The organism is Methylophilus sp. E2MeOHC9 (assembly GCF_058744375.1).
On the sequence record NZ_CP196024.1, the window covers coordinates 3,047,543 to 3,105,213 of the forward strand.

Consider the following 57,671-nt stretch of genomic DNA (forward strand, 5'->3'; position numbering starts at 1 on the left):
TACCTCACGTGACTCCAGCTCATTTTTGGCATTCAGTACCCAGACACGGGTAGAAAACTGGTCGCGGATCAGTGCATCCCTGGGGATTAGGATGGCATTCGGATTGGTCGCCTGGCGGATTTTTAGCCATACATATCCCCCTGGCATCAGTTCTTGCTGAGGGTTCTCAAAAATGGCACGCATCACCACTGAATCCGTGGTCTGGTTGACGGATACATCTGAGAAAGAGAGTTTCCCGGCGCTAGGATAAGACGACCCATCTGGCAGGATCAATTCGATTTTAAATGTGCCATCGTTACCCTTGAGCTGCCCATCGCGCAGTGCTTTGCGCAAAGCAAACACTTCCGACGAAGATTGCGCAAAATTCACATACACTGGGTTCACTTGTTCCACCGTGGTCATGTGCGTGGCTTCATCCTTACCCACCAGCGCGCCCTCAGTCACCAGCGCACGCCGCGCGACGCCATCAATCGGTGCCGCCACATTGGCATAGCCTACATCCAGTTTGGCGCGATTCAGTTTGGCTTGTGCGGCAGCCACTTCAGCTTTTGCCAATTGTGCCTCGGCTTGCGCAGCACGGTAATCGCGCTGGCTTACGGATTGATCACTCACCAGCGCCTGGTAGCGCTGTAACTTGTCATTGGCATTGGTCAGATTGGCTTCAGTCCTTGCCAATTCCGCTTCTGCTTCCAGCCGCGAAGCCTGTAATTGTTCAGGATTCAGGGCAAATAAAGTCATCCCGGCTTTCACGGTTTGCCCTTCCTGGTATAAACGCCTGGCGACGATACCGGTGACGCGCGCCCGTACCTCGGCAATCCGGTAGGCTTCCACACGTCCTGGCAACTCCACCTCGGCCGGGATCTCGGCATATTGCACTTTCACCACTTCAACTTCAGGCGCACCCGCTTGCGCTTCGGCAGGGCCTTCCTGTTTGCTGCAAGCGGTTAAACCCAATTGCAAAAACAGGGCAGTGAAAAGAAAAGTGGATCTAGTCCGGAATAGCGACATACGTATGCCTTTGAATACAGATGGCCCATATTCTAACTGCAGCCATTTAATTAATCAATCGTGACTGATTAATTATTTTTTGCTATGATGGCACATATTATTTTCTATGCATTGCATTTGCCATGGCCAGAAAAACCAAAGAAGACGCACAAAAAACCCGCGACCAGATCCTGGATGCCGCGGAAGCTGTGTTCTATCGTAAAGGCTATACCCTGACCACCATGTCGGATATCGCCGAGACAGCCACGCTTTCACGCGGGGCGGTGTACGGCCATTACAAAGGCAAACTTGAAGTCGCTACCGCCATGGCAGAACGCGTGATCGACCAGGTTGCCCCATTTCATGGCGATGCAGCCTTAAGCCCGCTGCTTAATTTGAAAGAATATTGCCTGCAGGAAATTTGCAGTTACATAGAACCGAGCTCTACCCAGAAAGTATTGTTTTTTCTGTATGTAGGCATTGATGATTCCCCTGAACTATTGCAACTGCGCTATGCATGGGAGAAAAAACGCATTGCACAGATTGATACCCTGCTCAGGCAGGCCATCGCAGTTGGTGAGATCAAACCTGACGTAGACTTTGAGCTGATCAGCCTGTATTGCCAGTCAATTATTGAAGGTGTTTTCAGCATTGTGCATTTTGGCAACCTGCCGGAAACACAGCGTTGGCAAAAAGCCGAACAGTTATGTGAATACGGCCTGCAACGGCTGTCCAGTTAGAAGAATCCCGCCTTTCCTGACTCTGTGTCAGGGCTGTCTTAGATATATAAACCATTGACGACTTGCAGTAGCTTCCGGCAAGATGAACGCTAAATACATTTACATAAATTCAAGCATGCTCTGATTAAACGCCACTTCTAAGCCAGACCAGGCGCGAGTAAAAAAATTTGACGCGGTATATGCGCGATATATAAGGAAATTTTTTTATGAGCAACGACGTATGGCGAAAAAAGGGTGGTTAAGCAGAGCTTCCTTAAAAAATGTTCAACTTTTTAAGCTGACCATGGTCAGTCATTCAAACCTATAATAAAAGCTCTCAAAAAAGCCCTTTCAATTTGCCAGAAGAAAAACAAGCATTATGGATCACAACCTTTCCCTGATAACCACGATTGCCGCAGCTTTTGCGCTATCGCTGATTTTTGGACTCATTGCCGAAAAACTCAAATTACCTGCCCTGATCGGCTATTTATTTGCCGGGATACTGATAGGCCCAGCCACGCCTGGCTTTGTCGCTGATATCGAAATCGCCTCACAACTTTCTGAAATCGGCGTCATGCTGTTGATGTTTGGCGTAGGCCTGCATTTTTCGGTACAGGACTTAATGTCGGTCAAACGCATTGCACTACCCGGCGCCCTGGTACAGATGACGCTGGCGACGCTGCTAGGCATGCTGGTCGCCCATTACTGGGGCTGGAGCATGGGACACGGGCTGGTGTTTGGCCTCTCGCTGTCTTGCGCCAGTACCGTAGTGCTGCTGAAGGCGCTGGAATCCAGGCGCATCCTGGAAAGCATGAACGGCAAGATTGCCGTCGGCTGGCTGGTGGTAGAAGACATGGTCACCGTACTGGTACTGGTGTTGATGCCCGCCCTGGCGGGCGTGCTTGGTGGTCAGGGTGAAGCCGCCAGCGCCAGTTCCATCTGGGAAACCGTAGGCATGACCATGCTGGAAGTCGCTGGTTTTGTGGCCGTGATGCTGGTGGTTGGCCGCCGTGTGTTGCCATGGCTGTTGTGGTATGTGGCAGGTACCGGTTCACGTGAGCTATTTACGCTCACAGTGATTGCCGTGGCGATCGGCGTGGCGTTTTTTGCATCGTCGCTGTTCCATGTGTCATTCGCGTTAGGTGCCTTCTTTGCCGGCATGATCATGCGTGAATCCGAATACAGCCATAGAGCGGCGGAAGACTCCCTGCCTTTCCGCGATGCCTTTGCGGTGCTGTTCTTTGTCGCTGTAGGCATGCTGTTTGACCCTAGCATCCTGATCAAGCAACCGTATCAGGTGCTGGCCGTGGTTGCCATTATTATTGTGGGTAAATCGCTGGCCGCAGTGGCGATTGTATTGGCCTTGCGCTATCCGTTGAATACCGCGCTAACCGTTGCTGCCAGCCTGGCGCAGATTGGTGAATTCTCGTTTATCCTGGCCGGCTTAGGGGTATCACTTGAGTTGTTATCACAAGATGCCATGAGCCTGGTATTAGCTGGCGCGTTGATTTCAATTGCCTTGAATCCATTGGTATTTGCTTCGATCAAGCCATTCTCCAGATGGCTGGTCGATAACTCGGATGTCGCGCGCCGCCTGGCACAACGCATGGACCCGTATGGTGAATTGCCGATGACCACCGAAAGAAAATTCCTCGAAGGCCAGGTAGTCTTGGTCGGTTACGGCCGCGTCGGCAAACGTATCGCCATGTCGCTGGAAGCCTCCAACATCCCTTTCGTAGTGGCTGAACAGAACCGCGAACTGGTGGAAAAATTACGCAAAAAAGGCCAGCCCGCAGTCTCAGGTAACGCGGCTGACCCCATGGTCTTGATACAGGCGCATATCGCCAATGCCGCCATGCTGATCATCGCCACGCCTGATTCCATGGATATCCGTAAAATCGTCGACATCGCCAAGCAGTTGAAACCGGATATTGAAGTGGTGATTCGTACCCATCACGAAGACGAATATCAGCGCCTGCAAAAAGAAGTCGGCGATACGGTCTTTTTTGGTGAAGAAGAACTGGCGAAGGGCATGTCTGCACATGTACTACAGCGCTTTGAGCGGCATATTCTTTAACCGCTTGTTTAGTCAAAAAATCTGCATCCGGGCCTGATATCAGGCCCGGATTTTTTATTCCCGTTGCTATCAGCGCAAATTCTGCTAAATTGTATCCCGCTGCCACTGGCGGATACGTATCGTTACATTTGGATATAATAAAAAACCGTAGAATCTTGTCAGATTGAAATAACGATTGAAATAACGATTTGAAAACAGTTTCTATGAACCCTTCCCAACTTTTATTTTCATGGCGTCGCTGTAGCTGCTTGTGCTTGATCAGCTTGAGCCTGGCCGCCTGTTCTGGCAACGACGACGCCAAGAACCGCAAGCCAAAAACGCCTGAAGTCGGCGTCATCACCTTGCAGCAGGTCACGCAGCCTATCGTGGCAGACCTGCCTGGGCGTACCAATGCATTCATGATCTCGGAAATCCGTCCGCAGGTCAGTGGCATCATCCGCCAGCGTGCGTTTACCGAAGGCGCACGGGTCAAAGCGGGCGACTTGCTCTACCAGATTGAACCTGCGCCCTATCAGGCCAGCTACCAAAGTGCATTGGCTGCGCTACAAAAGACCGAAGCGACCCTGATCACCCTGAAACTGAAGGCAGACCGCTATAAAGAACTGGTCAAAATCAACGCCATCAGCCGGCAAGACAATGACGATACGCAAGCCGCCCTCCAACAAGGGGCAGCCGATGTTGCTGCAGCAAGGGCTGCCTTGAGTACGGCCAAGATCAACCTGGATTTCACCAGGCTGGTGGCGCCGATCACCGGGTTCGTGTCCACTTCTGCCTTTACCCCTGGCGCGCTGGTCACCGCCAACCAGGAAGCCGCCCTAACCACGGTGCAACAACTGGACCCGATTTATGTCGATGTGATCCAGTCCAGCAGTGATCTATTAAAACTCAAGCGCGATATCGCCGCCGGAAAACTGACCGGTAATGCGCAAAAAGAAGTGGCTGTGCGCGTGGTGCTTGAAGACGGCACCCCCTATGCTCATGCCGGTAAACTTAAATTCAGCGGGGTGAGTGTGAATGTGGCTTCCGGCGCGGTGACGTTGCGGGCAGTCGTGCCTAACCCTGAAGGCATTCTGCTGCCTGGCATGTATGTGCATGCCCTGATAGACATGGCGCAGGACAAGGCAGCTATTCTGGTGCCGCAGCGCGCCGTGACGCGTAACACGCGCGGTGAGCCAACGGTATTAGTGGTGGATAACGAGCAAAAAGTCCAGCAAAAGACCATAGAAACCAATGGCACGCAAAACGATGAATGGCGCGTCACCAAAGGCCTGCAAGCCGGTGAACGCGTGATTATGGATGGCGTACAAAACATCTCTATCGGCAATGTAGTCAAGGCCGTGCCTTTTACCTCGCCAGCAACGGCTGCCGCGCCTAACAACCAGCCGCGTTAAGAGCCCCTATCCACAGCACGCTTATTCCACACTAAAAGACTGTATACATGGCTGCTTTTTTTATTCAACGACCGATTTTTGCCTGGGTGATTGCGATTGTCATCATGCTGGCAGGGATAGGTTCGATTCAATGGCTGCCACTGGAGCAATATCCGGATATCGCCCCGCCACGCGTATCAATTAGCGCAACTTACACCGGTGCCGCTGCCGATACCATAGAAAACTCGGTCACGCAGGTGATCGAGCAGTACATGAAGGGCATTGATAACCTGACTTATATGTCGGCCAGCAGCACTTCTTCCGGCACCGCCAGCATCAACCTCACCTTTGATGCCGGGACTAACCCGGATGTGGCGCAAATGCAGGTGCAGAACAAACTGCAACAAGCCATGCCACGCCTGCCACAGATCGTGCAAAGCCAGGGTGTGACAGTGGCCAAGACCGGCATCGACTTCCTGATGATGATTTCATTGATGTCTGACAGCCCTACGGTGCGCGCCATTGATATTGGTGACTATATTTCCAGCAATCTGATCGACCAGATCAGCCGTCTGGATGGTGTGGGCGATGTACAAACGCTTAGTTCAGGCTATGCCATGCGTATCTGGCTGGATCCGGCCAAACTGCAGAAATACACGCTGATCCCTTCTGACATTTCAGCCGCGGTACAGGCGCAAAATACCGAAGTGTCTTCCGGCCAGCTGGGCGCGCTGCCTGCCGTGAAAGGGCAATCCCTCAACGCCCCCATTACCGCCCGTAGCAAATTGCAGACGGTAGACCAATTCAAGCAGATCATCGTCAAATCTGGCGCAGATGGCTATGTCGTGCGATTGTCTGATGTCGCCCGCATTGAATTAGGCGCAGAGAGTTACACACCAGTGGCTAACCTCAACGGCAAGACTTCGGCAGCCTTTGGCGTCAAGCTGGCCTCCGGCGCCAATGCGCTGGCAACGGCGCAAGCCGTCAAAGACAAACTGGCTGCGCTGACCCCTTACTTTCCGCCTGAGTTAAAGCTCAGTGTGCATATCCCGTATGACACCACCCCATTTGTCCGCATTTCTATCAAGGAGGTGGTCAAGTCGCTGATCGAGGCGATCCTGTTAGTGGTAATCATCATGTATGTGTTTCTGCAAAACCTGCGCGCCACCCTGATCCCGGCGATTGCAGTGCCTGTGGTATTGCTGGGCACTTTTGGCGTGCTGGCGGCATTTGGTTTCTCCATTAACACATTGACCATGTTTGGCCTGGTGCTGGCGATCGGTTTGCTGGTCGATGATGCGATCGTGGTGGTAGAAAACGTCGAACGCGTCATGCGTGAAGAAGGCCTGGCGCCCAAAGAAGCCACGCAGAAATCCATGCGTGAGATCACCAGTGCCCTGGTCGGCATCTCGCTGGTGCTGTCTGCGGTATTTATCCCCATGGCGTTTTTTGGCGGCGCCACCGGCGTGATCTATCGCCAGTTCTCTATCACCATCGTCTCGGCCATGCTGCTGTCTGTAGTGGTGGCGCTCACGCTCACCCCTGCGCTATGTGCCACCATGCTTAAACCCTCACATCAGGGCCATGCGACCACTGGAGGTCTTTTCGGCTGGTTCTTCCGCTGGTTCAACCCGGCATTCCAGAAGTTTGCTGATGGCTATCAGGCCATCGTCGAGAAAATCCTCAATAGAAAAACCTTCACCATGGTGGTCTATGCGGCGATCCTCGCTGTGCTGGCTGTTTTGTTTATGCGTTTGCCGAGTTCTTTCCTGCCGACTGAGGATCAGGGCGTGCTAACGGCCCAGATTCAATTACCAGTAGGTGCCACCGATGACCGCATGCAGCGCGTACTGCGGCAAATCGAACACCATCTGGATAGCCAGTCTGAAGTGATTGATGAGTACTTAACCATCGCCGGCCTGGGCCAGGGCGGCGGCGGCAGCCAGAATACCGGACGGGCGTTTATCCGCCTGAAAGACTGGTCATTGCGCGGCGAAGGCCAGGATGCCGCCTCACTGGCTGACCAGATGACAAAAGCATTCTCAAAAATCCGGGATGCCAAATTGTTTGTCAACCAGCCCTCCCCGGTACGTGGGCTCGGCCAAGGTTCAGGCTTTACACTGGAACTGAAAGATGTCGGCAGCCTGGGACATCAGGCCCTGCTGGAAGCCAGGAACCACTTTATAGAAGTGGCGGCAGATAATCCCAAACTCAATCGTGTGCGCGCCAGCGGGCTGGATGATACGCCCATGTTCCGCCTGAATATCGACGACCAGAAAACCGGCATTTACAACCTGACCACGGCCAATATCAACTCGACCCTGTCTATCGCCATGGGTGGCACCTATGTGAATGACTTTATTAACAAGGGCCGCGTGAAAAAAGTCTACCTGCAAGGCGATGCACCCTTTCGCATGCAGCCTGAGGATATTGATCGCTGGTATGTGCGCAACACCACTAACGAAATGGTGCCATTCTCGTCTTTCTCCAGCACCAGGTGGGTGACGGGTTCGCCCTTACTCGAAAGGTTTAACGGTATTTCTTCCATCGAAATCGTCGGCGAAGCAGCCAAGGGTGTCAGTACCGGTGAAGCCATGCGGATTGCGGAAGAAATCATTAAGCAATTACCGGCCGGCATAGGCTATGAGTGGAGTGCACAATCCTACCAGGAAAGATTATCCGGCTCGCAAGCGCCGCTGCTATATGCCGTCTCTGTAGTATTTGTGTTTTTGTGCCTGGCTGCTTTGTATGAAAGCTGGGCGGTGCCTTTCTCGGTGATCCTGGTGGTACCACTTGGTATTCTGGGCGCCGTGCTAGCAACGACGTTGCGTGGTATGACCGCGGACGTTTATTTCCAGGTGGGATTACTCACTACCATAGGCCTGGCCGCCAAGAATGCCATCCTGATTGTGGAATTTGCCAAACATCTGCAAGAGCAAGGCAAGCCTCTGGTAGAAGCAACGCTGCAAGCCGTGCAACTGCGACTACGCCCTATCCTGATGACATCACTGGCGTTTATCTTTGGCGTGATTCCGCTTGCCTTTAGCCACGGCGCTGGCGCGGTCAGCCGCCAGGCGATTGGTACCGGCGTACTCGGTGGCATGCTGACGGCCACTTTCCTCGGCGTATTTTTTGTGCCTTTATTTTATGTGCTGATCCGCTCTCTGTTCCCATATCGGGCTGAAGGTGCTTCTGTTGAAAAACCACTGCACAGTAAGGCAGAACATGAGTAATCTGCATTCTATGAGTCATCATTTAAAACTGTCTGCGTTGATCGTATGCTCATTATCACTGACTGCCTGCATCAACCTGGCGCCTTTTTTCAGCCCGCCTGAAGCACCGGTGCCTGCCACGCTAGGCACCGTCGACAATGATCAAAAAGCGCTGACCGAACTCGGCTGGCAATCTTTTATCACCGACAAGCGATTGCAACAGGTAATCGATCTGTCGCTGAAAAATAACCGGGACTTGCGGGTGGCAACACTCAATATTGAAAAAGCCAGGGCGCAATACCAGGTACAGCGCGCAGACTTATTCCCTACTGTGGCCGCGACTTTGTCTGAAACCGCCTCTAAAGGCATGTCCAACGTTGGTAACAATGGTAATGTTTCCGCCGGCACCGTCGCAGCCAGCAACAATAGCAGCGGCAATGTTTCGCATGTTTACCGTGCCACGGTTGGCTTCAGCGCCTATGAACTGGACCTGTTTGGCCGTATCCGCAATCTAAATGCGCAGGCTTTGCAGACGTTTTATTCGCAAGAAGAAAACCGCAAAAGCACGCAAATCAGCCTGGTGGCTGAAGTCGCCACAGCCTGGCTGACGGTGGCCGCAGATAAAAAGCGGCTGGACATCGCCCAGCAAACGCTGAAAAGCCAGCAGGATACTTACAACATCAACCAGAAAATGTTTGACCTTGGGGTCGCCAATGCCCTGACCCTCAAGCAGTTGCAAACCAGCGTCGACAATGCCCGGGTTGCCGTGGCTACCTATAACATCCAGATTAAGCAGGATATCAACGCGCTTAATCTGCTGGCTGGCAGCATTGTGCCAGTGGCATGGTTGCCGGATAGCTCGCTGTCCAGCGTGGCACTTGCTACACCTCTACCACGTGGAATTAGCTCTAAAACCTTGCAGCAGCGGCCGGATGTGCGTGCCGCCGAGCATTTGCTTGAAGGCGCCAATGCCAATATCGGTGCGCTGCGTGCTGCATTCTTCCCCACCATCAGCATGACCACCACCATAGGCACTGCCAGCACCGAGCTGGATGGTTTGTTTGGTACCGGCTCGCGCATCTGGACATTTGTGCCGCAGATCAGCCTGCCTATTTTCAATGCCGGACGAAACCGGACCAACCTGACTATTGGTGAAAAGAACCAGGAAATCCTGCTCGCACAATATGAAAAAACCGTACAAACCGCTTTCAGGGAAGTGGCGGATGTACTGGCGCAACGCGAAGGTTTGCAGGCACAACTGGAAGCACAACAGTCATTAAACGGCGCCGCCGCTGAAGCATTTAAACTGGCCGACGCCCGCTTTAAAAATGGCGTGGATAGTTACCTGGTTGTTCTCGATGCACAAAGAACGCTTTATACTGCCGAGCAATCACTGGTGACCTTGCAGTTAAGCGATGCCGCCAGCCAACTGACCTTATACAAAGTGTTCGGTGGTGGCTGGCATTAATACCTGATGGCTTTCGCCATAGACTGTTCGTCCGCTGCCGCGTCACTCGTATCAGGTTTCCCTTTCATACAGCCTGCTTAGCTCCCGTTTTAAACAGAAAATAAATGTGCATGGCAAACGTGCACATTTTTTGCTTAGGTTTTTAGTAATGAGTACAGATATTTCCCCCGAACAAACCATCGTCCTGGCAAAAATCAGGCATATCGAAGAGCTTGAACGCCTGGATACCTGCATTCAATTTGTCGAGAGAATAGGCCAGATCATCCACCAGGTGCAGGCAGAACGTGGCGCCAGCTGCCTTTACCTTGCCTCTGCCGGTAAACGGTTTGCGCCTGAGCGCGCCGATATCATCACCCAAAACCAGGCCACAGAAGCAGATTTCAGGCAAGCCTTGCAACAGCATTTGCATCTGGACCTGTTAACTGACGCCAGGCAGCTGACATTGATTTCATGGATATTGCTGGGCTTTGACCAGCTGACTTCTTTACGCCACCAGGTGACATTGCAGAAAATCTCGTTTGCAGATTGTATTGAATCCTACAGCCGCCTGATCAGCAGCCTGATCGCGCTGATCTTTGAAATCTCGGATAGCTCGGTCAACAGCAAGATCTCCACTTGCCTGCTTACGCTGTATAACCTGGTGCAAACCAAGGAGTTTGCGGGCCAGGAACGCGCAGTGGGTTCTTATATCTTCGGTTCCGGCAGTGTGCAGTTGCCGCACCAGCAGCGCTTGCTGGAACTGATTGCGCAACAAGACCGCCATACCGAATTATTTTGCCAGTTTGGCAATGAAGATTTACGTAGCGCCTGGGCTGCCTTAGAGGCCTCCAGACTTTACCAGCAGCATCAGCAACTGCGCAGCAAACTCACTTCAGCCAAAGATCAGCAGCCGCTGAAGCCCAGTGACGCGGATATCTGGTTTGACTTATGTTCGCAAAAGCAGACCAACATCTGGCAACTGCAATGCGCGCTGATCGAGAAAATGCATGCCATGCTGGAAGTGTTAGCGCACAAAGCCAAGCACGACCTTGAATACACGCAGGAATACTTGCAGGCGATCACCAATAAAGCTTCCTCCAGCGCGACCCTGGATGGCACCTTCTTCAATCTATCTATCCCGGTGGAAAGTGCGCTCAGTTTTCAGGCGCATGACAGCGCACAAGCGTACCCGATGACTTCCATGATCAGCTTGTTACAACAGCAATCGCGTCAGATCGCCGATATGGAAAGTGAACTGTCGGATACGCGCAAAGCCCTGTCAGAACGCAAGCAGATCGAACGGGCGAAAGGCCTGCTGATGAGCAAGCTGGGCATTGATGAGATGGAAGCGTACAAGACTCTGCGCAACCTCGCCATGGAGCAAAAACGCAAGATCATCGATGTCGCTGAAAATATACTGACGCAACAAAAACTCCCCTCCTGACCGCTCTATTTGATGGTGCATGCGCACTGAATAAGTGCGATGCATCTCACTCAAAATGGCCTTCCCCCGCCCTTGCAGCGGGTTTTTCTTTCTGAATCCTGCTTTTTCCCCGCATTTTTGCAGTTGGCATACCGCTTGCTAGATGACTCTTAAGCACCACGGCAACGGGTGCCATTATCAACGGCGATAATGGCTCTGATGTATGACCGGGTGTGAAATTGAATTGAATGGATTTCAAGGACAAAGGCGTCCTGATGGTATCGCGAAAGCAATGCCATCAGGACGCCTTTTTTGTTTTTCACTTTCCATATTCACTTATTTTCAAGGAGCAGAAATGAGCAGTTCCGATCACAAAAAACCGGTAGCGGATAATCACCTTATTCCTTCCAACACACTGCCTGAGCCAGATGCTGTAGATAGCCAGCGCCGTCATTTCTTTATGCATACCCTGGCCGGGGCGTTTGGTGCTGCTGCCATGATGAATATGGTGCCCTCCGCCATCCGCAGCCAGGCATGGGCGGCTGGCTCGGATGCGCCTGAGATCACCGAAGTGAAAGTCGGCTTTATCCCGCTCACCGACTGTGCGCCTATCATTGTCGCCGCACAAATGGGCTTCGATAAAAAATACGGCATCAAGATCGTGCCGTCGAAAGAAGCTTCCTGGGCCGGTGTGCGTGACAAACTGGTCAACGGCGAGTTGCATGCAGCCCATGTGTTGTATGGCCTGCTCTACGGCGTACAACTGGGCATTGGTGGCCAGCAGAAAGACATGAACCTGCTGATGACGCTGAACAACAACGGCCAGGGCATCACGCTCGCCAACCAGCTCAAGGAAAAAGGCGCCACCACCGGCGCCACCCTGAAACGCCTGCTGGATAACGAAAACCGCGACTTTACCTTTGCCCAGACTTTCCCCACTGGCACCCACGCCATGTGGCTGTATTACTGGCTGGCTTCTTACGGCATCAACCCGATGCAGGATGTGAAAACCATCGTCGTGCCACCACCGCAAATGGTCGCCAACATGCGCATAGGCAATATGGATGGCTACTGCGTGGGTGAACCGTGGAACGCACGTGCCATTTACGACAAGATCGGCTTTACCGCAGCGACCTCGCAGGATATCTGGACCGACCACCCGGAAAAAGCGCTGGGCACCACGGCCGAATTTTCGGCCAAGCACCCGAATACGGTACTGGCATTGACCAAAGCCATCCTGGAAGCCTGCCGTTATATCGACGCCACCAAGAACCGCCCTGAAGTCGCCAAACTGATCGCCGGTAAAGCTTATGTGAATGCGCCGGAAGAAGTGATCGAAGGCCGCTTCCTCGGCCATTACGACAATGGCATCGGTAAAAAATGGGAAGACCCGAACTACATGAAGTTCTTCAACGACGGCAAGGTCAACTTCCCTTACCTGTCAGATGGCATGTGGTTCCTGACCCAGCACAAACGCTGGGGTTTGCTGAAGTCTGACCCTGACTACCTGGCCGTGGCAAAAAAAGTAAACAGGATTGATATTTATACCGAAGCCGCCAAGGCGCTGGGCATTAACGTGCCGACCGATCCTATGCGTAGCAGCAAACTGATTGATGGCGTGGTATGGGATGGCAAAGACCCCAAAGCCTATGCCAACAGTTTCAAGGTTAAAGCTTAATTCTTTCAAGGAGAGTCACCATGAGTGTCGTCAGCTTTAACAAAGAAAAAATGATAGAAACTAGCGAGGACGCTGTGCAAGCAGCACCTGCACAACCCGTTGTTGCTGTGGTTATCCCTCTCTCGACCACAGCTACAGTAGCCACTCCGTCGTTGCAGCGGCGGAGCACATGGGCGGCAACCGCCAAACGCATGTTTGAATGGTTGTTGCCGCCTGTGATCGGCTTGCTGATATTCGGTGCCATCTGGGCCACCGTGGCAGCCCTGACGCAAGGCCTGCCAGGCCCGGTCAAGACCTGGCAGTCGGCAATGGAGCTGTTTAGCGACCCGTTTTATATCAACAACCCTAACGACATGGGCATAGGCTGGAACATCCTCAGCTCGCTGAAACGCGTGGCGACCGGCTTTGCCCTGGCCGCGATCGTCGGCATCCCCATGGGCTTTGTGATCGGCCGTTATGCATTTATGTCGCGCATGGCCGCGCCCATCATCAGCCTGCTCAAACCAGTCTCGCCACTGGCCTGGCTACCGATAGGCCTGCTGGTATTCAAAGCGGCTGACCCGGCCGCGATCTGGGTGATTTTCATCACCGCAGTGTGGCCGATGATCATCAATACCGCTGTTGGCGTCAGCAAAGTGCCGCAAGACTATATGAACGTGGCTAAAGTGCTCAACCTTTCAGAATGGAAAGTCGTCACCAAAATCCTGCTGCCTTATGTCATGCCTTACATGATGACCGGCGTGCGACTGTCTATCGGGGCTGCCTGGCTGGTGATTGTAGCGGCAGAAATGCTGACCGGCGGTATGGGCATAGGCTTTTGGGTGTGGGATGAATGGAACAACCTGAATGTAGAACACATCATCATCGCCATTTTTATCGTCGGCATTGTCGGTTTGCTGCTTGAACAATTGCTGGTGCTGGTGGCTAAACGCTACAGCTACGAATAAGCCATAAAGGAATTCACTATGACAACCGCATTGCAAGACCGTTATGTCCTGATCGAAAACGTCAATATGACTTTTCCAACCAAAAATGGCAGTTTCCAGGCTTTAAAAGAGATTAATCTTTCTATCCGTGAAGGTGAGTTCATCTCCATCATCGGCCACTCAGGTTGCGGAAAATCCACTGTGCTCAACCTGATTGCCGGGTTGTTGCAGCCGACGGATGGTTACCTGTTCTGTGCCGGGCGTGAAATCTTCAAACCCGGCCCGGAGCGGGCGGTGGTGTTCCAGAACCATTCCCTGCTGCCATGGTTGACCTGCTTTGAAAACGTTTATCTGGCAGTCGAACGTGTGTTTGCCGACAGCGAAAGCAAAGCGCAACTGGCTGAACGCACGAGTGCGGCACTGGAACTGGTTGGTTTAAGCCATGCCATGGAAAAACGTCCGACTGAAATCTCGGGCGGCATGAAACAGCGTGTCGGCATCGCCCGCGCCCTGGCGATGGAACCCAAAGTGCTGTTACTGGATGAACCGTTTGGTGCGCTCGATGCATTGACCCGCGCCGGGTTACAGGACGAATTAATGAGCATCATGGCGCGCTCGGGTTGTACTGCTGTCATGGTCACGCACGATGTGGACGAAGCGGTGCTGCTCTCGGATCGCATCGTCATGATGACCAACGGCCCGGCTGCCACCATAGGTGAAATCCTGGAAGTGGATCTACCGCGCCCTCGTCAGCGGCTAGCACTGGTCGAAGACCCGGCTTATACGCATCTGCGCAGCGAAGTGTTGAAGTTTTTATACGAACGACACGCCAAAAAGGCGGCATAAGAAGTGGTGCTGACGGGCGGCAACCCACCAGCACCGCATACCTCATCGAAATATGGTTACCCACTTAAGCAAAGGAGCAACAACATGAAAACTAACTCTTACCAACGATTGCGTCAAGTCTCAGTGGCAGTATTGATGGCGGCATTGAGCATGCAAGTGGTGGCTGAAGAAGAAGTTTTACCCGAATACACCTTTATGGATGCCATTAAAACCGGCAAAAATATGACCAGTTTCAGATTGCGTTATGAGTATGTAGACCAGGATGGTTTACAGCCAGGCACCTATAGCAATGCTGCCAACACGCCTAACCCGACGGCGGCACGTGAACTTAAAGATGCCAATGCACTGACCTTGCGCAGCCTGATCGGCTGGCAAACCGCGCCTTACCATAACTGGAGTTTTGCCGCGCAACTGATCAATGTCAGCCAGCTGACGGATGACTTCAACGATGGCACTAACAGTTACCGTATCAATGGTGCTTCCAACAACAATGGCAAAATCGAATATGCCAAAGTGGTAGACCCTAACCATACGGATATCAACCAGCTCTACGTAGACTGGACCGGTATCAAGAATACCCGTGTGCGTGCCGGCCGCCAGCAGGTCAACCTGGATAATGTGCGTTTTATAGGTGACATTGCCTTCCGCCAGGTCATGCAGGTATTTGACGGTGTTTCCGTATTCAATAAAACCATCCCGGATACCGAGTTGTTTGTCGCGCATTTTGACAAAGTGAACCAGATTTTCACCTCCGAACGCAGCGGCAACCTGGAAGTGGTGAATGCGCGTTACCGCATTTCTCCTACCGAATTCCTGGTCGGTTATGGCTATTTCAGCAATTTTGAAAACCTGGGCCTGGGCAACGCCTGGTTTGGTGCCGGCGGCGCCAACCTGCTGGCCGACCAGTCGAACAAAACCATAGGCCTGCGCCTGGATGGTACGCATATCTTCACGCCTAACTACCGCGCGCACTACACCGCCGAATACGCCAAACAGTCAGACTACAAAGATGGTGATAGCCGCATTGATGCGCACTATTACAAACTGGGTGGCGGCTTTGGCATCGATAACTTCAACCTGCGCCTGGACCAGGAACTGCTTTCCAGCAATAACAACACTTATGCTTTCCAGACGCCGTTTGGTACCAACCACCTGTTCCAGGGCTGGGTAGATAAATTCCTGGTCACGCCACGCGCCGGTATCAAGGACAGCTTTGTGACGGCCACCTACCGTTACGGTGATTTCATGTTTTTTGCCGATTACCACGTACTGGATGCAGACGAAGACTTTTTCACGGTCAATGGTGGTACTGCCCGTACCGGCAATCGCTACGGCACCGAGTGGAACGCCGCCGTGACCTGGAACGTGGATAAGCACTGGATGACCAAGTTTGAATACGGCAAATACAGCGAAAGTGACGAGTTTGCCGCCACTGCAAATACCACCAGCAACGCCGCCGGTACACGTGGCCGTTATCACGATACTGAAAAATTATGGCTCACTGCCATGTACACCTTTTGATTGTTTGAATGTAAGGAAGCAACCATGACTACAGCCGGAAAAATTTATTTAGTAGGTGCCGGACCCGGTGACCCAGACCTCATTACGCTCAAGGCCATCAAGGCTTTGCAGCAAGCCGAAGTCGTACTGGTCGATGACCTGGTCAACCCGGACCTGCTCACGCATTGCCCGCAGGCACGCATTGTGCACGTGGGCAAACGTGGCGGCTGCAAGTCTACCCCGCAACACTTTATCAACCGCATGATGATCGCGCTGGCCGAGCAAGGGCAAGTGGTGGTACGCCTCAAAGGCGGTGACCCGTTTGTATTCGGCCGTGGCGGTGAAGAGATGCTGGCTTTGCGCGCCGCCGGAGTTGCCTATGAAATTATCCCAGGCATGACCAGCGGCCTCAGCGCCTGCGCCAGTATGGACGTGCCAGCCACCCATAGAGGCCTTAACCATGGCGTGACCCTGGTGACCGGGCATACACAGGACGGCGGGCCATTACCTTGGCGCGCGCTGGTAGCAAGCAATACCACGCTGGTGATTTATATGGGCATGCAGCACCTGTCCGATATCAGCCGCGAACTGATCGCCGCTGGCATGTCACCAGCCATGCCATGCATGATAGTAGAAAGTGCGACACGCACTGATGAACGTGCGCTGGTCAGCACCATAGAAGCCATGCCCCTGCTTAGCCATCAGCACCAGATGAAAAGCCCGGCCATGATCGTCGTCGGCGAAGTGGTCAAACTGGCGAATAGTGCCAAAACCTTGCAGGCGCTGGAGCAGTTTGAATACTTGCAGGCAGTGAATGCCAATTAAAAAAACAATTGATCTGTATTTGCGCAGACGGATATTTACCTAAATTGGTTTTTAAGTAGATTCAAGTGCAGATACCAGTGACAGATATGCTATTTTGAAATAACCGGAGATAAACATGAAAAAGAGTTTTTGGGAGGTAGGCCACAAGCCTACGTTGTTTTCAGCGTTCTTTTATTTTGACCTGAGTTTTATGGTGTGGGTCATGCTCGGGCCGCTGGCCGTGCAAATCGCCGCTGATCTGCAATTAAACCCGGCGCAAAAAGGCCTGATGGTCGCCACACCGGTACTCACGGGTGCGCTTTTACGCATTGTGATGGGCGTATTGGTAGACCAGCTCAAGCCTAAAAAAGCAGGCCTGATCGGCCAGGTGATTGTGCTGGCGGCATTAGTCGTCGCCTGGTTGCATGGCATACACACGTATCAGCAAGCGTTATTGCTGGGCGTGTTTCTCGGCTTTGCCGGTGCTGCATTTGCTGTGGCCCTGCCATTGGCTTCACGCTGGTACCCGCCTGAACATCAGGGCACGGCATTGGGCATTGCTGGCGCGGGCAACTCGGGCACGGCTTTGGCGGCATTGTTTGCCCCAGGCCTGGCAGTCGCTTTTGGCTGGAACAATGTATTTGGCCTCGCTTTGATCCCCTTATTACTGGCATTGATCGTATATAGCGTATTTGCCAAAGATGCACCGGATACGCCGGCACCAAAATCACTGTCGCAGTATATGGCTGTGCTGAAAGACAAAGATGCCTGGTGGTTCATGCTGTTTTATTGCGTGACTTTCGGTGGCTTTGTTGGCATGGCCTCTTCGCTGACGATCTACTTCCATGACCAATATGGCCTGGACCCTGTACATGCCGGTTACTTCACTGCCGCCTGCGTATTTGCCGGCTCACTGGTGCGTCCGTTTGGTGGCCTGCTGGCTGACCGCATCGGCGGCATTCGCACCCTAAGCACCATGTATATACTCGCCGCCATCTTTCTGTTTATTCTGAGTTTTGGCATCAGCACCCAAACAGCCGGGCTTGGCGTGGTGGTATTGGCCATGGCTTCCCTGGGTATGGGTAATGGCGCGGTATTCCAGCTGGTACCGCAACGCTTTCGTAAAGAGATAGGCGTGATGACCGGCCTGGTCGGCATGGCGGGTGGCATAGGCGGTTTTTACCTGGCATCCAGCCTGGGTTACTCCAAGCAGATCACCGGCAGTTATCAGACAGGCTTGATTATTTTTGCCGGATTAGCCATTCTGGCGCTGGTAGGCCTGACTGGCGTAAAAAACCGCTGGCGGACGACCTGGGGTGCTTCCAGTGTGACCGCGGCTAAGGTATAAACCGGCCACGGTATAAGCCAGATCAAACTGTAAGCAAATTCAAACCTCAATATCAATTAAAATAACTGGCTTATGAGTCTTGTTTTTAAAGTGGGTGAACATAGCGTGATCGGCCCGCGGCCGCGTAACGAGGACTATGTCACGGTAGTCACCCCGTCTGAGTCACAACTGGCGATCAAAGGCGCGCTCATGCTGGTCGCCGATGGCGTCAGCGGTGGCGCGGGTGGTGCTGAAGCCTCGGAAATGACCGCCAGGAGCATCTCGGCTGACTACTACGCCACCCCTGAAACCTGGACCATACAGCATGCTCTGGATAAGGTCTTGCAAGCGGCCAATCTGTGGGTGTTGTCGCAGGCACGCAAGGACAGCAAAATGGCGGGCATGGCGACAACGCTGTCCATGCTGGTGTTGCGTGGTCAACGCTATGTGCTCGCGCATGTAGGCGACACACGTATCTATCGCCTGCGTGAACAATCACTGCAATGCCTGACCACTGACCACGTCTGGGACAGGCCGGATATGCGGCACGTGCTAAAACGTGCGGTCGGGCTCGATGACCAACTGGCAGTCGATTACGCCGAAGGCCTGCTGCAACCCGGTGACGTGTATGCGATCGTCAGCGACGGCGTATGGGCCGCACTTGGCGATGCCGATATCCATCGCGCGCTCATGCTGTACCGCTCACCGCAAATGGTCGCTGAATACCTGACAGCACTGGCGGTAGAAAAAGGCGGCCAGGATAATGCCTCAGCCGTTATCGTTACGATTGAAAGCGTAGGCCAGGATCACCTGACCGATATGCTGGCCGATGCCCTCAGCCTGCCGTTGCCGCCCAGGCTTGCGGTCGGCAGCCAGATCGATGGCTTTACTGTCACAAAAGTGATCCATGACTCGCGCCTGAGCATCCTCTACCAGGTCAAAAATGCCGCCGGGCAACTGTTTGTATTAAAAACCCTGCAACCTTCACGTGCCGATGACAAGGAAAGTTGCGAAGCCTTATTGAATGAAGAATGGCTGGCCAAGCGCGTCGTCTCGCAATGCGTGCCTCAGATCTTGCCGCTGACACTTGACCAGCGCAGCGCGCTTTATTATGTGATGACCTGGCATGAAGGCTCGACCTTGCAGCAAAGGCTGGATGCCGGACACCATTTCACCATGAATGGCGTCGCGAATATCGGGCAGGATTTATTGCGTGGTTTAAGCATGCTGCACCGCCTGAATATTGTGCACCGAGATATCAAACCCGCCAACATTCATATCGGCAGCGACACCCGTTTACGCATCCTGGATCTGGGTGTCGCGTTAAATCCCACTTTGCCCATGCCTGAGCAAATGGAAAACCCGGGCACGCCCAGTTTTATGTCACCAGAGTTATTTGATGGCAAAGTGGCTGACCGCCAGGCAGATATTTATGCCGCTGGCGTCACGCTGTACCACCTGCTCACACGAAAATATCCTTACGGCGAGATAGAGCCTTTCCAGTCACCGCGTTTTGGCGAGCCTATCAAACCCAGCCGTTACCGTCCGGAGATCCCGGCCTGGCTGGAAAACGTCATTCTGAAGGCGATTGCCAGAAAAACTGAAGACCGTTTTGAAACCGCAGAAGAAATGCTGCTGGCACTGGAACATGGCGAACTGAAACCGTTAGTGATTCCACGCACGCCACTGATAGGCCGTGCCAGGCTGGTGAAATGGCAATGGCTGGCGATCTGTTCCTTGTTTGCCAATCTCATACTGATCTACCTGCTGTTTATTTCCTGATAAGAAACCGCCCTGTTCCTGCACCAGATAGAAACGCGCTTTATCGGCTAAGACCTATTCTGGTGCAATCGCCTTTTTTTGCATCATAACCGTGCGCCTGGCTATTGATGCAAGCCCGGATATTCGCAGTTAACAGTTCGCAAACCTATCGCTCACAGTTAATTTAAATATATATAAAACAATCACTTATATTATTTAAGAAATCCGTCCAAACAACACTCTTCACCTTGGCATATCAATTGCTTATCAGGTACTAAATCTCGTTTATTTAGATGAGTATTTTTTAGTAAAAGAGAGTTTCTGAACTTGGGAAATTCTCTTTATGGACAACGGCGTCCATAGCTTTTTTACGCAGTGCATCAGGCAGTTGCGGAATAAGCTATGGACGCCTTTTTTCGTTTTACAGCTTGGTAAACAGCAAGCATATGCATGGAAGCACGCATGCCATGACGCCATATGCTTGCATCTGATGGGGAACATACGATGAATCAACACACCCGCATAGTAGTTGTCGGTAACGGCATGGTGGGACATTATTTTATGCAGGAACTGGTGAAACGCCATCCGGACCTGGAAGCGGCGAACCTGCAAGTCACGGTATTGGGCGAAGAACCACGGCCTGCTTACGACCGCGTGCACCTTTCCAGCTTTTTCTCCGGCAGCACGGCTGAAGACCTTTCATTAGTCGAACCTGGTTTTTATGACCGCCCGGGGCTGGAATTGCGCCTGAATGCGCGCGTGAGCCATATTGACCGCCATCAGCATATCGTGACCCTGACAGACAACACCACCCTGGCATACGACAAACTGATATTGGCAACCGGCTCGGTGCCGTTCGTGCCTTCAGTCGCCGGACGTGACCGTGAAAACTGCTTTGTTTATCGCACTATAGAAGACCTGGAAGCCATGACCGCAGCAGGCAAAACCGCCAAGAGTGGCGTGGTGGTTGGCGGTGGTTTACTGGGACTGGAATGCGCCAAGGCGTTGCGCGATATGGGCCTGAATACCCACGTGGTCGAATTCGCGCCGCGCCTGATGGCGGTGCAAGTGGACGAAGCCGGTGGGCGCGTACTGCGCAGCCAGATCGAAAACCTGGGTGTACACGTACATACCAGCCGTAATACCACCGCGATTGTGGATGGCGCGACTGCGCGCCACCGTATGGTGTTCTTTGATGAAACCTGGCTTGAAACCGACATGATCGTGTTCTCCGCCGGTATCCGTCCAAGAGATGAACTGGCACGCGACGCCGGACTCGCCATAGGCGCCCGTGGCGGTATCGCCATTGATGATTTTTCCCGCTCCAGCGACCACGACATTTATGCCATCGGCGAATGCGCCAGCTGGAACGACGAGATGTTCGGCCTGGTGGCGCCTGGCTATGATATGGCTCGCACGGCTTGCGCACATCTGGCAGGCGAAACCACTGCGACCTTCCAGGGTGCAGACATGAGCACCAAACTCAAGCTGATGGGCGTGGATGTGGCAAGTGTCGGCGATGCACATGGCAAGACTCATGGCTGCCGTAGCTACCAGTACACAGATGAAGTGCGCAATATCTACAAAAAAATCGTCGTCAGCGAAGATGGCAAGAAACTGCTGGGCGCGGTGCTGATCGGCAATGCCGATGAATATGGCACCTTGCAGCAAATGGCCGTCAACGACATGGCATTGCCGGAAAATCCTGAATTCCTGATCCTGCCATCCAGCGATGGCAAGGAAAAACCTGGCCTGGGTGTGGATGCGTTACCCGATACTGCGGTACTGTGTTCTTGCAACAACGTCAGCAAGGGTGCGATCGGCGAAGCGGTGGCCGCCGGCAATTGCAGCATAGGGGCCATCAAGTCCTGCACCAAAGCCGGTACTGCCTGCGGCGGCTGCGTGCCATTAGTGACGCAGGTCATGAAAGCACAGATGGTCAAGCTGGGCATGACTGTGAACAATCACCTGTGCGAACACTTCCCTTACTCACGCCAGGAGCTTTACCACCTGGTGCGCGTGGAACAGATCAGGACGTTTGGCGAACTGCTGCACAAGCATGGCAAAGGCCTGGGCTGCGATATCTGCAAACCAACGGCCGCCAGTGTGCTGGCTTCCGTCTGGAACGACTTTATCCTCAAGAAAGACCTGGCCTCGCTGCAGGATTCCAATGATTACTTCCTTGGCAATATCCAGAAAGATGGCAGTTATTCAGTGGTACCACGCATGCCAGGTGGTGAAGTCACGCCTGACGGCCTGATCGCCATCGGCCAGATCGCCAAGAAATACAAGCTGTACACCAAGGTGACTGGCGGCGCCCGGGTAGATATGTTCGGTGCCCGCGTCGAACAATTACCGAATATCTGGGAAGAACTGATCGCCGCCGGGTTTGAATCCGGGCACGCCTACGGCAAATCGTTGCGTACCGTGAAAAGCTGCGTCGGCTCGACCTGGTGCCGTTATGGCGTAGATGACAGTGTCGGCCTGGCCGTGCAACTGGAGAACCGTTACAAGGGTCTGCGCGCACCGCACAAAATCAAGTTCGGTGTGTCAGGTTGCACCCGTGAATGTGCCGAAGCACAAGGCAAGGATGTAGGTTTGATCGCCACCGAAAGCGGCTGGAACCTGTATGTATGCGGCAACGGCGGCATGAAGCCGCGCCATGCCGAGTTGCTGGCGAGCGACCTCAGTAAAGAAGAGGCGATCCGCATGATAGACCGCTTCCTGATGTTCTATATACGCACTGCCGACCGCCTGCAACGCACCAGCACCTGGCGCGACAACCTCGAAGGTGGCCTGGATTACCTCAAGCAAGTGGTGATCAACGACTCGCTAGGCCTGGGCGCCGAACTGGAAGCGCAGATGCAGCATGTGGTGGATCACTACCAGGATGAATGGAAAACCGCCGTCAACGACCCAGAAGTGCGTAAGCGTTTCCGCAGTTTTGTGAACAGTGTGGCTGGCGATACCAATATCGTCTTCGTCAAGGAACGTGACCAGATGCGTCCCGCCACAGTAGAAGAAAAGCAGCTGGCACAGGGAAAGAAACCGGCGAAAGTCATTCCTATCCTGGCGCCAACAGAGTAATTCACGGAGTAGAACCATGAGTCAAATACAACAAACAGCTTCCTCTGATAGCACAGGCAACTTAACCGCGTTGCCAACCGCAGGCGCATGGCATGCGGTGTGCGCGCTGGATGATATCTGGCCTAATACTGGCGTATGCGCGCTGGTTGATGGCCGCCAGATCGCGATCTTCCGCTTGCAGGACGACCTGCTGTACGCCATCGACAACTACGACCCGCACAGCGATGCCAATGTGATTTCGCGCGGCATCGTCGGCGATCTTGGCGGCGAACGCGTCGTTGCCTCGCCCATCTACAAACACCACTACCAATTGAGTACCGGCATTTGCGTGGAAGATGCTGATATCCGCTTGCAGACCTACCCGGTGGAACTGCGTGATGATGCAGTCTGGGTGCAGGTTTAACGTCAGGTCGAGAGCAGCCTAGCATGACGACTAAAGTCAAATCGGTCTGCCCATACTGCGGTGTTGGCTGCGGCATTGTCATGGAAGTTGAGGATCACTCAGCAACTAAAACCCAGCGCGTGATCAAGGTCTATGGCGACAAAGAGCACCCCACCAACTTTGGCCGCCTGTGTACCAAGGGTAGTACTTGTATACAAGCCATCGCAGACTCTGGCCGGCTGGAATATGCCTATGTCCGCCAGCAACGCGGGCAAGAATCGGTACGCACCGGCATAGATGCCGCCATCAAGGAAACGGCGCGCCGTTTACGCGCCATTCTTGACGAGCATGGCCCGGATGCGATTGCCTTATATGTCTCAGGCCAAATGTCGATCGAATCCCAGTACCTGGCAAACAAGCTGGTTAAAGGCTACCTGGGTAGCAACAACATCGAATCCAACTCCCGCCTGTGCATGGCCAGTGCCGGCAGCGGCTACAAGTTGTCACTAGGCGCTGATGGGCCGCCAGGTTCTTACCAGGATTTTGACCAGACGGATGTGTTCTTCGTGATCGGCGCCAATATGGCCGATTGCCACCCGATTTTATTCCTGCGCATGATGGATAGAATCAAAGCCGGTGCCAAATTGATCGTGGTTGACCCGCGCCGTAACACCACGGCAGATAAAGCCAACCTATTTATGCAGATCAAACCCGGGACTGACCTGGCTTTACTCAATGGCCTGTTGCACCTGCTGGTCAAGAACGGCCATACCGATACTCAGTTCATCGCCGAATTTACCGAAGGCTGGGAAATCATGCCGGATTTTCTGCAAGATTACACGCCAGAAAAAGTCGCCGATATCACTGGCCTCAATGAAAACGATATCCGCCAGGCCGCAGACTGGATAGGTACCAGCAAAAACTGGATGAGCTGCTGGACCATGGGCCTGAACCAGAGCACCCACGGCACCTGGAGTACCAACGCGATTTGTAATCTGCACCTTGCCACAGGCGCGATCTGCCGCCCGGGCAGCGGCCCGTTCTCACTGACCGGGCAACCAAATGCCATGGGCGGCCGTGAAATGGGCTATATGGGCCCAGGATTACCAGGCCAGCGTTCAGTGTTAGTGGAGCAGGACCGCCAGTTTATAGAACAGTTATGGCAAGTGCCGGAAGGCACTTTGCACACCCGACTCGGTGGCGGCACAGTCGCCATGTTCGAGCAGATGATGGCCGGAAAAATCAAAGCCTGCTGGGTGATCTGTACCAATCCGGTCGCCAGCATGGCCAACCGCAAAAACGTGATCGCCGGACTGGAAAAAGCCGAGCTGGTGATCGCCCAGGATGCTTTCCTCGATACTGAAACCAATCGCTATGCCGATATTTTGTTGCCAGGTGCGCTATGGGCCGAGGCCGAAGGCGTGATGATCAACTCCGAACGCAATATGACGCTGACGCAACAGGCGGTGAACCCGCCGGGCGAAGCCATGGCGGACTGGCAGATCATTGCCAGAGTCGCTTGCGAGATGGGTTTTAGCGAAGGCTTCAGTTACAACAGTGGTGCCGAAGTGTTTGCAGAGATCACACGCACAACCAACCTGAAAACAGGCTATGACATCCGTGGCGCCAGCCATGACAAGTTGCGCGAAACATCGCTGCAATGGCCGTGTTCACCAGATAGTAAGGATGACAGACACCCGATCCGTTATCTCAACGATGGCATCAATCAAGTAATAAAAGTTCGCGAAGATGGTAGCCAGCCACGTATTGCGTTTGCAACAGCCAGTGGCAGAGGCGTTTTCTTTGCGCGTCCGCATATGGAACCCGCCGAATTGCCCGACAACGACTTTCCGTTTGTGCTCAACACCGGTCGCCTGCAGCACCAATGGCACACCATGACCAAAACCGGCAAGATCCCCACCCTAAACAAACTCAACCCGGGGCCATTTATAGAGCTGCATCCTGAAGACGCCGCCGCGTTGGCCATACAAGATAAAGACCAGGTTGAAATACGCTCGCGGCGCGGACGTGCCGTGTTACCCGCCGTAGTGACTGACCGCGTGCGTGCCGGTAACTGCTTTGCCCCGTTTCACTGGAATGATGTGTATGGCGAAGACCTGACTATCAATGCAGTCACCAGCGATGCGATTGACCCTATCTCACAACAACCCGAATTCAAGTTTTGTGCCGTGACCATGACACGCGTCGCCAGCGCACCTGCCTCACTCAGCAAGGATGCAGAAGAGCCAGCCCTCATCGCAACCGGTGAGGCGAGCAAGAATAACAAGGAACTCGACATGAAAGATATCGATGCTTTGGCCAGGTTACTTGGCCTGGATACCGCGCCTGAAATTGTCCTTGAAGCGCAGGAACAACTTTACCTGCAAGGTTTTATCAGTGGCTTGCGCACTGAAGAATCACGCAAGATTGGTGGCGTGCCCATACTGCCGGAAGGCGCACCGCTGGCCCCTGCCAAACACTTGCTGGTCAACGGCATATTGGCAGGCTTATTTGCACGCAGCTGGTTACCGCATGGTGACCAGCTGCCTGTGGGCTTGCCTGACTTTTCGGCGTCCCCGGCAACGGCTGCTGCCACCGTGGCTATTCTTTGGGCATCGCAAACCGGCAATGCTGAAGGCTTTGCCGAAAAATGCGCAGAGCGCATCAAATCAGGTGGTCTCCAGGCATCAGTCAAAGCAATGGATAGTATCAACATGGCCGAGCTGGCTAAATACTCACAAGTATTGCTGCTCACCAGCACCTTTGGTGACGGTGATCCGCCAGACAACGCCAGCCAGTTTTGGGGCAGCCTGCAGGCGGATAATGCACCGTCACTGGCAAATACCCGTTTTGCCGTACTGGCGTTTGGCGACTCCAACTATGACCAATTCTGCGGCTTTGGCCGCAAACTGGATGCAAGGCTGGAAGCGCTGGGCGCTCAACGCCTGCTTGACCGTGTTGACTGTGAGCCAGACTTTGAAGAACCGGCGAATGCCTGGCTAGATAAAACGATTGCCGCATTGGCGACTATTTCTGCCACCCTCAGCCAACCCGTACTGGCAATGGCTAATGAGGTAGATGAATCCGTCATCGACGTGGCGAACACGCCAGCGGCACCTGCATATACCCGTCAGAAGCCGCTGCGTACCAAACTGATTATCAACCAGCGCCTGAACACCGCAGGTTCAGACAAAGAAATCCGCCAGTTTGGCTTTGATTTAAGTGGCAGTGGTTTCCATTATGAAGCGGGCGATGCATTAGGAGTCTGGCCTACGAACTGCCCGGAACTGGTGGGCGACCTGCTGCGTGCGCTAAAGCTTTCTGCCTCCACCATGGTAGCCGTAAAAGACCACGGCCAGCTGGCACTCGGTGATGCCCTGCTGCATCACTACGAAATCGCGCGCATCACGCCGGATATATTGAAATTTGTGCAGAAACGCAGCGCCAGCCCGACACTCGCCGTATTGATGGAAGATGAAACACGGCTGAAAGACTGGTTATGGGGCAAACAGCTGATTGACCTGTTACTGGCCTTCCCCTTCAAGAGTGAAGCGAGCGACTTGCTGGCCGTGCTAAAGCGCCTGCAACCACGTTTGTACTCCATCTCGTCCAGTCCTAAGGTCCATCCAGACCAGGTGCATTTAACTGTATCAACAGTACGTTATGGAGATCATCTAAACCGTGGTGGTGTCTGCTCAACTTTTATGGCCGATCGTACGCAAGAGACAGATGTGTCGATCTTCCTGCAACGCTCCGCCCATTTCCGTCCGCCAAAAAACCCTGATGCACCGTTGATCATGGTCGGCCCTGGCACTGGTATCGCACCCTTCATTGCTTTTTTACAGGAACGGCAAGCGACAGGTGCCAAAGGTAACAACTGGCTATTCTTTGGCGAGCAGCATGCGGCGACAGATTTTTATTACCGTGAACAACTGGAAACGCTGCAAAAAGAAGGCGTGTTAAACAGGCTAGATACCGCGTTCTCACGTGACCAGGCTGAAAAGGTCTATGTGCAACACCGCATGCTGGAACAAGGTGCTGAACTCTGGCAATGGCTGCAACAAGGCGCACACTTTTGTGTCTGCGGTGATGCCAGCCGTATGGCTAAAGATGTGGATGCGGCGTTGAAGACCATTGTGCAAACACATGGCAATATGAGCGCCGAAGCAGCGGATGACTATGTCTCAAACATGGCGCAGGAAAAGCGCTACGTGCGGGATGTGTACTAATTCATACGCTTATTTTTATCGGCCACAAACTTCAATACAACACTATTAATGCCATCCCGCTTGCCGGTGGGTGCTGGGCCATCGTCAAACAGAACAATTGTAGGTGCAGCACATAAAGGCTCTTTCAATGCCCAGCCAGCAGGTGCCTGAATTCTTTTGATTAACATCGTCATCACTCGTTATGCCTTGACGTCTCGGCCTGTATGCCAAAAACTAAAGGCGCTTACGTCGTACCCAGTTTGATTGAAATGCAATATCCACCATTCCTGCTTGCTCGTACGCTGCGGCTCTGTGATTGGCTACAGAGGGTGATGAAAATGACTAACTATTTTCTGCAATGTTCTCCTGGTTTAAGCGCTTTAATGCCTTACATGCTTCACAAAAAAGGGAAGGTGTTAAACCTTCCCTATCCACTACATCCCTGTTTAGAGCTGTTTAATCCACTTAAAAATCAGCAGTCACAGAAAGCAATACAGTTCTTGGTGCTCCCACTGATAACCCTTCACGTGCAGCTGAGAGCCAGTAGTTTTTATCAAACAGATTCTCTATTGACCCTCTTACAGTCACAGGTACTTTGCCGGTAGTGAAGGCATAACGCGCACCCAGGTCATAGCGATTCCATGATGGGATTTTCTGCGTGTTATCAACATCCAGATACTGCTCACCGGTATGCAGCATGCGCGCAGTGAGTGTTAATCCAGGCAGCATCGGCGTGTCCCATTCAGCTGCCAGATTAAATTGCTGCCGCGGTACTGCAGGTGCTGTATTGCCATCATTGGTGCCGCCTTCTGTCTTAACCAGCTTTCCATCAGTCAATGCCAGACCGCCTAATAACCGCACATGCTCAATCACTTCGCCTTGCGTCAGTAATTCTATCCCGCGATTACGCTGCTGCCCATTTACCACCAGCAGTGAAGTGGCTGGATCAGTAAAGCTGGTAGCACGCTCAATCTCGAACACACTCACAGTCGTAGAAAATCGGCCAAAGTCATATTTCACACCTGCTTCGCGCTGTTTGGAAACCGTTGGTGCAAATACCTGTCCTGCATTTGGTGCCGGAGGAAGGGCGATGGGTCCTTGATTCAGTGCCTCAATATAGTTTGCATACAAAGACAGTTGCTCAGTGGGACGAATCATCAGGGCTACGGTAGGCGTCAGTTTAGACTCATCATAATGCTGATCAAGCCTGCGGCTGCCTGTAGCTGGATCATAACTATCCACAATCACCTCTTGATGGCGCACACCCAGCGTCAGTTGCACTGCGTTATCAAGGATAGACATGGTATCGGCCAACGCAATACTGCGCAGTGTGGTTTCCGAAGTTTTCGGAACATTGCCTATTAATGAAATAGCTGGTTTAGCTGCGTTTTGTGGTGAGTATAGATTTGAAAAAGTAAATCCGGTCGTGCGATTTGATAAAAATCCAGATTCCATAAAATAACTGGTCATGCTCAATACTGGCTGGTGATCCAGGAATCCTGTACTGAATTTGCCTCTGACCCCCACCTCACCGGTCACGGTTTTGACATATTGTTGCGTGCGGGTCGGTCTGGTCCTGATATCTCCCTGCTGACTGATCAACTGCCAGCTGGTTTGCAAGCTGTTGAAATCATATTCTGAAGCACCCAGTGCCCCATAGACCATCCAGTCTTTGGCCAGGTCAAACTCAGCACGCGCAGTGCCTGAAATCTGGTTACTGTCCCAGTTAGTCCAACTAGGGAAATAGTTACTTCTGGCATCTGGCGCTGAACCAATCTGGACGCCAGGCGCCACAAACAGCAAGCCACTGCGGGCATAAGTCAGGCGGTTTTGATAATTCAGGTCACCTTCGAGACGGAATCCCTCCCCCTGGAAATCGACACCAATTGCAATGGCATCCAGTCTTTCCTTAGAGCCATCTACAGGCGTATCCCCCGAGCTTTTAATGGCATTCACGCGCACACCCAATTGCTGGTCTGCGCCAAAGCGTCTAGCCACATCCGCATGGGCCGCCAGCTGGCTATCGTCGATATAGGATAAGGTCAGGCGATTTAATGGTTGATAACCTGCACGTTTAGGCACCAGGTTGATCGCTCCACCCACTGAGCCGCCAGGCGCAATGCCGTTCAACAAGGCATTCGGCCCCCTGAGTACTTCTACACGCTCGATACCAATCATGGAACTGGAATCTCGCGGTGAAATACCATACAGGCCATTGAACATGGAATCATAGTTAAACAGCGTAAAACCGCGGATATTGAACTCGTCACGGCCCGAGCCACGCGAATAGGTATTACGGATGGAAGGATCATTCACCAGCACATCGCCGAGGTTTTGTGCCTGCTGGTCTGCGATCAGTTTGGAAGTATATTGCGTGGCACTGAACGGGGTATCCATCAAATCCTTGTTACCCAGCAAACCAACCCTACCGCCACGGGCAACCTGGCCACCCGCATATGCAGCAGGAATCTCCTTAACTGCCTGATCTTTCACTTCCACTTCAGGCAACGTTTCAGCCTTGCTTTCGACTTGCTTGACGACTGAATAACCGGCTGGTGTCTTTTGGGTAGTTAGTCCGGTGCCTTTTAATAGCAACTCTAGCGCTTGCTCAACACTGTAATTACCTTTGATAGCAGGGGCTTTAAGCTTGCTGGCGAGGTCAGATGGAAATGCAATATTCTCACCGCTTTGTTTGCCCAACGTTAAGATGGCCTGATCTAGTGATTGGGCGGCGATATCTAAATTGGCTGATGCCGCAAAGACATTGATGCTGACTGAAAGCAATGCTGCGATAGATAACTGTCTCAACTTAGCTCGATGACTAAGTTGGAAATTGGAACGTGCTGTCATGGTTTCCCTTAATAAAATCAGCGATCAAGTCTGTCGCTATATTTATAAGGCGATTAGCTAAAGAGAAACTAGCACGTCACAAATTAATTTTTTTGAATTTTTATTTCGCCGTCACTTAACCTGACTACTTTCACCGGGAACATTGAGTCCATACTGTCTATTAATTGTCCAACGCTGGATACGTCATAGATACCAGTAATGAGCAAGTCCTCAACGCGGCTGTCTAACTGAATTGGCTCTTTTATATACCGTTGGATATTCGCGACAGCTTCTTTTAATGGCGTGCGGTTAAATATTATCTTCCCGGTTTGCCAGGCAGTCACCATGTCCATATTGGCTTCATATGGCACGCCAAATCCAAGATCGGAAACCTTGAGAGACTGCCCTGAGGTTAACCTCAATTGATGATCTCCAGTTTGTAATTCAACTTCGCCCTCAAGCACGGTTGCTATGAAAGCATGATCCCACCTGGCAATATTGAATACGGTACCGATATCAAGCACTTTTGTTTGATCGACTGCGACTGTAAAAGGCCTCATCCCATGTTGCACAGAGAAAGATGCCTCGCCCTTATCCAAATATAATTCCCTGGAGAAGAGTCTGAATTTGGCAGTCAGATGCGTATTTGAATTTAAATGAACGCTGCTGCCATCAGGTAGAGAAAATTGCTGACTCTCAGCATATTGAGTCGTGTAAGTTTCACTCGAAATAGTAGGGTTAACTTTCCAGAGCCCTAAACTACAAAATGCGACAGCAACCGCATATTGGATTGCTTTTATCTTGTTCTTGCGGCTATCCCTATCTCTATTTACTTCAGCGAATAGCTCCTCTTGGGAAGGAAACTTATCCTTAGCCGCTTTTATATAGGGCAATAAATCCGAAATATTCGGGTCAGATTCAGCAATGAAGTTTGGGTCTTGCTTGTGGTGAGTGTTCATCTCGATGAAGCTTCGAAAGTAATTGGTCTTGCAGGACACAGTTACATTTATTCTAAATGGATAGCTGCTTTCTGGCTATGGTGATGTTAGCAAGCGCTTTTGTGAAATGCCTGGAAACCATGTTTGATGATATGCCCATTTCAATTGCAATTTTTTGCTGTGGGATCTCGTATAACTGATGCAGCAAAAACACTTGCCTTTGTTTCTTGGGTAAAGCATCAATCACCTTTTTAATTTGCTCAATTTTCTGGGTGAACGCTAACGCAGCTGCTCCATCGTAAAAATGGATGTCGTCTTCTACAGTTAAATTAGTCAGGTAATTCTGGCTTACTTTTTCATGCCGAGCCCGGTCTAACGCCCTATTCAGGCTTGTTTTTCTGAGATAGCTTAAAGGCGTGCCGATCTCTGCTAGAGGAGGGTTTTCGGCCAGTTGGATGTAGACATCATGCACAACATCTTCTGCGAAATGACGATTACTGAAATAACGATTCACATGATTAATCAGCTCACTATAATTCAAGATTAATGATGATAAAAGCTTAGTTTTTGTGAGATCAATCTGCAAGGAAGAACTTCTACAAAAGGTTGTTTTAACAGAGTATTTATTATATTGATAATGATTCTCATTGGCAACATAACCCTTCTGAACACAACAAACTTTAACCTTGGCATTTGATTACAGTCTCAAACGCAGAATAAACACTCAATCAGTTTTTAGAGAGTGAAACCGAGCTGAAAGTCACTGCACTGATCACCAGCAGCGCGCCAAACAATTGCGCATGCGTGGGTGGCATATGCTCGAACGCGGCAATCACCATGGTAGTTACTGGCACCAGGTTCATAAAAATGGCCGCTTTGGATGGCCCCAGGTGCGAGATGCTGGCATTCCAGAAAAGATAGGCCAGGACACCACCACCTAGCGACATCGTCAACAAGGCTGCACCGCCATGCAAACTAGGCTGCACAAAATGATCGCCATGCCACACCGCGGCCATGGTCAAAGCCAGCGCGCCCACGGTCATGATGCCGGCAGTATTGGTGATGCCACTCACGTTTTTAGGCATCATCTTTTTCACCAGCACGTTGTAAAGCGCCCAGTTGAGCGTCGCAATCAGAATGTAGATATCGCCAGTTGAGACTTTCAGTTGCGCACCCGCACCCAATACCACAATCACCACACCGGCGATCCCCACCGGGAAGGCGATCAGTTGCCGGTTGGTCGGCCTGTCACCAAGAATAAAATAGCCGAGCACGGCAGTGAGCAACGGATTCAACGCCATAATCAACGCACCATTGATGGCAGAGGATGTTTCCATGCCAAGAAAGAAAAACAGGTTAAAACCGAATACGCCGACTACGCCTAAAGTCAGGTAGGCTTGCCAGTGGCGTAATGAAAAAGGTTCTTTTCTAAACTGCGCGATCAACACCATCACGGCAGCCGCCAGCAGATAGCGACTGGCCCCGGCGATATAGGGACTCATTTCCGCAAGCACTGGCCTGGCCAGGTTGAAATTGGCGCCCCAGAAAACTGCTGCCATGGTTGCCATCAAATAGGTTTTCATATTGCCCATTATTTTTCTCGATACAGTGTTTTATCCGAAGCGCAGGTTTATTGCATGCCATGCTTGAGAAGTCTTGAAAGGCTGATATAAACAGGATGGGTTATCCTGGAAGACGGTAAAGGTTTAGGACGTTTGCCTGAGCGAACGCAATACCGCGTGCAGCACACCCGGAAACTTCTGCTCTATCTCCGCTTCCCTTAACGCATTCAAATGTTCGGTGCCTTCAATCAAGGTTTCCACCAGCCCGGCTGCGCGCAGGATTTTAAAGTGATGCGACATGCTGGATTTCGGGCGATTGAGGTCGAATTCGCCGCAGGTCATCTTGCGGCCTGCACTCGCCAGCCGCCCGACAATTTCAAGGCGTGTCGGGTCCGACAGCGCGTACATGATGTCTGTCAGCTCTACCTGCTCCAGGCTGGGATGTTTAATTTGCCGCATGTTTAAAATTTATCACAAAGCTTGATATTATTCCATTGTTCGATTATATTCGAACAATGGAATTTAATCGAACTATTTGATAGCAGGCAATATGAAAAAAGAAAATTTGTCGCAAGGTATTCCCCTCGCGCTCTACGCATTGATGGCCGGCGCATTTGGCATAGGCACTACTGAGTTCGTGATCATGGGTCTATTGCCGGAAGTCAGCAGGGACTTACAGGTCAGCATTCCCATGGCTGGATTATTGATCACCGGTTATGCACTTGGCGTAGCGGTAGGCGCGCCTGTCATGTCCATATTAATGGCCAAATTCTCGCGCAAAAATTCCCTGCTCTGGCTAATGAGCATATTCACATTAGGCAACCTGATCTGCGCCATCGCGCCTGATTACACCACGCTGATGATCGCCAGGGTGGTGACCTCATTTGCGCACGGTACCTTTTTTGGCATTGGTGCCGTGGTGGCTACCAGCCTGGTGCCAAAAGAAAAACGCGCATTGGCGATCGCATTGATGTTCACCGGGTTGACGGTGGCTAATGTGGTTGGGGTACCTGCGGGCACCTGGCTAGGCCAGATGCTGGGCTGGCGCTCGACCTTTTGGGCCGTGACCCTGATAGGCCCGGTGGCCCTAGCCGCATTGTACTACCTGGTGCCCAAAGACCACCATGCCGAAAAAGTGGACGTAAAATCTGAAATCACCACCCTGCTGCAACCGCAAGTGATTGCCGGATTACTGCTGACCATCATCGCAGATACCGGCCTGTTTGCCGTGCTGACCTACCTGGCACCGATACTGACCGATATAGCGCATTTTTCATCCGCTGCGATCTCACCTGTGTTTCTGCTATTCGGCGTCGGCATGGTGATCGGCAATATCATAGGCGCCAAACTCGCCGATATCCATCTTGATAACACCTTGATCGGTGCACTGATTTTTATCATTGCCATATTGGGGTCATTTTCATTATTTTCCCACAACCAGATCGCGGTCGTCAGCCTGGCAGGGCTACTGGGCATTGCCGGGTTTGCGGCGGTGCCTTCATTACAGATCAAGATCCTGGAAAAAGCCAGCGGCGCGCCGACACTGGCCTCCGCCATGAATATAGGCGCATTTAATATCGGCAACGCCGCTGGTGCCTGGGTAGGCGGCCTGGTGATTTCACAGGGCTTAGGCCTGACCTCTATAGGCTGGATAGCCGCGAGTATAGTCTTTGTCGGGCTGGTACTGGCAGTGATAGAGATTCAACTGGTTTCAGGCAACACGCATTCAACACCCGCATAAACATTATTTTAAAATTTACTTAAAAGGACTTCCTATGGCTGATTTATTTTCTAGCTACCAATTAAAAGACGTCACACTCAGAAACCGCATTGCGGTGCCGCCCATGTGCCAATATATGGCAGAAGATGGCGTGGTCAATGACTGGCACCTCGCGCATTACACCAGCCTGGCCCGTGGCGGCAGCGGCCTGGTGATTGTAGAAGCCACCGGCGTGGCGCCCGAAGGCCGCATCACACCTGGATGCCTAGGCATATGGAATGATGCGCAGGCAGACAAATTGCGCCAGATCGCCGCAGCGATCAAAGCGGCAGGCGCCGTGCCCGGAATCCAGATCGCGCATGCAGGCCGCAAAGCCAGTGCAAACAAACCGTGGGAAGGCGATGACCACATCCCTGAAAATGACGCGCGCGCCTGGCAAACCATAGGCCCTTCAGCGATTGCGTTTGGCGGCGATTTACCACGTGTGCCTAAAGAAATGACCATTGCTGACATCACCCGCGTAAAGAATGACTTTGTTGCAGCCGCCAAGCGTGCGCTGGATGCAGGGTTTGAATGGCTGGAAATCCATTTTGCCCATGGTTACCTGGGGCAAAGTTTTACTTCCGCGCACTCTAACCACCGCACAGATATTTACGGTGGCAGTTTCGAGAACCGTTCACGTTTCACTATTGAAACTCTGGATGCCATCCGTGAAGTCTGGCCGGAAAACCTGCCGCTCACCGCACGATTCGGCGTCATTGAATATGATGGTAAAGACGAAGAGACCCTGAGCGAATCGATTCAATTGGTCAAGGCCTGGAAACAGCGCGGGCTAGATATGCTGAGCGTCAGTGTTGGTTTTACTATTCCTGAAACGAATATCCCCTGGGGGCCTGCCTTTCTGGCGCCGGTGGCTCAACGCGTGCGTAACGAGGCTGGCATCCCGGTTTCTTCCGCCTGGGGATTTGGTGCGCCTGCGCTGGCAGACAATGCCATCCGCCATGAAGAATTAGATTTAGCCATGATAGGCCGCGCACATTTGGAGAACCCGCATTGGCCTTATTTTGCGGCCAAAGCACTCAAGCAGGAAAACCCGGCCTGGGTGTTGCCCGCGCCTTATGCGCACTGGCTCGCCAGGTATAGAAGCCCGACAGAAGCCTAATCTGGCTTTCTGAACGTGTGCTGCATCAACCAAGAAAACCTGTCATCTGGCAGGTTTTCTTTATATTGGCGTTGTCGAACGGCTGAAGAAAAGTCAACACTTAAAGTAAAACGCCCTCCAGCCTGACCATCTCTTACACTCCCCCACTTCACCGCATCATGGCCCATGCACTTCTGCAAATGATGGCTCTGTAGCCGCCCCCTCCTTTTCTTTACCATGCCTCTTGTCGTGCAGTGTGATGCATACAAATCATAATTTAGGAGAGACACATGAAAGCAGTTGTATTTGGCGGGTCAGGGTTAATTGGCAGCAAAGTTGTTGCAGCACTGAAAGCGCAAGGGCACGAGACCGTGGTCGCGGCGCGCAACCTGGGCATTGATGTCGTCACCGGCGAGGGCCTGGACGCCGTGTTGCAGAGTGCCGATATTGTGATCGACACCACGGATGCCCCGAGTTTTGAGGACAACGTGGCGCGCAGCTTCTTTGAAACAGCCACTGGCAATATCATTGCGGCGGCAAAAGACAAAGGTATCAAGCATTACATTGCGCTATCAGTAGTCGGCACCCACAAACTGCAAAACTCGGGCTACTTTCAAGGCAAACTCAAACAAGAAAGCCTGATCCAAGCCTCCGGCATTCCTTACACCATTGCGCGTGCGACCCAGTTTTATGAATTTGTGTTGCTGATTGCGCAGGCGGCGACTGCTGACAATGTGGTGCGCCTGCCTTCGGCAAAACTGCAGCCGCTTGCGGCGGTTGATGTGGCAACTGCCATCGCGGAGATCGCCAGCGGCAAACCCTATAACGGCATTGTTGATATTGCCGGGCCGGAAAAAATCGCCCTCAGTGAATTTGCCCGCAAAGCATTAGTCGCGCAGAAAGATACGCGTGAAGTGGTGACGGATGAAAGCGCATTGTATGTACAGACTTTCAAGATTGATGACAGCACACTCACGCCTGAGTACCACACGCTGCTTGGCAACACCGGTTTTGACGCGTGGCTGGCCGACCCTGCCAGAACATTCAAGTAATGACTGATACATCCACCGCTATTGAAAAGGAGTCTGATCATGCAATTGTTTAAAACCGTATTTGTTTCACTGGCTTTGCTCACCACGACCGCTGCGATCGCCCACGAAGGCAGCCACGACCAGCCTGACCTGACCATGGTCATGAACAAAGATCTTGGCGATATCCCGGGCAAAGAAGTCATCATGCTCACCGTGAATTACAAACCGGGCGAAGTGGAAACGCCGCATAAACACGAGGCACACTGTTTTGTCTATGTGCTGGAAGGCAATATCGTGATGGCAGTCAAAGGCGGTAAAGAAATCGCCTTGAGCCCCGGACAAAGCTTTTACGAAGGCCCGCAAGATATCCACACCGTGGGCCGCAACGCGAGCAAAACCAAACCGGCAAAATTCGTGGTGTTGCTGCTTAAAGACAAAAACAAGCCACCAGTCATGCCTGTTGATTAATTGCCTGTAACAGCCGGATGCACTTGAAAAACCATCCGGCTGCTTGCTTTACTGCTTGATAAAAGGATAACCGCAATGAGAGTGATGCAGGTCGATGCCAGCCCGAAACGCGCGCATTCCAGCTCAAAAATGCTGTCTGCCTATTTTATTGCCCAGATGAGGAAAAGCACGCCCGATATTGAGGTTGACTATCTGGATGCTGCACTAGACAGCCTGCCACATCTTTCACATGCATTCATTGAGGCGATGTATACCCCGGCGGCAGATCGCAGCCCCGATATGAAGCAGGTGCTATCGTACTCTGACCAGTTGTGCGCACGCGCCCTGATGGCGGATATGCTGGTATGTGCCATGCCCATGTACAATTTTTGCATGCCTTCGAGTTTCAAGGCATTTATTGATCACCTGGTGCGTGTCAACCTGACCTATACCCTGAATGCAGATGGCACCACTACTGGTAATCTATCCCGCCAGAAAATACTGTTCATTACTACCAGAGGGGCAGATCTGGGCCCAGGTAGCCCTTGGGAAAAGATGGATGCATTGCGCCCGGCACTCACAGCAGCATTTTCATTCATGGGTGCCGATGACCCGGTGTTTGTCGATGTACAACCGCTGGAAAGTCACGATCAGGTGCTAAAAGCAACCGTGTTAGACCAGGCACGCCTGAGCTTGGATAGCATCGCTCAACGCTGGCTGGCCGATATTTAATCCGCCAAAAAGCTGTGCCTGAGCTTGATGGCTGTTTCTTCAGCGACTTTCTTGTTCGGCACGTTGGTAAAGCCTATGATCAGGCCATTGTGAGTGGCGTCTACAGTCCATTTTGAAATGGGATGGATGCCATAACCAAGCTGGTTAAAGCTATGACAGACTGCCGTATCTGCATATTGTTTATCCAGCGCCGCGACAAAGTGCATGCCGTTTTTATGCGAGCTGACCTGGATGTGGTCTCCCAGGACATCCACCAACGCCTTGCTGGTGAGCTCGCGCCTGTGTGCATATAAATCACGCATTTTTTTCAGGTGCCGGGAGAAATGCCCTTCAGTGATAAAGTCATTCACCACCATTTGCGAGGTGATGGAAAAGCCGCGTTGATAGATAAATGCCTTCTCCTGGCAGGCATCAACCAGGCCAGGCGGCACCACGATATAACCGATCTTCAGGGAAGGAAAAATGGTTTTGCTGAAACTGCCGGCATAAATCACCCTGTCATACTGATCCAGGCTCTTCAGCGAAGGCAGCGGATAGCCGGAATAACGGAATTCGCCATCGTAATCGTCTTCAATGATCCAGGCATTGCGCTGGCTGGCCCATTCCAGTAATTGCATGCGGCGCGCGGCTGATAGTGGCAAGCCCAGCGGGCTGTGATGCGAGGGCGTCACAATCGCCAGTTTAGCATCCGGGCACTGCGTAATCCCGGCACTGACGATCAGGCCTTCCTCATCAATCGGCACATGCACGATATTCGCGCCCAGGTCTTTGAGCAACATGGCAGCCAGCAAGAAACCGGGGTCTTCCATCCAGATACTTTCACCCTGGAATTTAAGCACTTTACTTAAAAAATCCAGCGCGCCCTGATAGCCATTGGTGATAAATACCTGGTCAGGCTCACACACCACTCCACGTGCCAGCCGCAAATACGCAGCGATCGATTGCCTGAGTGGCGCATAGCCTTGTGGTTCCTTCAGGCGCATCTCTTCGGCTGACAAACTGCGCATGCGATGCCCGCTCAAGCGCGCCCATACTTTTCTCGGGAAGGCATCAAATGCCGGGCAGCCGGGCATATACACCTGCGAAATAGAGGGGGCTAATTCAAGATTGGCAGTCTGTGTTAATCGTGAAGACGGCGGCGCGGAAACTGTTCGCAGTGTTTTGGTTGCCGTGCTGCGCAGCAGGCTGGAGACATAAGTACCAGACTGCCCTCTGGAGACAAATATCCCTTCGCCCAGCAGCATGGCATAGGCACTTTCAACGGTGCCTCTCGCGACATCCAGCTCGCTGGCCAATGTCCGGGTAGAGGGGATACGGTCACCATCTTTAAGCAAATTGCCCTCAATGGCGGCTTTAAACCTGTTGTAGATCTGTAGATGGATGGGCTGCGTGGCGGAAGCATCCACCTGTATCAGTTTTTTTGCCGAGGGTTCCATCAATCAGTCGTATGCACCGTTTATGATGTCCTGATCATACCTGAGCGCTGAAACCATCAGGGAATACTTTTTGCGACAGCCATGCCTGTTACGGATATTGCGTTAAGTCAGACGGCCCTTCCTCAACAATGGCAGCACATGCTCGCCCAGGCGGTAAGTTTCTTCAAGATGCGGATATCCGGCCAGGAAAAACATGGAAATGCCGATGTCCTGATATTCCTGGATACGTTTTGCCACGTTTTCGTAACTGCCCACCAGCGCGCATCCCGGCGGGATGCCGATATAGCCAAACCCGGACCAGACATTGGGGTAAATAAAAAAGTCCTCAAAGTTTTTGACTTCTTCGCTGACATATTCATGCTCATGACTCAGCCGCCGGGCGGAACGCAAGCCCGCATGCGCAGCGACCGATTGCACGGCTTTAGTCCGCACGCCATCATCAAAAAACCGCCTGGCTTCTGCGACTGCTTCCTCTTCTGTCGCTCTGGTGATCACATCGATAGACAGCCCAAAGCGGATTTCGTCCCGGCCATATAGTTTGGCTCTCGCTTTCACATCGGCGATCAGCGCAGCGATTTCATCCGGCGTTTCGGCGCGCATCAAATAATAATCAGCATGCTTGGCGCCAAACTCACGGGCCGGGATAGAGGAACCGGCGGTACAAATCAGAGGCAATGTCGCTTTCTTGTGTGCGCTTTTACGGCCACCGCCTTCGGCAGAATAATATTTGCCTGAAAAGTGGAATGATTCATTATTCCAGTAGCCTTTGACCACCTGCAAAAACTCATCAGCACGTTCATAGCGCTCATCATGCGGAACGTTGTCACCCACCTGTTTCTGCACCACCTCTGAGCCGCCATTGATGATGTTCCATACCAGGCGGTTCTGGCTGGCACGTTGATAAGTGGCGGCCATCTGCACCGCAGCCCACGGGGAGAAATGGTAGGGCTGGAAGGCAGAAACGAATTTCAGGCGCCGCGTTTCCCTTGCCAGCAGTGAGCACACCGTCCATGGTTCCTCGCCACCAGGTGCATTCACCATCAGCACGCCATCAAAGCGATTGATCTCGGCCGCACGCGCGATCTGTGATAAATAATCGATATAGCTAAAATCGTCTTCTACCTCAAACTCGGACACCGCACCGGTGCCTTCGCCCGGGCTTCTATGCCAGTCACCACGATTTCGCGGGTCACCGGGTAAATACTGCGTATCGCCATGCAAAGGCAGGCGGGTAAAAAATAAAGTTTTGCTCATGGTGATTGCTCTGTCTTGTCCACTTTTCTTATAAGCCAACCACTTTGCTGGCTGACTGGCTTGCTAGTTCGCGTTTGCGCACTTCTTCCCTGACGGCGGGGATGATGTAACGGCCATAATCGATCGCGTCATACAAGGGGTCGTAACCGCGATTCAAAAAGGTGGTCACGCCCAAGTCGTAATACGCCAGTAGTGATTCGATAATCGTATCCGGTGTGCCCACTAGCGAGGTCGAGTCTGTACCACCACCGATAGCAGTGGAAGTCGCCATATACAAGGCCTTGTCATGCACATCGCCTTTTTCGGCAATGGCGAGCTGGCGTTCGGCACCGCCACTATTGCCACGGCCACTGGTAAATGGGTTAGGCTGGAAATTCTGTTTTAATGAAGCCACGATGTGATTGGCTTTTCCCCAGGCGAGTGCTTCCGTCGCCCCGATAATCAGCCGCACCGACATACTTACCCTGGGTGCTACAACACCTGCGGCTTTTGCATAGCCATTCAATTTGCCTATACGCGCGGCAATATCTTCCAACGGCTCTGCCCATAGCGCATATAAATCGGTATGTTGCACGGCGACCTGATAGGCGCCATCAGATGACCCGCCTAAAGAAATCGGGATATAAGGTTGTTGCACCGGTTTGATCGGCGAGAAACCGCCTTTTACCTGGAAGTACTTGCCTTCAAAATCAAACGGTGCCTCGGAGGTCCAGGTTTTTTTCACGATTTCCAGGTACTCCCCGGCGCGCTCATAACGGGCGGCTTTATCTGTCAGGTTTTCGCCATGCTCAGGCTCTGCTGCATGACCAGTCACCGTATGCAGGCGAATGCGGCCGCCGGTGGTATGGTCCAGAGTGGCAAACGCCCGTGCCGCCAGCGTAGGTGCGGTTAACCCCGGGCGGTGTGCCAGCATAAACCCTAATTTTTCGGTATGGGCTGCGGCATAGGCCGCCAGAAACAAGGGGTCCCCGCCGCCATTCGCGATCAGCACGCGGTCGAAATCGGCCTGTTCATGCGCTCTGGCAAGGTCCCTCAGGTATTCAAGGTCAATTTTTCCTCTATTCGCCGCCCCAGGGGCTAACTGATTTTTGGGGAACAGGCCACCAACAAACTCTACTGGCATACAACGCTCTCTTTCAACAGATTGTTTTAATAGTTAACACACGGAATAAGTGTTTACGCGGGCGAACAGCTGCGTGGCGCGACACACTGATTACGTGTTTTCTTAGATATCAACGATAGATGGTGAATCGTTAATTAACTCTTTTGTATAAGGCTGGCGCGGTTGGTCCAATAAACCATCGACTTCACCGGATTCAATAATGACGCCGCTCTTCAACACCAGCACGCGGTCTGAAATGGATCGCACGATGCCAAGGTTATGGGTGACGAAAATGATCGCCAGGCCGTTTTTTTGTAAGGACTTGATCAGCTCCAGGATCGCTGCCTGTACCGATACATCCAGGGCGGAGGTGATCTCGTCACAAATCAGCAAACTGGGCTCACACACCAGCGCCCTGGCTATAGAGACTCTTTGCAACTCACCGCCGGAGAGTTCTTTGGGGAATCTGTCGGCAATCGCCGGGTCGAGCGCGACGCGCTTTAAAGCGGCGTTGACGATGTCATCTTTTTGCTTGAGCCGGGAGGGAAAGTAATGGCCCACCGCATTGACCAGTGTTTGCCTGACTGATTGCCTGGGATTCAGGGACTGGTACGGGTTCTGGAAAATATATTGAATCTGGTGGCTCACCTCGGCAGGTCTGCGCCTGGCAGCAAAAGCCAGTGCATCGCCATCAAAAGCAAGGCTGCCGCTGGCATTGGCATTAAGCCCTGCCAGCACTCTTGAGATGGTGGTTTTACCTGAGCCGGACTCGCCTACCAACGCCAGGCACTCACCACGTTTTAAATGGAAGGAAACCTGCTTCAGCACCGGCTTGCCGTCATAACTGGCTGACAGGTTTTTTACCTCTAACAAGGGCTGTTGATTGCTGAGCTGGATCACCCGCGGTTTCCCGGCCTCAGCTTGACTGACCAGTTTTAAGGGATGTAGCGGCTTGATGATATTGATGCAGGCAACCGCATGTTGCGTGTTCGCGTTGACATATGCCAATGGCGGAACGCTGGTTTTGCATGCGGGTTTGGCCACTTTGCATCTGGATTCAAATACGCAGCCACTACCCCTGGATTGCAACGACGGCGCATTGCCGGCGATAGGGATGGGAATGGTGCGCAAATGAATATCAGGGATCGCGCTGATCAAGCCCTGGCTATAAGGGTGCAGTGGCTGCGAGAACAGTTCAGTGGCGCTCGCCTGCTCAACAATGCGGCCGCCGTAGAGCACGATGACATGGTCAGCGATTTTTTTAACCACCGCCAGGTCATGCGATACATAGACCGCTGCGACGCCATAACTCTGGCATAACTTCTTTACCGTCAACAGCACTTTGGCTTGCGTGGTCACATCCAGCGCCGTGGTCGGCTCATCCAGCACGATTACACCCGGCCTGGTGATAAAAGACAGCGCCAGCATGACGCGTTGCTGCTGCCCGCCAGAAAGCTGGTGCGGATAACGATTGAGGAAGGCATCATCGTGCAATAGCTCTACGTCTTTCAAGGTGCTGATGATTCTTGCACGCTGTTGCGTGGCATTTAAATCTGGCGCATGTGATTGCAACACATCCTTTAAATGCGCCCCGATGGTGATTAATGGGTTCAAGGCAGTCGATGGATTTTGCGGGACATAGCTGACCTGGCTGCCTCTTACCCGGCGCAATTGCTGTGCATCCAGTGCCAGAATATCCAGCCCGGCAATATTGATTTCGCCAGCCACAATATTGGCACCCGCCCTGGTATGAGCGAGCAAGGCGGTGGCGATGGTGGTTTTGCCTGAGCCTGATTCCCCGACCAGCGCCAGGATCTGCCCTTGCAACACCTGGAAACTGATCTCGGAAACAATGGCCGTGCCATCAGTCAGGCTGACGGCCAGGTTATTCACTTCTAATGCCAGACTAGCTTCTGGCTGGGCCTGAACAGTATTAAGCATGACTGTTCTCCTTACCTTGATTGCGTTTCTCAGGGCTTGAGTCCTGAGTGCTCGGCTCATTCTGGTTAGATGGATTGTGATTTGATTCATTAATCCGGGAAAATCTGCGGCCAAAGCCTTCTGCCAGCAGGTTGGCGCCTAAAGCAAAAACGGCAATCAGCACGATAGGAATCAAAATAGAGAACGGCTGTATCTGTAATCCACCTTTGTTTTCATTCACCATCAGGCCCCAGTCGGCCTCTGGTGGCGCCACCCCATAACCCAAAAAGCTCAACCCGGAAAGCAGCGCCACCGACCATGACAGCATGGTGCCTAGATGTATCAGTAGCGGCGTCAGGATATTGGGCAGTATCTCGCGCAGCAATATCTGGTGATGCGGATAGCCCATCATTTCTGCGACTTCAATGTATTCATGTTTTGAGACCGACAGCGTCAGGCTACGGGTTAAACGGATCACGCCAGGCACAAAAGCGATCGCCACCGTGATCGCGATCAACCACTTGTCCCGCCCTAGCATGGAGACCACCAGCAACACCAGGATCAGGTGCGGAAATGCCAGGAAAATATCAGCGATCCAGATAATGACCTGGTCAGTTCTATTTTTAAAAAAACCGGCAATCAGCCCGAACACGATGCCTATGACCAGCCCCAGCAATGAAGAGACGATAGACATCCAGACAATAGAAATGCCGCCATGCAATACCCGTGACAACACATCCTGCCCTAGGTAATCCGCCCCTAGCACAACCCCGGTTTCAGGGCCGCTATACCTGGCAGCCACCATCTCGGTGGCTTCATAAGGTGCAAGCCACGGCCCTAGCAGGGATACCAGCAAAATAAAAATTGTAAGCAACAGCCCTGACTTGATCTGGCTGTTACTGGAAGCAAAAAACTGTTTGAGTGCGCGCATGGGGTTGTCTATGTTCACTATTCGTATTCAGGCGGTCCTGAGTTTTGGTGTTAATAGCACCGTCACAATATCGGCCAGCAAATTGATCGCCATTACGCCGGAAGCCAAAAACACGACCACCGCCTGGATCACCGGGATATCCCTGATATCCACCGCCGCGTTGAGGGCGCTGCCTATGCCGGGGTAAGCAAATACCACTTCAACCACCAGTGCACCACCTAGCAGCACACTGGCGATCAGGGCAATCGCTTGTATGGTCGGGATCACGGCGTTGGGGATGGCATATTTCCAGATGACTTGTGTTTTATTCAGGCCGCGCAAATGCGCAGAAATAATAAAATCCGATTGCAGCACTTCAATCAAAGAACCCCTGATCAGGCGCACCAGATAAGGCAGGCTGGTGAGTACCAGTGTCAGCATGGGCAGCACCATAAACTCTAATTGACCCCAGATAGACTGGCTGGACTGGATCAGGGACACCGCAGGAAAAATGTTGAACACCAGGGTAGAGAGCAGCATGACCAGCCCATAAGCGATGGCAAAACTGGGTACTGCTTTTACAAAAATAAGCACAGAGATAGACACACGATCTAACAAGGCATCTTTATGCAAAGCGAGATAAATGCCGATCACGAAGGCGGCCGGGATTAATACCGCCAGGGTAAAGCCTAACAAAATCAGTGTATTTTTGACCTTGCCTGCCACCAGGGTGATGACTGGCATTTTAGAGTCTATGGAAACACCAAAATCGCCCTGCAGTGCCGGTGTGATCCAGTGCAGGTACTGACTGGCCAGTGATTGATCGAGCCCCAATTGATGATGCAGGGTCTGTATGGCTTCTTCTGAAGCTTCAGGCCCCAGAATGACACGCGCGGGGTCGGAAGGTAAGGCTTGCGTCGCGATAAACACCAGTATGGAGATAGCGAACAAGCCCAATATGCTGGAAAGCGTGCGCTTGAATATCCACTTGAATAAATAGGATGAGAAGAAGCTTTTCTTACCCTCTTTACCCGGCAGCGTATCAATTGCAACTGCCGGTGTCTCGGCGATTTTTTCCGCGACAACCGCCAACCCCAGGTCTTTGAGATTGGCTCTTGCAGAGGCCTGCACGTCAGCCTGCGTTGCCGTTGGAAAGTCTTTGAGTTCCAGATTTTGCATGGTGTGTTTTAACCCGGCTGATTCAGCCATAACTTGTCAAACCGCCAGGTAGGGAAATGTGAGCGTTCAGGCTTCAAGCCCCCTACCGCATGGGATGCCAGATCCAGCGTATTCACATATGACCAGATGATAAGCCCGCCTTTGTCATGCTGTATCTGCTGGGCTTCGTGCACGATAGGCGTACGTTTTTCAAGATTTTTGGTCGAGATCGCCTGCCGGAAAAGCGTATCAAACCGCTCATTGTGAAAGTGCGTTTTATTGGCGCTGGAAAGGTAGCTATCAACACTGGCCGCCGTATGCAGGAACTCGCCACCCAGGCGGCTATTGGTACTTAATTGCCAATCCACGCGTTTCGGCCCGCCAAAAGTAGCTGCATCGACCTGGTTGATCTTGATATTGACGCCGGCTTTTTTTGCCTGCGCCGCAAATACCTGCGCCACAGGCGAACCACCTGCCACTGCAGATAAGCCAGGCCCTACGGTCAACTCTACGGTTAAGCCTTCATAACCAGCCTGTTTGATCAGTGAACGCGCTTGCTCGGGATCATAAGGGCGTTGTGCAATGCCATGGTTGAAAGTGGGGTCCAAAGGTGAGTAGATATCGTTGGCGATCCTGCCTTGACCAGCCAGGGCGCGATCTATCACTTCCTGGCGATCTATCATCAACCTGAATGCCTGCCGGACGCGGTCGTCTTTAAACGGTTCCACACTGAGATTGAGGTCTATGGACTGGAAGCCGTGCGTCTGGTTGGTGATCACCTGGATGGCCTGGTTACGTTTCAATGCCGTCACCTGCTCCGGTGCCACGCCATTAGCCATATCGATCTGGCCGCTCAACAGCGCCGAGATACGTGCGTACTCATCTTTGAAATCGATGATTTCCAGTTCATCAGGATAAGGCTGGCCGGATTTATAAAAATTCTCGAACCGGGTGAACACCGAGCGTTGCCCAGGCACAAACTCTTTCAGTTTGAAAGGCCCGGCGCCTACCGGATTGGTCACCGGATGGTAATCCACCGGCACGATGCCGCCAAAGTTGACCCACGCATCTGGCAGTGACAGCAAGCCGCTACCGCCGCGTATCGGGATCTGTACCGTGCGCTCATCCAGCTTGACCAGGTTATCCCTGTCTATCCATTTCACATAGCCTAAATAAGGTGAAGCGAGCTCAGGGTCGGATAGCCTGCGTGTGGAGTAAATCAGGTCATCCGCAGTGATGGTTTTACCATGGTGGAATTCCAGGTCTTTTTTCAGCCGTATCGTCCACAGTGTGGCATCGTCATTGACCTCAACTTCTTCGGCCAACGCCAGGTCAGGCGTCATGTGCTCGCTCCACTCCCACAACTTACTGTACAACGCAAAGCCGCGGATGATGGCGCTGGAAGTGGTGGGTTTATGAGCGTCCAGATCGCCCGCCTTGCTACCATCGATAATACCCATGCGCAACCTGCCGCCATATCTGGGGGTAGTGGATTGGGTGAAGGTGCCGCTATTGCTGGCAGCCTTCTCGTCAGAGCAACCTGTCAGCAGGCCGCCACCCAACAACAAGCTACCGCCCAGGGCCGCGCCCTGGATCAGGAACCCTCTTCTGGATAATTCGCTGCTCATTATGCTGCCTCCTGTTGATTCACGGATTCATTGCGTTCGCCGCGCGTCGGGTAGCTAGATCTGCGCACTGGCGATAACAGTGGCACCTCAAAACCATGGTCTAGGTCCAGCAACGGGAACAGCAAATCGGCCACGCGCTGTGCTTCTTCAATCAATGGCCAGCCGGATAAGATGAAGGCATGTGCGCCGTTCGCTTCAAACTCTTTGATCCTGGCGGCCACATTTTTGGCGCTGCCAACCAGGGTGGTGCCTGAAAGCGGCGCAACGATATTGAAGCCATGCAGGGCCGGGCCAGTCCAGACATTGGGATAAATCTCGTAGTCTTTGGCTTTAGGCAGGTAGCCAGCGCGCACGGCTTCGATATTTTTCTGCACCTGGGGATTGTCACTTTTGAAAGTTTCAAAGGTTTCCCCTGGCGGTAGCTGGCGGATGATGCAATCTTTTGCGTATTGCACCGAGGTGCGATCAACTAAATATTGCGCATACTCCCAGGCTTCCTCTTCTGTCTCACGCACGATGACTTGCAGCCGGGTACCAAACGTGAGTTTCCTGCCTTTCTTCTCGGCTTCCGCCCCTACTCGCTTGAATTTCTCACCTAATAAATGCGGCTTATCCGCAAAGCTCAGGTAGACATCCAGCAGCTTGGCTGCCTGCTCAACGCCTGGTGCCGAGGTGCCCGCCCCCCATAATGGAATATTGGGTAGTGGCTGGTTTTGCTGACCGCGATTAGGGGTGACCAATGGCGAAGGCTTGGGGGCGATCTTGATATATTGCCCGTCGTAACCGCTACTGTCCCCGGCATACACTTTTCTGAAGGCATCCCAGTATTCATAACTGAACAGGTAGCGTTCATCATGCTTGATATGGAAACCCAGCGATGGCAACACGCCATCATTGCCGTTAATCACGTTATAAATCAAACGGCCATTCGAGAAGCGGTCTATGGTCTGGGCGATCTGCGCCAGCTTGGCCGGTGCGATCAACCCCGGATGCACGGCCGCCACAAACTTCATGCGTTTGGTGGTCGCCAGCATGGCTGAAGTCAATGTATGCACCTCGTCCACGCCGGTGGCGAGCAAGGCGCCGTAATAACCTAACTTATCGATAGTGCCCGCTAACTGTTGCAAATGATCAAAGCCGGTATTCCAGCGCCCATCGGCCTCCCAAGGCACCGGGCCATCAGGGGCTGTCAAATACCATAAAATCTTCACTGCCATTTTTTATTCCTCTTACTTAAACTTAATTAATCACTGTTTATTCAATGGCGATTTATTTAAAAACGATAGGCATAAGTCGCCTGGATCGCGAACGGCGCGGTCGGTGTAATGAACTCCGAAGTACCACCGGTCAAGCCAGTCACATAGTTCTTCTGGTTGGTGATATTCAGGAAACGGATCGCCCCATCCCACTTAGGCTGGCGGTAATAAAGCGTCAGGTTCAGGTTGTGCTCATTAGGCACTTTGACGGTACGCGCGATATTGGTATACCAACTGCTGGTCCACCAGCCTGAAAGCTCAGCCCCCAGGCCGGAAGGCAAGCGATAATCAATAAATGCATTGGCGGAATATTTAGGGATGGCAGGTGCAGAAATCGAGCCTGGCGCGGTTGCCCTGGTCAGTGAGTTACCATCGGCAAACACGGTTGCGTTATCTGCCACAAACCCTACTGGCGAGAAGAATCCGGAAGGGTAGGAGATATTGCTGAATCTGGCATTGATCGATGACAGATTGGCACCCGAACTCAGGCGATCAGTCGCCTGGAAACGGATGGCAGATTCAATGCCTTTTACTTCCAGATAAGTGATGTTGCCTGAAGTATCCGGGCTTAGATCACGCGTTTGACGATAGCCAGCCAATGACACGAACAGCCGGTTCGGGATAGGCTCTGACTTGATGCCTAATTCGCGCAGTTCGCTCAGGCTTTCAAAAGCCAATGGGTTCAGGGTATTGCCAGACGGTGCCCAGGTGAGTACATCGGCAAAACCACCGGTGTTTAAAGCGTAGGATCTATCGTAGGTGTAATAAATCGTGGTGTTTTCCAGCGGCTTGACATACACCGAGGCCTGCACACTAGGCAATACGAAGTTCTGCTCGTCGCTGCGTTCCTGGTCAGGTGTGATCACCAATGGGTTCTTGATCTTTGCATTGATATGGGTTGAATTTAAACCCAGATTAAAGCCTACCCGTTTATTGATCGCGATGTTCTGCTGGGTAAAGATGGAGGTACTGGTCCAGCTACCCTCGCCCGTATACACCGCGCCACCACTGGCCGGAGAGCCGCCTACTTCAGAATAGAGCCCATCTCCCGCAGGGTACATTCTCGGCAAATTCAAATAGCCAAAGTAACTCGAAAGCTGCGGCACACCAGCCGTGCCTATCCATGAGCCGGAACCGCCAGGCACTGGCAAGCCATACAAACCGGCTGGCGATTTAAGCGACAACGGCGCCGTCAGATCATAAGGCGCCACCGTAAAGCTGTTATTGGCTGCCAGTGATTTAAAGCGTTCGTGGCGGATAGAAACACCGGTATTGCTATTGTCCTGAATATCCAGGCCAAACAGCTCGAAGTTGGTTTTGCCTCTGAGCTCAAAGCGGTTATCAAAAATCTTGTCTTCAAACTGCGCAAGAAAACTACCGACTGAATCGGTCGTATCTTTTGAATACTGGAAGAAACTACTGTTCAGGATAGACCAGTTCTTGTTTAAATCTACCGCCACGCGTAATTGAGAGGTACCGCGTTTGGCCGTGTTTTCATCATCTGGGTTGGAGAAATCCGAGCGTGACAGTGAAGTCAGGCCATTACCCGCCAGCGTTGGGTCATAGACCCAGCCACGTACCGTGCCGGCCTGGCCGGCTGTCGTAAACGGTGCCGCCACGGTGGCACCGGCGATAAACTGGCCTTGCGCGTTACGTGTTCGTTCCTGCCAGCCCACCACCTGTGAGTTAGGGCTGCCATTCGCGTACACAGGCGAGAAGTACTGCGTGACGCCGCCAACGACTTTACTGATGATAGGCGTCGCACGACCGGCATAATATTTACCTTTATCGATGAGATCCTGCGTTGCGCGGTTCCAGCCATGGGTGACATTAAAGTCATAATCATCGTAACTGGCGTTCCAGTCTATGCGGACATTATCGGTAGGCTTAAAGGCCAGGGCGCCATAGACCGAATTAAAATCGTTGCTGATATTTTTGTAATAATCGTTTGAGCGCTGTGGCGTGATACTGACGCGGTAAGCCACCTTGTCATTGATAGGGCCAGTGGTGTCATAAGTCACTTTGCCGGAAAAATAGGAGTCACCGCTAGGGATCAATGTACCGAGTTGCACATTCACCTGGTTACGCTGTTTTTCAAAATCCGGTTTTTTGCTGATGTAATTTGCATAACCGCCGCTACGTGAGCTAGGCCCAAACACCTGCGATGGCGGCCCCGCCACAATATCAACAGACTCGAATGCATTCAGGTTAAACGGATGCCGTACATTGTAAGTACGCTGGCCATCCTGGAATATCTCCGAGTTCTGGCCCCTGATCAGCGGCGCGATGGACACGTTCTGGCCACCATTCCTGGTAATGCCTGGCGCGTACTTCACCAGGTCATCTGCCGTTTTGATAGGGTCTCTCTGTAATTGCTCTTCAGAGATCTGGGACACAGAGCGCGAAGTATCCAGTACTGAAGTATCTGTGCCATAGACCGAGCTGCTCGGTCTTTTAGGCAATACGGTTTTTACTTTTTTGCGCTTAACCACCACTGCGCCCAACTCACTATCGGCCTCTGCACGGCTATCACTTTCTTCCAGGTTGTCATCCACGACGCCGACTTCCTGATTGTTGAGCGCCTCGCTGATACTGCTATCGGGTTTTTCCTGCTCCTCTGCAAATGCACCTGTAGTGACGATGAAATTAAGGATAGTGGCACTGGTAATGAACTGTTTGAACGCGAATGAGCGCTTCTTCTTGACTAACATTCTCTTCCCTTACTTTTTTATGAAAACTGGCCTGGTAAAAACTAATTCAGTGCAATTTTTTTATTGCATCATTGCAGGGGAAGATGGCAATTCACGTGCCAAACATATTTTCAACAGTTCTTACAAATCAAAAAGAATGCTGTGCATTCATTAACAAATCACACACCGGTTTCAATCTAAAGCGTGCTGAGGCTGGCCTGATTCAACAGGTCTTTATTGCGTCGGATAAAGCTATACACATATGAAGTCGAGATGCTTTTTCCCAGGTATTTCTCCAGCGATTCTTTCAAGAGTTTGGCATCGACATTGCTGTTTAACGGCTGTGTTTCTTTGTAATACGCGACAAACTGGCGCTCTTGCTCAACGCTCATCACCACGTGATGCCGTCCACCGCGTGAAGCGTGTTTCAAGGGCTTGCCATGCACGAACCGGGAACGTAATTGCGACACCCAGTTATTGGAAAAACCCAGCACCTTGGCGGTTTCATCAATATCCATCTGATGAGCGACCGGTAAAATAAAGGCTAATGCCTGCTTTAGCTGATCCACATTTTTCGACTCTTTTATAATTTGGTAAGCCGTCTTTTTCAGTCTTTCGTATTCCTGGTCATCCACAATTTCACCTAAGCCTTATTCTTTAGTTTTGATTTGCAATTGAAATTTCCTGGCAAAAGTGAATGTTTATTAATGAGCATTTTTTTGTCTCACCAGAAACATACTGTTTATAAAAACACAGTTAATCACCCGGAAATCTCATGACTTTTTTGGATTGAAATGAATGCCTGCTGGCCCACTTAAGCTTGCGCGAGATTCAAAGCTTAATGAGTGGCCGATGAATCATTCATATACCAGTGATTAATTCGCAATATATATGCCAGTTGCTTTGTAAAGCTTTGTTTAATCTAAACTCACGGGCCAGCGACAGGAGAGCGCAGCAGTGGAAGGATAAAATTGCGCGCCACAGGCAGACTGCGACAGCGGTGAATGTAGGAAAAATTTGGAAAGTATTTCAATCACGCCAAAACAAAAAGCCCTCAATTTGCATTGAGGGCTTTTTTCTCTGAAGCTGTGACTGGCTTTAGCGCTAATCGCCTGACACTGACGGGATCTTATGGATACTCAAATCCGCGCCATCAAACTCTGATTCTGCATCCAGGCGGATGCCTACCAGTATTTTCAGCAAGCCGTAGACAATGCCGCCGCCGATCAAGGCAATCACGATACCCGTCAGCGTGCCTATCAGTTGACTGACCAGGTTGACGCCACCCATGCCGCCCAAACTGGCGCTGCCGAAGATGCCTGCGGCAATACCGCCCCAGGCGCCGCATAAGCCGTGCAACGGCCACACCCCTAACACGTCATCGATCTTCAGGCGGTTTTGCGTCATGGTGAAAGCCCAGACAAAGATAACACCTGCCACGCCACCGGTGACCAGTGCGCCTAATGGATGCATCACATCGGAACCGGCACAGACAGCGACCAGGCCAGCCAGAGGGCCGTTGTGTACAAAACCGGGGTCATTTTTACCCAGGATCAACGCGGCCAGGGTGCCGCCAGCCAGCGCCATCAGCGAATTGACAGCCACCAGGCCGGAAATATTCTGGATGGACTGCGCGGACATGACATTAAAACCAAACCAGCCCACGGTGAGTATCCAGGCGCCTAATGCCAGGAACGGGATATTGGAAGGCGGGTAAGCATGCAATCTGCCCTCTTTGGTATAACGGCCATTACGCGCACCCAACAAAATAACTGCGGCAAGAGCGATCCAGCCGCCCATGGCATGCACGACGATGGAACCGGCAAAGTCATGGAAACCGGCACCAAAGCTGGCTTTCAACCAATCCTGGAATCCGAAATGGTTGTTCCAGGCCATGCCTTCAAAAAAGGGATAGACGAAACCGACGATCAGGAAGGTAGCAGCCATTTGCGGATTGAATTTGGCCCGCTCGGCAATGCCACCGGATACGATCGCCGGAATGGCAGCCGCAAACGTCAGCAGGAAAAAGAATTTGACCAGGTCATAACCACTTTTTGCCGCCAGCACGTCTGCACCGCTAAAAAAGTTGATGCCATAGGCAATGCTGTAACCAATGAAAAAATAGGCGATGGTAGACACACAAAAATCCACCATGATTTTGACCAGGGCGTTGACCTGGTTTTTTTGACGTACGGTGCCGACTTCCAAAAATGCAAAACCGGCATGCATTGCCAGCACCATGATGGCCCCAAGCAATACAAACAAGACATCATTAGCAGACACTAATGTTTCCATTTCGCTCTCCGAATTATTTTTTAATGAATCGCGCTTTGCCCTGGGCGCGCCTTTTTCTAAAATTCGCAGAGGATAAGCAATTATCAGACCATTATCAGATGTTTGATTTTAAAGGAATTATTTTTTTCTTGGCAGTAAAAATGCACCAATATTGAACTAGAGAAAGTGCATTGCACTTTTTTGGTGCAATGCACTTTCTGCGACTGGATAGAGATGATTACATGATTTCAGAAGGCTGCAATTGTTTGAACATCTCTTCCGCTTCAGGATGCGCCGCCCAGAAATAATAAAACTCACGCACGGCATTCAGAAACAGATGTCGGGTATGTTTGAGATTGAATAAAGGCAGGGTCGCATCAGCAGTGATGCGATAGGCGTTTTTCTCGGAGAGCGGCGCATCGCGCAAGCGTAACAGCATCAGCTTGGCCATGCGCGTGCGCACTTCGATATCCATTTCAACTTTCTGATCCATGGATTTGAGCGCCTTGACATAGCCGTTCAGCGCCCACAGTTCAGAAGTGGCGAATTTCTCAGCCTGCAATGCTGGCCAGACTGACTGCAGGTCTATCACTGCCGGTTGCCAGCCTATCAGGTGCAACTCAAAGCCCACCGTATCCGCATACTGCATGACCGCTTTGACATCGCCACGCCAGAAAGGATAAAACTCGCGGATAATGGTGAGCAGCTCCGGCCAGCGCTGCGCCGGTTGATCTTCGAGGAAATCATCGACTGCTTTGCGATAAACCGCACTGCTACAGTCTTGATTTTTCAGCATTGGGCACAATTCACTTAGCAGGGCATCGCGTTGCGCCATGATGGCTGCATCCGCCCCCTTGCCATGCAATAAATTATAATAAGCCTGGATTGCGTCTGTTTCGCGTGATGAACTCATGGCACACTGTAGTGAAAATATAAATAAGGAATGTAAATGTTGGCACTGACTCACTTGCATCATACACCGAAATGCGGCTCCGGCTTACAGGAGAAATCGAATGGCTGAATGGACATTACTGGCGCTGATGGTCGCTGGCGCCTGGTTCTGGCTAGACTCCGTTTCCAAGCGTGAAATTGCGCTCAAACTGGGGCGGCAGCTCGCTGAACGCTGGCAATTGCAATTCCTGGATGAGACAGTCGCCTGCTCGCGCGTAGGCTTTGCCAGGGATGGTAATGGCCGCATGCAATTGCTGCGCACCTATACGTTTGATGTCTCCAGCCAGGGCTTGGAACGCATGGCCTGTCATTTGCAATTGCGTGGCGGGCAACTATTGTCTTGGCATATTCCGCCCTACGCTACGCAATAAATGAGCATAGGCCGCTTTGCCCCCTCGCCCACCGGGCCTTTGCATTTTGGCTCACTGGTCGCGGCAGTCGCCAGTTATTGCGATGCCAGGCAGCGTGGCGGGCAATGGCTGTTGCGTATGGAAGATGTGGACACCACACGCAGCATTAAAGGGGCCAGTGACGATATTCTGCGTACGCTGACCCATTATGGCTTTGTCTGGGATGGCGAAGTGATTTACCAAAGCCAGCGTAGTGCACTGTACCAGCAGGCGCTGGATCAGCTGCGTGATGAACAGCTGGTTTACGCTTGCACCTGTTCACGCAAAGAAATCGCTGATTCCAGCACCCTGCAAGGCATAGAAGGGGCTATCTACCCGGGGACTTGCCGCACACAGTCTGCACCTGCAGACACCCCTGCCGCATGGCGCCTAAAAACACATGACGCAGAGATTAGTTTTGATGATGTGATCCAGGGCCACCAGCGACATCATTTGCCTACCTCGATTGGGGATTTCGTGCTCAAACGGGCAGATGGCGTATTTAGCTACCAGCTGGCAGTAGTGGTTGATGATGCCTTGCAAGGCGTGACGCATGTGGTACGTGGTGCCGATTTGCTAAATTCCACCACCCGCCAGATCTACCTGCAACAGTTACTGGGCTATGCCACGCCGGTGTATGCGCATATTCCTTTAGTCATCAATACCGACGGCCAGAAACTCAGCAAACAAACGCTTGCACAAGCTTTGCCTGCTGACAATATTAAAGTTACTTTGATCGCTGCACTGGCATTTTTGCAGCAACCTTTGCCAGAAAATATGCATACATATTCGCTGCATGATATCTGGCAATGGGCGATATCACATTGGCAATTGCCACTGAACACGCCAGCGAAGTCTGCCATCAATGGTAAAATGGAGAGATGAGCCAAAACACTATGCAAGACCAATTACACCCGTTTATTTTTGAACAATCCGCAGTCCGTGGTAACTGTGTACACCTGGACCAAAGCCTGTTCACCGCGCTGGAACACCAGCCATTGCCGCCTGCCTTGAAAAAGGTCATCGGCGAATTCACTGCCGCCAGCGTGCTGTTAACCTCTACACTCAAAATGCAGGGCAAACTGATTCTGCAATTACAAAGCAAAGGCGCATTGCAGTTACTGGTAGTGGAATGCACTTCGGAACTGGATATCCGTGCCACGGCCAAAGTGCATGAAGAATTGCATGGCGACCACCTGAGCGACTGGCTGGAACAAGGCCAGTTGGTGATTACGCTGATGCCGGAAGATGGCGAACCCTATCAGGGCATCGTGCCTCTGGAAGGTGACAGCATTGCCAGTATGCTGGAGAACTACATGCTGCGTTCGCAGCAAATTGATACCAAATTATGGCTGGCGGCTGAAGGTGACCGCGCTGCCGGCTTGCTGGTTCAGAAATTGCCGCAACAACAGGAATCTGACCTGGATTGCTGGAACCGGATCCAACACCTGGCTGGCACAATTACCGATAGAGAGTTGCTGGACCTGGATACTGAAACCTTGTTGCAACGCCTGTTTGCCGGGGAAGAGTTACGCCTGTTTAATGGCCGTCCGGTACGCGCATTTTGCAGTTGCTCGCAAACCACCGTGACCAACATGTTGCAAATGCTGGGCCTGGCCGAGGTACGCAGCATCCTTGATGAACAAGGCAGTGTGCAGATTCAGTGTGATTTTTGTAACAAGCAATATGTGGTCGATGAACAAGAAGCGCTGGCCTTGTTTGACGGCAACGATGACCACGAAATTACGCACTGACTCAGCGCGTTAAAACGCAATCGACTCACTCAATCAGGCATTAGCCAGACGTAAAACTAAAGCCAGATTGATTTACTCTGCCATGCGTTGGCGCCTGCACTCGAACAACGCAATCGCAGTAGCAGCCGCGGCATTCAATGATTCCAGTGCCAGCACATCCTGATGTGCCATCGGAATGCTGACGCAGGTTTGTACTGCGTGTTGCAGCACAGCTGAAATACCCGCCCCTTCGTTACCCACGGCAAACAGCACCGGTTCTCGCAACGGTTGCGCAAACAGGCTATCACCCTGCATGGTCAGCGCCAGCGTCTGACCATCAAATCCTTTTACGACTTCCAGCGCATTCATATTTTCAACCAGCGGCAATATCAGTTGCGCACCCTGCCCACCGCGTAAAGCCTTGGGCGACCAGGCATCGGTACAGCCTTGGGTCAGGTATACGACCTGCACACCCGCCGCAGCCGCCGTTCGCAACATGCTACCCAAATTGCCGGGGTCCTGGATATCCTCAATTAACAAGGCAAAATCCACACTAGCCGGCAAAGGGATTTCCGGCACTGGCACCAGCGCCATAATGCCACTGCTGCTGGTGACTGGCGCCAGATCGGCAAACATCAGTGTAGGCAACATGATGGTATCTACGTCCACCAATTGCTGCATGAGGTTAGTTGCTTCCAGGCTACTTTTACCCTCAGGGATGATCATCAGTTGCGGTTCACCCTGCATTTGCACATACGCCTCGATCAGATGCACGCCTTCAAGCAGGGTCAACCCACTCTTTTTACGCTCGCGGGC

Annotated in this window: 43 protein-coding genes and 1 pseudogene (2 of these 44 running past the window's edge); 24 read left to right on the forward strand and 20 right to left on the reverse strand. The window is 52.2% G+C overall.

All coding sequences use genetic code 11. The features are described from left to right. A protein-coding gene (locus tag ACSSVF_RS14475; protein ID WP_492404421.1) for an efflux RND transporter periplasmic adaptor subunit crosses the window boundary here: on the reverse strand, positions 1-1,008 show its 5' portion. Its footprint begins 162 nt before the window's first position; only the first 1,008 of its 1,170 coding nucleotides appear in the window; its start codon is at positions 1,006-1,008; its stop codon lies beyond the left edge, outside the window. Between the two features lie 122 nt (positions 1,009-1,130). Between ACSSVF_RS14475 and ACSSVF_RS14480 the strand changes: the two genes are divergently transcribed. The 16 genes and pseudogenes from ACSSVF_RS14480 to ACSSVF_RS14555 all read left to right on the forward strand — a co-directional run bounded on the left by ACSSVF_RS14480 (position 1,131) and on the right by ACSSVF_RS14555 (position 27,775). After that, positions 1,131-1,727, forward strand: a complete 597-nt coding sequence (locus tag ACSSVF_RS14480; RefSeq protein ID WP_492404423.1) for a TetR family transcriptional regulator — start codon at positions 1,131-1,133, stop codon at positions 1,725-1,727. Positions 1,728-2,085: 358 nt separating this feature from the next. Further along, positions 2,086-3,783 carry a cation:proton antiporter gene (locus tag ACSSVF_RS14485; protein ID WP_492404425.1) on the forward strand — a complete coding sequence of 566 codons (1,698 nt, stop codon included), beginning with the start codon at positions 2,086-2,088 and terminating at the stop codon, positions 3,781-3,783. Between the two features lie 254 nt (positions 3,784-4,037). Further along, positions 4,038-5,174: an efflux RND transporter periplasmic adaptor subunit gene (locus ACSSVF_RS14490; RefSeq protein WP_492404427.1), complete on the forward strand. Its 1,137-nt coding sequence runs from the start codon at positions 4,038-4,040 to the stop codon at positions 5,172-5,174. Positions 5,175-5,221: 47 nt separating this feature from the next. Then, the gene (locus ACSSVF_RS14495) at positions 5,222-8,386 is read left to right on the forward strand and encodes an efflux RND transporter permease subunit (RefSeq protein ID WP_492404429.1); all 3,165 of its coding nucleotides are present in this window, start codon (positions 5,222-5,224) and stop codon (positions 8,384-8,386) included. Then, positions 8,379-9,833: an efflux transporter outer membrane subunit gene (locus ACSSVF_RS14500; protein ID WP_492404431.1), complete on the forward strand. Its 1,455-nt coding sequence runs from the start codon at positions 8,379-8,381 to the stop codon at positions 9,831-9,833. The genes ACSSVF_RS14495 and ACSSVF_RS14500 overlap by 8 nt, the downstream gene beginning before the upstream one ends. Positions 9,834-9,981: 148 nt before the next feature. Further along, on the forward strand, positions 9,982-11,256 hold the full coding sequence (locus ACSSVF_RS14505; protein ID WP_492404433.1) for a nitrate- and nitrite sensing domain-containing protein: 1,275 nt from the start codon (positions 9,982-9,984) through the stop codon (positions 11,254-11,256). Between the two features lie 334 nt (positions 11,257-11,590). Continuing rightward, positions 11,591-12,913, forward strand: a complete 1,323-nt coding sequence (locus ACSSVF_RS14510; RefSeq protein WP_492404434.1) for a CmpA/NrtA family ABC transporter substrate-binding protein — start codon at positions 11,591-11,593, stop codon at positions 12,911-12,913. Positions 12,914-12,933: 20 nt separating this feature from the next. After that, complete coding sequence (gene ntrB / locus ACSSVF_RS14515) at positions 12,934-13,860, forward strand: nitrate ABC transporter permease (RefSeq protein ID WP_492404436.1); 927 nt, start codon at positions 12,934-12,936, stop codon at positions 13,858-13,860. An 18-nt stretch (positions 13,861-13,878) separates the two neighbouring features. Next, positions 13,879-14,685: an ABC transporter ATP-binding protein gene (locus ACSSVF_RS14520; protein ID WP_492404438.1), complete on the forward strand. Its 807-nt coding sequence runs from the start codon at positions 13,879-13,881 to the stop codon at positions 14,683-14,685. A gap of 84 nt (positions 14,686-14,769) precedes the next feature. Beyond that, positions 14,770-16,206, forward strand: a complete 1,437-nt coding sequence (locus tag ACSSVF_RS14525; protein WP_492404440.1) for an alginate export family protein — start codon at positions 14,770-14,772, stop codon at positions 16,204-16,206. A 33-nt stretch (positions 16,207-16,239) separates the two neighbouring features. Next, positions 16,240-17,010: pseudogene (gene cobA, locus ACSSVF_RS14530) on the forward strand (uroporphyrinogen-III C-methyltransferase); the annotation flags it as partial. Between the two features lie 115 nt (positions 17,011-17,125). Continuing rightward, on the forward strand, positions 17,126-18,337 hold the full coding sequence (locus ACSSVF_RS14535; protein ID WP_492404442.1) for a nitrate/nitrite transporter: 1,212 nt from the start codon (positions 17,126-17,128) through the stop codon (positions 18,335-18,337). Positions 18,338-18,409: 72 nt separating this feature from the next. After that, entirely contained in the window at positions 18,410-20,098 is a 1,689-nt protein-coding gene (locus tag ACSSVF_RS14540; protein WP_492404443.1) for a bifunctional protein-serine/threonine kinase/phosphatase, read from the forward strand. Between the two features lie 483 nt (positions 20,099-20,581). Beyond that, positions 20,582-23,164, forward strand: coding sequence for a nitrite reductase large subunit NirB (gene nirB, locus ACSSVF_RS14545; RefSeq protein ID WP_492404444.1), 2,583 nt, complete (start codon positions 20,582-20,584; stop codon positions 23,162-23,164). Between the two features lie 16 nt (positions 23,165-23,180). After that, positions 23,181-23,567, forward strand: a complete 387-nt coding sequence (gene nirD / locus ACSSVF_RS14550) for a nitrite reductase small subunit NirD (protein ID WP_492404445.1) — start codon at positions 23,181-23,183, stop codon at positions 23,565-23,567. Positions 23,568-23,590: 23 nt separating this feature from the next. Next, entirely contained in the window at positions 23,591-27,775 is a 4,185-nt protein-coding gene (locus ACSSVF_RS14555) for a bifunctional nitrate reductase/sulfite reductase flavoprotein subunit alpha (RefSeq protein WP_492404447.1), read from the forward strand. Here the strand turns inward: ACSSVF_RS14555 and ACSSVF_RS14560 are convergent. From ACSSVF_RS14560 to ACSSVF_RS14585, 6 genes are all read right to left on the reverse strand, one after another. Further along, entirely contained in the window at positions 27,772-27,942 is a 171-nt protein-coding gene (locus tag ACSSVF_RS14560; protein WP_492404448.1) for a hypothetical protein, read from the reverse strand. The two genes, ACSSVF_RS14555 and ACSSVF_RS14560, sit on opposite strands and share 4 nt — an antisense overlap. A gap of 277 nt (positions 27,943-28,219) precedes the next feature. Continuing rightward, entirely contained in the window at positions 28,220-30,562 is a 2,343-nt protein-coding gene (locus tag ACSSVF_RS14565) for a TonB-dependent siderophore receptor (protein WP_492404450.1), read from the reverse strand. A 125-nt stretch (positions 30,563-30,687) separates the two neighbouring features. Then, positions 30,688-31,542, reverse strand: a complete 855-nt coding sequence (locus ACSSVF_RS14570) for a FecR family protein (protein ID WP_492404451.1) — start codon at positions 31,540-31,542, stop codon at positions 30,688-30,690. 52 nt (positions 31,543-31,594) lie between these two features. Continuing rightward, complete coding sequence (locus ACSSVF_RS14575; RefSeq protein WP_492404452.1) at positions 31,595-32,107, reverse strand: RNA polymerase sigma factor; 513 nt, start codon at positions 32,105-32,107, stop codon at positions 31,595-31,597. A gap of 142 nt (positions 32,108-32,249) precedes the next feature. Continuing rightward, positions 32,250-33,113: a DMT family transporter gene (locus ACSSVF_RS14580; RefSeq protein ID WP_492404454.1), complete on the reverse strand. Its 864-nt coding sequence runs from the start codon at positions 33,111-33,113 to the stop codon at positions 32,250-32,252. Positions 33,114-33,227: 114 nt separating this feature from the next. Then, entirely contained in the window at positions 33,228-33,542 is a 315-nt protein-coding gene (locus ACSSVF_RS14585) for an ArsR/SmtB family transcription factor (protein WP_492404455.1), read from the reverse strand. Positions 33,543-33,633: 91 nt separating this feature from the next. Between ACSSVF_RS14585 and ACSSVF_RS14590 the strand changes: the two genes are divergently transcribed. The 5 genes from ACSSVF_RS14590 (at position 33,634) to ACSSVF_RS14610 (ending at position 38,154) form a co-directional block, all read left to right on the forward strand. Further along, entirely contained in the window at positions 33,634-34,824 is a 1,191-nt protein-coding gene (locus tag ACSSVF_RS14590; protein ID WP_492404457.1) for an MFS transporter, read from the forward strand. Between the two features lie 34 nt (positions 34,825-34,858). Next, positions 34,859-35,965 carry an NADH:flavin oxidoreductase/NADH oxidase gene (locus tag ACSSVF_RS14595; RefSeq protein ID WP_492404458.1) on the forward strand — a complete coding sequence of 369 codons (1,107 nt, stop codon included), beginning with the start codon at positions 34,859-34,861 and terminating at the stop codon, positions 35,963-35,965. A 269-nt stretch (positions 35,966-36,234) separates the two neighbouring features. After that, entirely contained in the window at positions 36,235-36,996 is a 762-nt protein-coding gene (locus tag ACSSVF_RS14600; RefSeq protein ID WP_492404459.1) for an SDR family oxidoreductase, read from the forward strand. A 39-nt stretch (positions 36,997-37,035) separates the two neighbouring features. After that, a complete protein-coding gene (locus tag ACSSVF_RS14605) occupies positions 37,036-37,443 on the forward strand; it encodes a cupin domain-containing protein (RefSeq protein WP_484179425.1) in 408 nt (135 codons plus the stop codon). Positions 37,444-37,518: 75 nt separating this feature from the next. Beyond that, positions 37,519-38,154, forward strand: coding sequence for an FMN-dependent NADH-azoreductase (locus ACSSVF_RS14610; RefSeq protein ID WP_492404461.1), 636 nt, complete (start codon positions 37,519-37,521; stop codon positions 38,152-38,154). Here the strand turns inward: ACSSVF_RS14610 and pdxR are convergent. From pdxR to ACSSVF_RS14670, 12 genes are all read right to left on the reverse strand, one after another. Further along, entirely contained in the window at positions 38,151-39,590 is a 1,440-nt protein-coding gene (pdxR, locus tag ACSSVF_RS14615; protein ID WP_492404462.1) for a MocR-like pyridoxine biosynthesis transcription factor PdxR, read from the reverse strand. The genes ACSSVF_RS14610 and pdxR overlap by 4 nt on opposite strands. A gap of 102 nt (positions 39,591-39,692) precedes the next feature. Continuing rightward, positions 39,693-40,844, reverse strand: a complete 1,152-nt coding sequence (locus ACSSVF_RS14620) for an LLM class flavin-dependent oxidoreductase (protein WP_492404464.1) — start codon at positions 40,842-40,844, stop codon at positions 39,693-39,695. A gap of 28 nt (positions 40,845-40,872) precedes the next feature. After that, positions 40,873-41,967 (reverse strand): LLM class flavin-dependent oxidoreductase, encoded by a 1,095-nt coding sequence (locus tag ACSSVF_RS14625; RefSeq protein WP_492404465.1) that lies wholly within the window; start codon positions 41,965-41,967, stop codon positions 40,873-40,875. A 102-nt stretch (positions 41,968-42,069) separates the two neighbouring features. Beyond that, entirely contained in the window at positions 42,070-43,887 is a 1,818-nt protein-coding gene (locus ACSSVF_RS14630) for a dipeptide ABC transporter ATP-binding protein (RefSeq protein ID WP_492404467.1), read from the reverse strand. Beyond that, positions 43,880-44,797: an ABC transporter permease gene (locus ACSSVF_RS14635; RefSeq protein ID WP_492404468.1), complete on the reverse strand. Its 918-nt coding sequence runs from the start codon at positions 44,795-44,797 to the stop codon at positions 43,880-43,882. Before ACSSVF_RS14635 ends, ACSSVF_RS14630 begins: the two co-directional genes overlap by 8 nt. Positions 44,798-44,824: 27 nt before the next feature. Continuing rightward, positions 44,825-45,985, reverse strand: coding sequence for an ABC transporter permease (locus ACSSVF_RS14640; protein WP_492404469.1), 1,161 nt, complete (start codon positions 45,983-45,985; stop codon positions 44,825-44,827). Beyond that, positions 45,964-47,562, reverse strand: a complete 1,599-nt coding sequence (locus ACSSVF_RS14645; protein WP_492404471.1) for an ABC transporter substrate-binding protein — start codon at positions 47,560-47,562, stop codon at positions 45,964-45,966. The genes ACSSVF_RS14640 and ACSSVF_RS14645 overlap by 22 nt, the downstream gene beginning before the upstream one ends. Further along, a complete protein-coding gene (locus ACSSVF_RS14650; RefSeq protein ID WP_492404473.1) occupies positions 47,562-48,779 on the reverse strand; it encodes an LLM class flavin-dependent oxidoreductase in 1,218 nt (405 codons plus the stop codon). Before ACSSVF_RS14650 ends, ACSSVF_RS14645 begins: the two co-directional genes overlap by 1 nt. A 56-nt stretch (positions 48,780-48,835) precedes the next feature. Beyond that, the gene (locus tag ACSSVF_RS14655) at positions 48,836-51,529 is read right to left on the reverse strand and encodes a TonB-dependent receptor (protein ID WP_492404474.1); all 2,694 of its coding nucleotides are present in this window, start codon (positions 51,527-51,529) and stop codon (positions 48,836-48,838) included. Positions 51,530-51,705: 176 nt separating this feature from the next. Further along, a complete protein-coding gene (locus ACSSVF_RS14660; RefSeq protein WP_492404476.1) occupies positions 51,706-52,077 on the reverse strand; it encodes a hypothetical protein in 372 nt (123 codons plus the stop codon). 535 nt (positions 52,078-52,612) lie between these two features. Further along, the gene (locus ACSSVF_RS14665) at positions 52,613-53,803 is read right to left on the reverse strand and encodes an ammonium transporter (protein WP_492404478.1); all 1,191 of its coding nucleotides are present in this window, start codon (positions 53,801-53,803) and stop codon (positions 52,613-52,615) included. Positions 53,804-54,020: 217 nt separating this feature from the next. Then, a complete protein-coding gene (locus ACSSVF_RS14670; RefSeq protein ID WP_492404480.1) occupies positions 54,021-54,695 on the reverse strand; it encodes a hypothetical protein in 675 nt (224 codons plus the stop codon). Positions 54,696-54,795: 100 nt separating this feature from the next. Between ACSSVF_RS14670 and ACSSVF_RS14675 the strand changes: the two genes are divergently transcribed. Genes ACSSVF_RS14675 through hslO form a run of 3 tightly spaced genes read left to right on the forward strand, consistent with a single transcriptional unit; the run spans position 54,796 to position 56,876 of the window. Beyond that, complete coding sequence (locus tag ACSSVF_RS14675) at positions 54,796-55,104, forward strand: DUF3301 domain-containing protein (protein WP_492404482.1); 309 nt, start codon at positions 54,796-54,798, stop codon at positions 55,102-55,104. Then, on the forward strand, positions 55,105-56,007 hold the full coding sequence (gene gluQRS, locus ACSSVF_RS14680; RefSeq protein WP_492404484.1) for a tRNA glutamyl-Q(34) synthetase GluQRS: 903 nt from the start codon (positions 55,105-55,107) through the stop codon (positions 56,005-56,007). Further along, on the forward strand, positions 56,004-56,876 hold the full coding sequence (gene hslO / locus ACSSVF_RS14685) for an Hsp33 family molecular chaperone HslO (RefSeq protein WP_492404486.1): 873 nt from the start codon (positions 56,004-56,006) through the stop codon (positions 56,874-56,876). The genes gluQRS and hslO overlap by 4 nt, the downstream gene beginning before the upstream one ends. Positions 56,877-56,948: 72 nt before the next feature. On the opposite strand, the gene ACSSVF_RS14690 is transcribed toward hslO, so the two are convergent. Further along, a protein-coding gene (locus ACSSVF_RS14690) for a TrmH family RNA methyltransferase (RefSeq protein WP_492404488.1) crosses the window boundary here: on the reverse strand, positions 56,949-57,671 show its 3' portion. Its footprint extends 69 nt past the window's final position; 723 of the gene's 792 nt are visible here — the last part of the coding sequence; its start codon lies beyond the right edge, outside the window; its stop codon occupies positions 56,949-56,951.

What these genes read in the sequence shown, in the direction of transcription:
- ACSSVF_RS14480 (WP_492404423.1), top strand. Translation starts at nt 1,131, where the DNA reads ATGGCCAGAAAAACCAAAGAAGACGCACAAAAAACCCGCGACCAGATC.
- ACSSVF_RS14485 (WP_492404425.1), top strand. Translation starts at nt 2,086, where the DNA reads ATGGATCACAACCTTTCCCTGATAACCACGATTGCCGCAGCTTTTGCG.
- ACSSVF_RS14495 (WP_492404429.1), top strand. Translation starts at nt 5,222, where the DNA reads ATGGCTGCTTTTTTTATTCAACGACCGATTTTTGCCTGGGTGATTGCG.
- ACSSVF_RS14500 (WP_492404431.1), top strand. Translation starts at nt 8,379, where the DNA reads ATGAGTAATCTGCATTCTATGAGTCATCATTTAAAACTGTCTGCGTTG.
- ACSSVF_RS14505 (WP_492404433.1), top strand. Translation starts at nt 9,982, where the DNA reads ATGAGTACAGATATTTCCCCCGAACAAACCATCGTCCTGGCAAAAATC.
- ACSSVF_RS14510 (WP_492404434.1), top strand. Translation starts at nt 11,591, where the DNA reads ATGAGCAGTTCCGATCACAAAAAACCGGTAGCGGATAATCACCTTATT.
- ntrB (WP_492404436.1), top strand. Translation starts at nt 12,934, where the DNA reads ATGAGTGTCGTCAGCTTTAACAAAGAAAAAATGATAGAAACTAGCGAG.
- ACSSVF_RS14520 (WP_492404438.1), top strand. Translation starts at nt 13,879, where the DNA reads ATGACAACCGCATTGCAAGACCGTTATGTCCTGATCGAAAACGTCAAT.
- ACSSVF_RS14525 (WP_492404440.1), top strand. Translation starts at nt 14,770, where the DNA reads ATGAAAACTAACTCTTACCAACGATTGCGTCAAGTCTCAGTGGCAGTA.
- ACSSVF_RS14535 (WP_492404442.1), top strand. Translation starts at nt 17,126, where the DNA reads ATGAAAAAGAGTTTTTGGGAGGTAGGCCACAAGCCTACGTTGTTTTCA.
- ACSSVF_RS14540 (WP_492404443.1), top strand. Translation starts at nt 18,410, where the DNA reads ATGAGTCTTGTTTTTAAAGTGGGTGAACATAGCGTGATCGGCCCGCGG.
- nirB (WP_492404444.1), top strand. Translation starts at nt 20,582, where the DNA reads ATGAATCAACACACCCGCATAGTAGTTGTCGGTAACGGCATGGTGGGA.
- nirD (WP_492404445.1), top strand. Translation starts at nt 23,181, where the DNA reads ATGAGTCAAATACAACAAACAGCTTCCTCTGATAGCACAGGCAACTTA.
- ACSSVF_RS14555 (WP_492404447.1), top strand. Translation starts at nt 23,591, where the DNA reads ATGACGACTAAAGTCAAATCGGTCTGCCCATACTGCGGTGTTGGCTGC.
- ACSSVF_RS14560 (WP_492404448.1), bottom strand. Translation starts at nt 27,942, where the DNA reads ATGTTAATCAAAAGAATTCAGGCACCTGCTGGCTGGGCATTGAAAGAG.
- ACSSVF_RS14570 (WP_492404451.1), bottom strand. Translation starts at nt 31,542, where the DNA reads ATGAACACTCACCACAAGCAAGACCCAAACTTCATTGCTGAATCTGAC.
- ACSSVF_RS14580 (WP_492404454.1), bottom strand. Translation starts at nt 33,113, where the DNA reads ATGGGCAATATGAAAACCTATTTGATGGCAACCATGGCAGCAGTTTTC.
- ACSSVF_RS14585 (WP_492404455.1), bottom strand. Translation starts at nt 33,542, where the DNA reads ATGCGGCAAATTAAACATCCCAGCCTGGAGCAGGTAGAGCTGACAGAC.
- ACSSVF_RS14590 (WP_492404457.1), top strand. Translation starts at nt 33,634, where the DNA reads ATGAAAAAAGAAAATTTGTCGCAAGGTATTCCCCTCGCGCTCTACGCA.
- ACSSVF_RS14595 (WP_492404458.1), top strand. Translation starts at nt 34,859, where the DNA reads ATGGCTGATTTATTTTCTAGCTACCAATTAAAAGACGTCACACTCAGA.
- ACSSVF_RS14600 (WP_492404459.1), top strand. Translation starts at nt 36,235, where the DNA reads ATGAAAGCAGTTGTATTTGGCGGGTCAGGGTTAATTGGCAGCAAAGTT.
- ACSSVF_RS14605 (WP_484179425.1), top strand. Translation starts at nt 37,036, where the DNA reads ATGCAATTGTTTAAAACCGTATTTGTTTCACTGGCTTTGCTCACCACG.
- ACSSVF_RS14610 (WP_492404461.1), top strand. Translation starts at nt 37,519, where the DNA reads ATGAGAGTGATGCAGGTCGATGCCAGCCCGAAACGCGCGCATTCCAGC.
- pdxR (WP_492404462.1), bottom strand. Translation starts at nt 39,590, where the DNA reads ATGGAACCCTCGGCAAAAAAACTGATACAGGTGGATGCTTCCGCCACG.
- ACSSVF_RS14620 (WP_492404464.1), bottom strand. Translation starts at nt 40,844, where the DNA reads ATGAGCAAAACTTTATTTTTTACCCGCCTGCCTTTGCATGGCGATACG.
- ACSSVF_RS14625 (WP_492404465.1), bottom strand. Translation starts at nt 41,967, where the DNA reads ATGCCAGTAGAGTTTGTTGGTGGCCTGTTCCCCAAAAATCAGTTAGCC.
- ACSSVF_RS14630 (WP_492404467.1), bottom strand. Translation starts at nt 43,887, where the DNA reads ATGCTTAATACTGTTCAGGCCCAGCCAGAAGCTAGTCTGGCATTAGAA.
- ACSSVF_RS14635 (WP_492404468.1), bottom strand. Translation starts at nt 44,797, where the DNA reads ATGCGCGCACTCAAACAGTTTTTTGCTTCCAGTAACAGCCAGATCAAG.
- ACSSVF_RS14640 (WP_492404469.1), bottom strand. Translation starts at nt 45,985, where the DNA reads ATGGCTGAATCAGCCGGGTTAAAACACACCATGCAAAATCTGGAACTC.
- ACSSVF_RS14645 (WP_492404471.1), bottom strand. Translation starts at nt 47,562, where the DNA reads ATGAGCAGCGAATTATCCAGAAGAGGGTTCCTGATCCAGGGCGCGGCC.
- ACSSVF_RS14650 (WP_492404473.1), bottom strand. Translation starts at nt 48,779, where the DNA reads ATGGCAGTGAAGATTTTATGGTATTTGACAGCCCCTGATGGCCCGGTG.
- ACSSVF_RS14655 (WP_492404474.1), bottom strand. Translation starts at nt 51,529, where the DNA reads ATGTTAGTCAAGAAGAAGCGCTCATTCGCGTTCAAACAGTTCATTACC.
- ACSSVF_RS14665 (WP_492404478.1), bottom strand. Translation starts at nt 53,803, where the DNA reads ATGGAAACATTAGTGTCTGCTAATGATGTCTTGTTTGTATTGCTTGGG.
- ACSSVF_RS14670 (WP_492404480.1), bottom strand. Translation starts at nt 54,695, where the DNA reads ATGAGTTCATCACGCGAAACAGACGCAATCCAGGCTTATTATAATTTA.
- ACSSVF_RS14675 (WP_492404482.1), top strand. Translation starts at nt 54,796, where the DNA reads ATGGCTGAATGGACATTACTGGCGCTGATGGTCGCTGGCGCCTGGTTC.
- gluQRS (WP_492404484.1), top strand. Translation starts at nt 55,105, where the DNA reads ATGAGCATAGGCCGCTTTGCCCCCTCGCCCACCGGGCCTTTGCATTTT.
- hslO (WP_492404486.1), top strand. Translation starts at nt 56,004, where the DNA reads ATGAGCCAAAACACTATGCAAGACCAATTACACCCGTTTATTTTTGAA.